Source organism: Altererythrobacter sp. Z27 (assembly GCF_052683155.1).
In genome coordinates, this window is sequence record NZ_JBQYMC010000001.1 from 1345937 (window position 1) to 1386471 (window position 40535).

Below are 40535 nucleotides of genomic sequence, written 5' to 3' on the forward strand. Positions count from 1 at the left end.
AGCGACAGCGCGGTGTCGGTCGACGCGGTGCTTGGCCAGCTTGCCGCAGAGTTCGAGCCGCTCGCGCAGCGCGCCGGCCAGGAAATCACGGTCGCCAGCGAAGGCGAGTGGGTCGTCAATATGCCTGAGGACATCCTAGAAACTCTGCTGGCCAGCCTCCTGTTCAACGCCGTCCAGCATGGCGGGCCGGGAGCAGTGGCGATTGCGCTTCGCCCGAACCATGTCCGAATAAGCAACCCCTTGCGGGAAAATGATGCCAGGCCCGGTTTCGGCATGGGCATCGACATAGCGGGAAGACTTGCGGCAAGGATCGGCTGGAACTTCGAGACGTCGATAGAAGGCGGGGCCTTCCATGCCAGCCTGACGGCGTAGTCGGCATAGGTCCCACGCAGAGAGTGCGAAAGCCGCTAGCTGGGAAATGTCTGAAAAGGTGGTGAGCCCTGCTGGGCTCGAACCAGCGACCTACTGATTAAAAGTCAGTTGCTCTACCGACTGAGCTAAGGGCCCCCACGGGGACGGACTGTGTCCGCGCGCTCACCTAAGGACAGGTCGCGGCTTGGTCAAGCGCGCATGGAGCTGGCTTATCGACAAACCCGAAACGGGGTCGTGCCACTGCGGTGCGATGGACAGTGCAGGGGCCAGCACGAAGTCACGGAGGCGGAATTCAGGGTGTGGGATCACCAGATCGTGCCCTTCCCAAACGCCCCCGTCCCAAAGCACGATGTCGCAATCGAGCACGCGGTCGCCCCAGCGCCGCCAGCGCCGCCGCCCGAATTCGCGTTCCATCCGCTGGAGTGCCGCCAGCATCGCCTGCGGGTCGAGCTCGCTTTCGACGATGGCCGCCGCATTGGCAAAGCGTCTCTGTGCCGGGCCGAGCGGATCGGTCGCGATGACAGGTGAGCGGGCAAGCACGGTACCAAGCGCCGCCAGCTCCTCCAGCGCAGCTGCCAGTACGCCCGCTGGCAACCCAAAGCGATGATGCCGCCGGTTGGAACCCAGCGCGATGAGATAGGTGCTGCTCAGATGTCCTCGCAGATCCGCCCGTAGAGCTGCGGGCGGCGATCGCGGAAGAAGCCCATCCCGGCGCGGTGTTTTGCCGCCTGGTCGAGGTCGAGCGTTGCCACCAGCACGCCTTCCTCAGCCGAGCCGAATTCGCACACCATGTCGCCCCATTCGTTGGTAATGAAGCTGTGACCGTAGAAGCTCTGTTCGCCTTCGGTCCCGATGCGGTTCGCGGCGATTACCGGCATGCAGTTGGATACGGCGTGCCCTTGCATCGCGCGCTGCCACATGCGGCTGGTGTCGAGCCCGGAGTCGTAGGGTTCGGAGCCGATCGCAGTGGGATAGAACAGCAGTTCCGCGCCCTTCAGCGCCATCACCCGCGCACATTCGGGATACCATTGGTCCCAGCAGATGCCGATGCCGATGCGCGCGCCCATCACGTCCCAAACTTTGAAACCGTCATTGCCCGGGCGGAAATAGAACTTCTCTTCATAGCCCGGCCCGTCTGGGATGTGACTCTTGCGATAGGTTCCCATCACGTCCCCGTCGGGGCCGATCATTGCCAGCGTGTTGTAGTAGTGATGGCCATCGCGTTCGAAGAAGCTGGTCGGGATCGCGACCTTGAGCTTCGCGGCCAGCTTGCGCATGGCGATTACGGAGGGATGTTCGAGCGTGGGCCGCGCGAGCGCGAACAGTGCCTCGTCCTCGACCTGGCAGAAATAGGGCCCCGAGAAGAGTTCGGGCGGCAGCACGATCTGCGCCCCGCGCGTGGCGGCCTGTTCGACCAGTTCGCCAACTGCGGCGATGTTGGTGGCCTCGTCGTCGCTGCCGAGCGGCAGCTGGAGGGCGGCGACAGTGATTTCTCTCATGTCGCCGCCCTTAGCGTTACGGCCGCTTCTTGAACAGCAGCGTCATGCGGTCGCTTTCGCCGCGATCGGCAAGGTCGGCGCGCTTGGTCCGCAGGCTCGGCGGCATCTCCCACACGCCTTGCGGGTAATCTGCCGTATCCTGAGGATTGGCGTTGACCTCGCTCTTGTCGACCAGTTCGAAGCCATGGACCTGCATCAGCGCGATCACGTCTGCCTCACGCAGGTAACCACGGTTGCCGCTGGTATAGCCAAAGGCTGCATCGGGTCGGGCACGGTGCTGGACCACGCCCAGCATTCCGCCATCCTTGAGCAGGCTGCGCAATGCGCGGATCTCGCTATCGGCAATATTGTCGCGCAGGATGCCGTGTAGCGCACGGATCATCAGCACCCGGTCGAAAGTGCCAAGCTGGTCTTCGGGAATGTTTTCCAGCGTCATGCCCTTGAAGCGCTCTGCAGGCAGGCCCGTCCAGCCTTCGACTTCAGCCGGAAATTTCGCCGCAGAATCGCGAACCGCCTGCTGGCGTGCGGGATCGCTGGAGGCACTGACGGGGTTGGCGTAAACGCCAACCAATTGCCCCTCGCCGCCCAAATAATGGCCGAGAAGGCGCGAATACCAGCCGCCGCCGGGAGCGTATTCGGCAACCTTCATGTGCGGCGCGACATGGAAGAAGGCCAGCGTCTCGGCCGGATGGCGAAATTGGTCCCGAGCGCGGTCTTCGGCGCGGGTCGGATGGTTGATCGCACCTGGCAGCGCCTCGCCGTGATGCTTCATGAACATTTCAACTGTGTGCTGGGCGTGCTCGCCATGCTGGCCATGGCCTGCGTGTTCGCCTGCCTGGTGATGATCAGCCTGTGCCGCCCCTGCCAGAGCAAGTGCCGGCAGTGCAGCAGCAAGAATCAGCTTCTTCATTGGTTCAGTCCCTTTCCCGGATATCCATGGTTTGTGCGGTAGTTGAAACGCAAACGATGACAATGGCAAAGGCGTTCCCTATCTCGCGACACAAAGGAGATTTCGATGAGCGGAATGCAGCAGGCGATCGTTGCGGGCGGGTGTTTCTGGTGCACCGAAGCGGTCTTCCGCGACGTGATGGGGGTGAACGATGTGGAAAGCGGCTATATCGGCGGCACAAAGCCCAACCCGACCTACAAGGAAGTGTGCAGCGGCGACACCGGCCATGCCGAAGCGATCCGCGTGACTTTCGATCCGGCGGTGCTTTCGCTGGCCGACTTGCTTGACGTGTTCATGGGCACGCATGACCCGACGCAGCTCAATCGCCAGGGCAATGACATCGGCACGCAATACCGCAGTGCGATCTTCCTCTCGGGCGATCTCGACCGCGCCGCAGCCGGGGCCGCGATCGCGCGCTGGAATGCGGAACATCCCGGACAAAGTGCCGTGACCACGATCGAAGGACCTGCCGAATGGTATGACGCCGAGGATTGCCATCAGGAATATTGGGAAGGCGAAGGCCAGCGCAATCCCTATTGCCTGGCAGTGATCCCGCCCAAGCTGCAGAAATTGCGCAAGAGCTTCGCCGCGAAGGTGAAATCGGACAGCTGAGCGATATGCCGGCACCAAGCAGCCAAGCCTATACATACGGCCACAAGGTCGAGGGCGACGGCACGGTTTCGTTCCTTTGCTCGACCGATACGGACGCATGGCCCTGGCTTGAATTGCCGCCGCAACACCCGATCCCGCTCCAGACCCAGAACTATTGGTCCAGCGTGGGCGCATCCGCTGCACTGGGTACGCTTGAAGAAGGCAAGTGGAGCGCACTCACCTGGACCGACTGGGAACTGGGAGACCGAACGGCAGGCATGGCCGCCCGTGGCACTTTCTCCCGGACGCTGGTGGATGACAAGCTGGCGTTCGAAACGCGCCTGTTCGATACCGCTGGCAGGCTGATCGTCACCATGCGTGGGCGCGGGGTGGTGTTCCGCAACAGGAATTTCGAAGCCTGGCGAGCCGAGGCAAAGCGTGAAGTCTCGCACGATGCGCCGGCGGGTTTCGCCTATGCGCCGCGCGAGCTTCTCGGCCTGTCAGAGCGCGAGTTGCCGCTGGTGTCTTGCCTGACCGGGAAATGCGCCACGGCGCTCGTGACCAAGGCGAACGGACTGATGCCCGGCCATCCCTATTTCAGCGGCTCGGGCGACCACGTGAATGCGCCCCACCTTGCCGAAATTGCCCGACAGGTCGTGAGCCTGATGTGCGACGGCGCTCCATTTCTGGTCACCGGCGGCGAGATGGACATGCGTCGCTACATCGAGCTCGATTGCGCATTCGACATCGCCATCACCGGGCAGGATGATGCATCGGCTACGATGCAAGTCAGCCAGATGGACAAGCCCTGCGCGCAATTGACCTTGCGTTGGGAGCTACTCAGCGCCTGATCCAGCGCGCGACGAAAAACCCGTCGAGCCCGCCGTGCTCGGCCAGCATGCCCGGAAGGGTGCGCAGCCAGCCTTCGGGCGTCGGTGCAATACCGGCGGGCAATTCGTTCGCCGCGATCGGAAGCGGTTCCAGCGTGACCCGCTCGGCCTGGTCCTCGCCTTCCTCGCGCTCGAGTGAGCACACCGCGTAAACGAGCACGCCACCCGGCTTAAGCCAGCCTGCCGCCCGCTCGAGCAGCCCCGCCTGTAGCTCCACCATTTCGGCGATCTGCCGCTGCCCGATGCGGTGGAGTACATCGGGATGGCGGCGACAGGTGCCGGTGGCGGTGCACGGCGCATCGAGCAGGATGGCATCGAACTGGTGTTTCGGCTCCCAGCTCAGCGCGTCGGCGCGGATCGGCGAGGCCTTCAGCCCGGTCCGCTTGAGATTGTCCTTGAGCAGGTCGAGCCGCCGCTTGCTGAGATCGAGCGCGGTAACCTTCCAGCCTGACGCCGCCAGCTGCATGGTCTTGCCGCCAGGCGCAGCGCAGAGGTCGAGCGCGTGCCTGCCCTGCCCTTCACCCAGCAGCCGTGCAGGAAGCGAAGCGGCAAGGTCCTGCACCCACCAAACGCCTTCGCGGAAGCCCTCGATCTTCTCAACCGCCGCGCCGCGTGAAAGGCGCACATGGCCGGGCAAATAGCCCTCTCCGCCCAGCTTGACCGCCCATTGCGCTGTGTGTTCCGGATCGTGCTGGAAATCGCGCAGGACAAGGTCGAGCGGCGGCGGATCGGCAAGGCCCGGCGCGATTTCGGATGCCATTCCGCCCCAACGCAATGCCACAGCCTCTGGCAACGTCGGCACGTCGGGCAGCGATGCTTCGCGCTTGGACAGCGTCGAGAACACGCCATGCGCCAGCCGCCGCGGGCCGCCGGAAAGTAGCGGCAGCGCGGTCGCAATTACCGCATGCGGAGGCGTGTCGAACCGCAGCCATTGCACCAGCATCAGCCGCAGCACCGCGCGAGCTTTCGCGTCATCGGGGAGTCGCTGCCTGGTAGCGCTGTCGATCAGTGCGTCGAGATCGGTCAGCCAGCGCAGCACTTCATTGGCGATGGCGCGCGCCAAGGCCTTGTCCGGCGCGCTACGCACCTGCTTCAGCGCCGGGCCTTCCGCTTGTTCGAGCGTCTCACCACGGCGCAATACCGCATCGAGCATTTGCAGGGCGGCGCGGCGCGCATGGATTCCGGGAGGCTGTGCCATGCGCGGCGGTTAGTCGGTATTGAATCCAAGCGCCAGTGGGCGCATGTTTGCACCATGGCCAAACAGAAATCCGAAGCGGCGAAGAAATTCGAAAAGCCGGCGCATTGGACGAACGATCCGCCGCCCGCGCCCAAACCGGGCAAGGTCGATGAGAAGCTCTCCCCCACACGCTATGGCGATTGGGAGAAAGACGGCATCGCCGTAGATTTTTGAAGCCCGAGATTTGTGGTTGCAACCATACGGCGGCGCTAGCCGCCGCAAGGCCGACCGGCCGCCCGCAGCGATGCGGCCTTCAGGCCGCGTGAGCGAGGATATCGCAGCCCGGATGGGATGCGGAAATCAAAGACTCTTGAACATTACCTTCAGCCCGTCCTTCGGCTTTGGGATCGGCCAAGCCTGCCACGCCGGATCGTATCCTTCGGCAATCTTGATCGAATAGCGCGGCAGCAACTGCGCCATCAGGATCTTCACCTGCATATAGGCGAAGTGCAGCCCCAGGCACATATGCGCCCCGCCACCGAACGGCACCCAGGCATATTTGTGGCGCGCCTTCACCTTGTCAGGCGTGAAGCGCATCGGATCGAATTTCTCCGGCTCGGGCCAATATTCCTCGGAATGATGGACGAGGTGGATATTGATCCCCACCGGCGTACCCGCCGGGATGCGATGTCCGCCATACTCGAAGTTCTTCAGCGCACGGCGCGGCATAGACGGAACCGGAGGAATCATCCGTAGCGCTTCCTTGAAGGCCATTTCGGTGAGCTCAAGCTTGCCGAGGTCGTCGTAGTCGAGCGGCCTTGGATTACCTTGCGCGTCGGTCCCGCCGGTTATCGCGACAATTTCCTGCCGCAGCCTGTCCTGCCATTCGGGGTTCTTCGCCAGCAGGTAAATGAGCGATGTGGCGCTGGAAGTGATCGTGTCATGCGCCGCCATCATCAGGAAGATCATGTGGTCGACCACCTGGTCGACCGGCATCAGCGAGCCGTCCTCAAGCGTTGCCGTGGCGAACTGGCTGAACATGTCCTGCCCGCCGCCCTCGGCACGGCGACGATGCGTTTCCCGAGTGAAGAAATCGACCAGGAAAGCCCGCCCGTCGACCCCGCGCTTCATCGGAGTGAATGGCAAGGGCTTGCGGATCGGAGTGATCGAGGCCTGCACCATGTCGACGAAGGCCTGGTTGATCCGCTCCGCTTCCGGCCCCCACGGGATGCCGATGAAGCTGTCCGCCGCGAGGTCGAGCGTGAGCTGCTTGATCGCCGGATAGAACAGCATCGGGCTGCCGCCCCACTTGGCCACTTCGCGCGCGATGCCGCTGTTGAGCGCGCCCGAATAGTGGCGCATCGGTTCCGGCTTGAAAGCAATCGACAGCGCGCGGCGGTCGACCCGGTGATGCTCGAAATCGATCAGCATCAGCCCGCGCGGGAACAATTGGTCGAGGATCGGCCCCCAGCCTTGCTGGCTCGAGAAGATTTTCTCCCGGTCGAACAGCACCAGTTCGTTGGCGTCGGCCCCGACCAGCATGACGTTCCACCCGCCCATGGCGCGGCTCTTGTAGACCGGGCCATATGTCTCGACCATGTGCCGGGCGAAGCCGTGCGGATCGGCCAGCATGCGGAACGTATTGCCCACGATCGGCCAGCCGCCATCGCCCGGAATATGGTCGAGCGCGCCATCGGGCAGGCGCTGCGACCAATGCGTCGGTCGGATTTCGGCAGGAGCTTCGGTACGTGGGGCAGTTTGAGCGACGCTGGCCATCGATATGCAGTCCTGGATTGCGGGCGATCTGGTTACTTACCTCAGTGTAAGTAATTCGCTGCGCTAAATCCAGCCTGCAAGTTCGCGCCGAACAATCGCTTCGAGCATCTGCATCCCGGCATCGGAAGTGTTGAGGCAGGACAGCACAGCATAATGCTCGCCGCCCGCTCCCAGGAATTCCTTGCGCCCTTCGATAGCCAGCTCTTCCAGCGTCTCGACGCAATCGGCCGAAAAGCCCGGTGCTGCGACCGCCAGCCGCCTTGTGCCCTTGCCTGCTTCCGCCACCAGAGTGTGGTCGGTCGCCGGTTCGAGCCATTGCGCCCGCCCAAAGCGCGACTGGAACGTGATCTCGATCCGCAGACTGGGAAATTCGTCACGCGCAGCGAGCCGCTCGCCCAGCAGCCGCGCGGTCTTGCGGCAGTGGCAATGATAGGGATCGCCCAGCTCGAGCGTCCGCTGCGGCATGCCGTGAAAGCTCAGCAGCAGCACTTCGGGCTCGAATTCGAGTTCCGAAAGCTGGCGCGCGATGTCAGCTTCAAGCGCGTCGATATAGGCCGGATCGTCGTGATAGGCGGGCAAGGTGCGCAGCGCCGGTTGCCAGCGCATTGCGCCGAGCGTCTCGGCCGCCTTGTCGACAACAGTGGCGGTCGTCGCGGCGCAATATTGCGGATAGAGCGGAGCGAGAAGGATACGGTCGCAGCCCTCGGCCTGCAGCGCCTCTATCTGGCTCGGGATCGAAGGTTGGCCATAGCGCATGGCATGGCGCACGATCACCGCATCGCCCAGCCGCTGCTGCAATCCGCTCGCCTGGTCACGGGTAATGACCAGTAGCGGCGATCCGTCGTCTGTCCAGACCTTGGAATAGGCCTGTGCGCTCTTCTTCGGCCGCGTGTTGAGGATAATCCCGCGCAGGATCACCTGCCAGACGATCGCGGGGATCTCGATCACGCGCGGATCGGAGAGGAATTCCTTGAGATATCGCTTCACCGAAGCGGGATCAGGCGCTTCGGGCGTGCCGAGATTGACCACGAGCACGCCAATCCGACCGCTCTTTACAGGCGCGTGATCGGACGGGGTCGATTGCATTTGCCAGGTCATAGACCGCCCGAAAGTAGGGGCAGTCGGCGCAACCGCAAGCCGGTGGCCGAATATAGCGCATTGGCGATGGCGGGCGCCGCCACCGCCACGCCCAATTCGCCGGGATCGGCGGGCGCAGCCTCGCTGGCAATGAAATCGACTTCAATATCGGGGCAATCGGCAAGATGCGGCAGGTTGAGCGCGGCGAGTTGCTGCGACGTCGGCAGCCCGCCAGCGTATCGCGTGCCCGCCCCCATCGCCATGGCGAGGCCGAACACGAGCCCCCCTTCGATTTGCTGGCGCGCGATATCGAGATTGACGATGCGGCCGATGTCGACCGCGGCCACGAGCCGCGTGACCAGCACGCCGCCCTCGCCCGCGCGCGCGGTCGCCACGCAGGCGATCCTTCCGCCGGTTTCGGCATCGCCGATGCGATGGCAGGCAATCCCCTGCCCGCTTTGTTCGACACCGCCGTTCCATTCGGCCAATTGCGCGGCGCGTTGCAGGCACGCAGCAAGGCGGGGGTCGCTTCCCAGCATGGCCATGCGGAAGGATAGAGGCTCGCGCTTGTTGCGGCTGGCGATCTCGTCGATGAAACTCTCGACCGCGAAGGCGGTGTAGCCATGCGCGTTGCCCCGCATGCGCGAGACCGGCAGCCCGATCTCGACCGGGATATGATCGACCGCGACATTGGGGATGGCATAGGGCGGGATAGCGCCTTCGCAAGCGAGCGAATCCGCTGCGCCTTCGGTATCACTGATCGCCGCCCAACTCGCCTTGTTCTCGAACAGGCGCTGGCCGAATTCGAGATTGGCAGGGGGCATCGCGATGCGGGTACGCAGCGCATCGATCCGGGCTTCCCCATCCTGGCTCAGCTTGGCGCGCAGGACGATCGCCACCGGCGAGCGCGGGCGGGCGGCGAGCAGTTCTTGCCAGCGCGACCACACCAGTTGCACCGGGCGGCCGATTTGCCGCGCGATCAGCGCAACTTCGATCGCATGGTCATGCTCGTAGCGGCGGTCGAAACTGCCGCCCGCGGGCATGGGATAGAGCACCACGTCCTCGACGCCGATGTCGAGCGCGCGGGCAGCGGCAATGCGTGCCTGTTCGGGTGCCTGCGAGGCGATCCACAGTTCCAGCTTGCCGTCGGTGAACCGGGCAGTGGCAGTTGAAGTTTCTAGCGTGGCATGAACCCCCGGCTCGACGTCGTAGCGCAGCGCGAGATCGGGTTGGTCCATCCCTTCATCGGCATCGCCGCGGCTTGCGATCCGCTCAGGCTTGCCGGTCGCAAGCGCCTCATCGAACCGTTGCTCGATCTCGCTGCTGTCGACGAGATAGTCGACGCTGAAGCGCGGATGCATTGTGTCGAGCGCCTGCTCGGCCGCCCACCAGCTGGTCGCAACAACCGCCAGCCAGCGCTTGCCTTTCACCGCACCCACGATCCCGCGGACATTGCGCGCGTTGAAGGGATTGAATTCGACCAGTTCGGCCTTGTCGACCGGGCCATGGCGGATCGCAGCATAGACCATGCCCGGCAAACGCACGTCGCCCGCAAACTGGAACGTGCCATCGACTTTCGAGGGCAAATCAAGCCGGTGATAGGGAATGGCAGCCGCGGTCTCGCCCGAAAGAGCCTCTTCGCTGTAGGGAGCCGAGCGGAGCGGCGGCGGATCAGGCGCATCATACTCCACCGCCTCCGCTGCAAGCTCGCCAAAGCTCAACCGCTGGTCACCATGGCTAATGAAGCCATCGGCCGCTTCGCATTGCTCCCAAGATACGCCCCAACGGTCCGCTGCCGCCTGCGCCAGCATTGCCCGTGCGGATGCCGCGGCCTCGCGGCAAGGCAGTTCGAATGCGTCGAGCGAAGTGCCGTCGCCGGTCGCACAGAAGCGATTGTTCTGGGCAAATCGCCTCGCAAGGAAGGCATCGGGTTCGCTGGCGAGGTCAGCTGCAAGCGGCATCCACATCGGCGCCCAACGCGCTGCCAGCGGGACGTTGGCGTATTGGCCGCTAATCGGCGCCAGTTCGACGCCGATCTGGCGCCAGTCTGCGCCCAGTTCCGCCGCAACGATCTGCGGCAGCAGGGTGGTCACCCCCTGTCCCATTTCGAGCTGCGGCACAGCCACGGTGATCACGCCGTCCGCAGCTATCTTGAGCCATGCGTCGAACACCTGCTCGCCTTCGCGCGGTTCGAGCGGATTGGGGAACTGGCGCGGATAGAATGTCCAGGCGACCAGCAACCCGCCACCAATCGCGGCTCCAGTCAGCAATCCGCGGCGAGTGACATGCATGGTCAGGCGTTCTCCCGCCCCAGCCAGTCGGCCAGTTTGCGCGCGATTGCTGCAAAGGCTTCACCCTCTGGCGTATCTTCCGCCGCAGGGGGATTGCCGCTATCGCCCGCCTCGCGGATCGGCAGCGCCAGCGGGATGCGGCCAAGGAATGGAATATCGACCTTTTCGGCCATCGCTTCGAACCCGCCCTTGCCGAATGGATCGGACACTTCGCCGCAATGCGGGCACTGATACCCGGCCATGTTCTCGACCAGGCCGATCACCGGCACCTTGCCGGTATCAAACAACTGGCCTGCACGGGCCGCATCGATTAGGGCAAGGTCTTGCGGGGTCGAGACCAGTATCGCGCCATCCGGCTTGTGCTTCTGCAGCATTGAAAGCTGGACGTCGCCAGTGCCCGGCGGAAGGTCGACCAGCAGCACTTCAACATCGCCCCATAGCGCGTCAATCAGTTGCGACAGCGCATTGCCCGCCATCGGCCCACGCCAGGCAAGCGCCTGCGCCGGCTTGACCAGGAAGCCCATCGACAGCACCGGCACGCCGTGCTCGCCGGTCACCGGAACAAGCTTGTCGTCAGCGGCTTCGGGCTTCATGCCTTCAAGCTTGAGCAGCTTGGGCTGCGACGGGCCGTAGATATCGGCATCGACCACGCCGACCTTGATCCCCATCCGGTGCAGCGCGACGGCGAGGTTGGTGGTGAGCGTGGACTTGCCGACCCCGCCCTTGCCCGATCCGATCGCGATGATACGTCGGCGCACGCGGTCTGCCATCATCGCCACGCGCACATCACCAACGCCTTCTAGCGAACCAAGTGCGGAGACGATCTCGTTTTCAACTGCCTCACGCTCGCCGGCAGAGAGGCCTGTGGCATCGACCACCACCACAGCACGATCCCCCACCATATTGGCGGAACCAACTCGCGCGGCGATCGCTTCGGGGAGATGTGCCAGCAAATCCTGCTTTTCCATGGCCGCAGCCCCTAGCATCAATTTCGCGCGCGCAACCCCTGTTTTTCGCGGGAAGCGCACCTATAAGAGTGACATGGATATGTTCGACAGTTTCAGAAAATCGATCGGCCTTCCAATGGCCGGCAAGAAAAACCCTTGGGGAGGCGGCAGCGGCGGGGAGAATCCCCCAGATGGCGATCAGCCACCGGCAAACGAAGGCGATGGAAGCACCGGCCCGCGCAACCCGTGGTTGCCCGGCGGCGAGGACGACAAGCGCCGTTCGGCCAGCATCGAGGATATTTTCAAGCATCGTGGCCCCGAGGGTCCGCGGCGTCGCGGCGGAGGCCCGCGCGGGCCGCGGCTTAGCCTGCCCGAGCGGCCTGGCGGAAAGAGCTGGCTGCCTCTGCTCGCGGGCGGCGTGGTCGCTGTGTGGCTGTTCACCACCGGTGTGCACTTCGTCCAGCCGCGCGAACAGGGCATTGTTACCTGGCTGGGCGGGAAATATTCGAGCACGCTTAACCCCGGCACCAATTTCTCATTGCCCTGGCCGATCCAGCAGGTCGAAGTTGAAAACGTCAGCGAAATCCGTTCGGAGAAGATTCCTGATGGCAATCAGGAAAAGTTGATCCTGACCGGCGACCAGAACCTGGTCGACCTTTCCTACCTGATCCGCTGGAACATCAAGGATTTGAAGCAATTCAAGTTCAACCTTCAGGAACCAGAGGAAACCGTGCGCGAAGCCGCTGAAGCGGCGATGCGCGCCTCGGTGGCCGAGCAGGAACTCGACACTGTGCTGTCGGGTGAAGGCCGCGCCGATATCGAACAAAGCGTGCGCAACCGGATGCAAGCTATCCTCGACGCCTATCGCGCAGGCATCGCGGTGCAAGGTATCGAAATCGACAAGACCGACCCGCCGCAGCAGGTGATCGAAGCCTTCAACGATGTGCTTGCCGCGCAGCAGGACGCCGAACGCGACATCAACCAGGCGCGCCGCTATGCCCAGCAATTGCTGGCGCGCGCCGAAGGTGACGCGGCGGCGTTCAACCAGATCTATGGCGAATATCGCCTCGCGCCCGAAGTTACCCGGCGCCGGCTCTATTACGAAACCATGGAAAGCGTGTTGTCGAAGACCGACAAGACCATCATCGAAGCGGACGGGGTGACCCCCTATCTTCCGCTCCCCGAAGTGCAGCGGCGCGCGCGCGAAGCGCAGCAGCGGGCAGGAGGGCAGTAAGCCATGGAAAGCATCTGGCAGAACTACAAGGCCGCAGTGGTCGCAATCATTGCGCTGGTCGCGGCAGCATTCTCCAGCCTGTTCGTCGTCTCCGAGAGCCAGCAGGCCGTGATCATCCGCACGGGTGAACCCTTTAAGGTGGTCAATATCTTCCGGCCGAATGTCGAATTCGGCGATACCAAGGCCGGTCTCTATTGGCGCATTCCCTTCGTCGACCGCGTGCAGATAGTGGAACGGCGCATCCTCGATCTCGATATGGAGCGGCAGGAAGTGCTCACCAGCGACCAGCAGCGCCTGCAGGTCGATGCCTATGCCCGCTTCCGTATCATCGACCCGGTGCAGATGATCGAGAATGCCGGGACGGAAGAGAACGTCCGCCTGCAGCTCGCCCCGATCTTCACTTCGGTGCTGCGCCAGGAACTCGGTCGCCGCACTTTCGCTTCGCTGCTCACCGCAGAGCGCGGCAATGCCATGACCAGGATCCGCGATGCGCTCGACGCTTCGGCACGGCAGTATGGCGCGCAGGTGATCGACGTACAGATCAAGCGCGCCGACTTGCCTGAAGGCACTCCGCTGCAAGCAGCCTTCACCCGCATGCAGTCAGACCGCTCGCAGGAAGCCGAGACAATCCGCGCACAGGGTCGCAAGAACGCCCAGATCGTTCGTGCCGAGGCCGAAGCGCAAGCCGCGGCGACCTATGCCGACGCCTATGGCAAGGATCCGGAATTCTACGATTTCTACCGCGCGATGGAGAGCTATCGCCGCACTTTCGAACAGGGCGATGCCGACAGCTCGATGATCCTGTCCGACGACAGCGAATATTTCCGCCAGTTCCGCGGCCGTCGCTAAGCGACGGTCGGGGGACAGCGCGTGTCGAAGGAACCGACGAACGGCTGACAAAACCCTGCAGGTGTTGTGCGCCGTTCAAACGCCGTTAAGTGCTCCTGACCCCATAAGGTGCACCTTGCTTGCAAGTGTCAGGCCCCGTTCTGCGGAAGCCTGAAACGAATTTGACTTGAACGAGAGGACGATAAGCCTGTGCGTTACGTATACGGACTGACCAGTGCCCTTCTGCTTGGCGGTGCCACCCTGTCGCTCGCCACCGGCTTTCCCGCGGGCGCGCAAGTGGCCCAGAATGACGACGCGGCCATCGAACGGATCGTGCCGCGCGTGGGTGCGCCCAGCAGCTTTGCCGATCTGACCGAGCAATTGCAGCCTGCGGTGGTCAATATCTCGACCCGCCAACGGATCGAGGTCAACACCAACCCCTTCGCCGGAACGCCCTTCGCCGACCTGTTCGGCCAGCGCGGCAACGGCCAGCAGAACCGGCCTCAGTTCCGCGAAGGCCAGTCGCTGGGTTCGGGCTTCATCATCTCCGCCGACGGCTATGTGGTGACCAACAACCATGTGATCGCGCCCGACAACCGCGCGACGCTGGAAGAAATCACCGTCACCATGCCTGACGGCACCGAGTATGAGGCTGAACTTGTCGGCGCCGATGCGGCCTCCGACCTCGCGGTGCTCAAGATCAAGAGCAGCCGTACCTTCCCCTTCGTGACCTTCGGCGATTCGAGCGAAGCGCGCGTGGGTGACTGGGTGATCGCGATCGGCAACCCCTTCGGGCTTGGCGGCACCGTGACCAGCGGGATCGTTTCATCGGTGCTGCGCAACACCGGCGGCGGCGCATACGACCGCTACATCCAGACCGATGCCAGCATCAATCGCGGCAATTCGGGCGGCCCGCTGTTCGACATGAAGGGCAATGTGATCGGCATCAACAATGCGATCATCTCGCCCAACGGTGGCAGCGTCGGGATCGGCTTTGCCATTCCTTCGGAAATCGCCGCGCCGATCGTCCAACAGCTCCGGTCCGGCACCGAGATCGAGCGCGGTTTCCTCGGCGTCAGCATCGTGCCGGTCAGCGAAGACCTGGCGGATTCGCTCGGCCTGCCACGCAATCGCGGTGAATTCGTGCAGACGGTGCAGGCCGATGGCGCTGCCGATCGCGCCGGGATCAAGGCTGGCGACGTGGTCACCACGATCAACGGGCAGCCGGTCACCAATGACCAGACGCTGTCGTTCCTGGTCGCCAATATCAAGCCGGGTACCCGCATCCCGATCGACCTGATCCGTGACGGCAAGGAAGTGCGCGTGATGGCCACGGTCGGCAAGCGCCCGAGCGAGGAAGAGCTGCGCCGCCAGCAAGCATTCGATCCGGATGCAGAGCAGCCCGAACCGCCGGCGGATTCGAGCACTGTGATCGAAGAGAAGCTGGGCATTCAGCTCCTCACGCTTACGCCGCAGATCGCCCGCCAGCTGGGCGCCGCGGAGAACACCGTCGGCCTGGTGATCGGCGGGGTCGATCCCAATGCCGATGCCGCCCGCAAGGGGCTGCAGCGCGGCGACATCGTGTTGACCGCCAACTATCGCCAGGTTGCGACTATCGCCGAATTCGAAGCGGTGGTGACCGATGTACAGAAGTCCGGCCGCGAAGCGGTGCTGCTGCAAATCCAGCGTCGCGGCGGCCCTCCGGGCTATGTGGCGGTGCGGTTTCGCTGATCGCTAGCCGTTAACGGGCTGAAACAAGGCAGGGCGCCGGGGCACAGCTTCGGCGCCCTTCTTCTTGCCTTGGTGGGCCTGCGATTATTGCGGGTTTGATCGCTCGCGCGCGGCATCCGATGGGCGGATGGTGCGCGGCATCGGCGGTGCATCGGCGGGCGCCCGCTGGCCGGTGGCGCGCTCGAGGAAATCGTCGCTCGCTGCTTGCCCCGCTTCTCCTTGGGGCACGGGAATCTGGGGACGCGGCCCTTGCTCGCCTTCCACGCCGAAAGGCTGGCCGCTTTCGCGCCGCCCCGGTTCGATCAGATTGCCCTGTTCGTCGATGAAGTAGTAATCCTCGGGATTGCCGTAGAGATATTCATCGTCGGGTTCGAGCATCCAGCCGGGCAGCTTCACTTCGGTCTCGAATTCCTCGACCGGCCGGTCCTTCACGGCGACCCGCATGTAGTCGGCAAAGGCGCGCGCGGGTGCCCGACCGCCCTGCAGCCCCGGCACAGCCTTGGCGTCGTCACGCCCCATCCAGACGCCAGTGGTGACCCCCGAGGAGAAGCCGACGAACCAGCCGTCCTTGTTCGAACTGGTGGTGCCGGTCTTGCCCGCAACCGGGCGGCCGATCTGCGCCGCCTGCCCGGTGCCGGTGTTGACTGCAGTCTGCAGCAGGTCGGTAATGCCCGCAGCGACGTAGCTCGGCACCAGCTGGCTGGAGCGGGCGCGTTCGTGGCGGTAGATCTCGCGACCGCTCGCAGTGGTCACCCGCATGATGCCGTAAGGCTCGACCGAAGTGCCCTTGGCCGAAACGGCGGCGAAAGCGCGGGTCATGTCGATCAGCCGCACTTCGCTGGAACCCAGCACCATCGACGGGAAGGTCGAGATCGGCGAAGTGATGCCGAAGCGGCGCGCCATCGAGGCGACCGAGCCGAAACCGACATCCTGCCCCAATTGCGCCGCAACTGTGTTGATCGAATAGGCAAAGGCGGTCCGCACATCGATTTCGCCCACGAACTTGCCGTTCGAATTGCGCGGGCTCCAGCCGTCGATCTCTGTCGGCGTGTCGACCACCCTGTCATCGGGAGTGTATCCGGCTTCGAGCGCGGCGAGATAGACGAACAATTTCCATGCCGAACCCGGCTGGCGCTGGGCGTTGGTGGCGCGGTTGTAATTAGTCTCGACGTAATCGGTGCCGCCTACCATCGCCAGGATCGCACCGTCGCGGTCGAGGCTGACCAATGCGCCTTGCGAGCCCGGCGGCGTGTTGGCCCTGACCGCTGAGGTCGCCGCGCGCTGCATGTCGACATCCAGCGTCGTCCACACTTCAATCGGCTCGAACGTCTCGGGCAGAAGCAGGTCAAGCTGCGGCAACACGTAATCGGTGAAATAGCGCGCCGAGTTCTGCGCAACCCGCGCCTTGAGGTTGACCGCATCGATGTCGACCGAGGATGCCTGCGCGCTGATATAGCCTTGCTCGCGCATCAGCCGCAGCACCACTTGCGCGCGGCCCACCGCCGCATCGACATCGGCGGTGGGCGAATAGCGCGAAGGAGCCTTGACCAGCCCAGCGATGATCGCAGCCTCGGCGGTCGAAAGATCGGTCGCGGGATGGCTGAAGAAATTGCGGCTGGCGCTGTCGATGCCATAGGCACCGCCGCCGAAATAGACCTTGTTCAGGTAGAGCTCGAGCACCTGTTCCTTCGAGAACTTCCATTCGAGCGCGAAGGCCAGCACCGCTTCGCGTAGCTTGCGGTCGAGCGAGCGGTTGTTGTTGAGGAACAGATTGCGCGCGAGCTGCTGGGTTATGGTGGACGTGCCACCGATGCGCTTGTCGCCGACGAAGGATTCGAGGATCGCGCCGGTCAGGCGGATCGGGTCCACGCCCAGATGCGAGAAATAGCGGCGATCCTCCACCGCCACCATCGCATCCTTCATCACTTGCGGTATCTCGTCATAGTCGAGCCATTCGCCATAGCTCGGCCCCAGCTCGACGATCTCGGTCCCGTCGCGCGCGCGCACCACGATGGTCTGGGCGGTCTGGGTAGCCTTGAGCTGGTTATAGCTCGGCAGCGACTGCACAGCAGACGCGACCGCGACGCCGAGCACGATCAGCCCGAGCAGCGCCACGGCACCACCCCAGATCGCGATACGCTTCACCAAGCGTGAAAAACGCGAGCCTCCGCCGCTTCCACCCTTCTTGTGCTTGCGCGGGCGCGATGGCGGGGTCGATTGGGCGCGCTCTGCCGCAGCGCGGCGGCTGCCGCGCTTGTTCTTGTTCACCAGGCTGTTTCCGCGCTTCGACATAGTGAACTAGGTGACGACCCTGTATGGCTGACCGGTGTGTTCGCTTGCATAGGCGAGTTGTAACCTCGGGTGAACGGCTCGCAGCGGGATTTCCGCCGCCGCGATCAGTCCTCAGGCTCGAAGTCGAGTGACGCCGAATTGATGCAGTAACGCAATCCGCCTTCCTGCGGCGGCCCGTCCGGGAAGACGTGGCCCAGGTGCCCGCCGCATTTGGCGCAGAGCACTTCGGTGCGGATCATGCCGTAGGAGACGTCGCGCCGCTCCTCGATCGTCTCTTCATCCGCCGGGCGGGTGAAGGCCGGCCAGCCGCAGCCCGAATTGTACTTGGCATCGCTTCCGAACAGTTTGGTGCCACAGCCCGCGCACATATATTCGCCGACATCGTAATGCTTGTCATACTTGCCGGTGAATGCGCGCTCGGTCCCCGCCTCGCGAAGCACGTGATATTGTTCGGGCGTCAGTTTCTCGCGCCATTCTTCTTCGGAAAGCTCGACCTTGTCCGCCATGACTCTCTCCTAACCATCCACCTTTGCGTAGTGCGACGGCGGCTGGATCACGCCCATCCGCTCGGTCAGCAGCGGGCGGAAGCTCGGCCGGCTCTTGAACACCGAATACCAGCCGCGCGTCTGCTCGTGCCCCGCCCAGTCGATGCCGCCGAGGTAATCGGCCACCGAAATCTGCGCTGCGGCCGCAAGGTCAGCCAGGCTCATGGTCGAACCCGCCAACCACGGGCGATTGTCGATCAGCCAGTCCATGTAGTCGAGATGGCCATGCGCCAGCTTCATCGCTTCGCGCAGCACGCGGGAATCGGGCGGCTGGTTGAGCACAATGCGTTTCTTCATCCGCTCGTTGAGCAGAGGTGCGGTGACGTCATTGTAGAAATTCTCGTCGAACAGCGCGACCAGCCGGCGGATTTCCGCGCGATTGGCGGCGGTGCCGTTGATCATCGGCGCCTTGTCGACCGTCTCTTCGAAATATTCGGCGATCGCGCGACTGTCGCACAGCACGGTATCGCGCTCCTGATGCACCATCACCGGCGTGCGCCCCGCAGGGTTGAGATTCCAGAAATAGTCGCTGGCCGACCAGGGGTCTTCGCGGACCATTTCGTAGGCGACGTTCTTCTCGCCCAGAAGCAGGCGGATCTTTCGGCTGAAAGGGCAAAGCGGGAATTGGTAGAGGCGCCACATAATTGCCGGTGTTCATGCCGCAAATCGCGCGGCAAATCCACCGGCGGTAATCGCAAAATCGCGGGTTTTCAGACCCCCGAAGCCTCCAGCATCGTCAGGCAGGCGGGCATGACTGCATCAACCTGCGATTCGTCGAGCAGGCGCTGCGCCTCGGCCTGCACCATTCCGGCCACCGCGTCGCGCTGCAGCCCCGTCTCGTCCATCACCTGCGCCAGCGCGCGAACGAAGAATTCACGCCCGCGCGGATCGATTGCGGGCCATTTCTGCGCATCCGCATTGCCGCTTTCCTGGCCAAAGGAAACGAGCGCGAAGGCCGCCGAACAGCGGACCAGCGCCTGGTTCTCCTGAGAAAGCGAGGCGGTAGGTGGAGTTGCGGGCGCGACAGGCGCGGTCGCCTGGGCGGCGAGGCCGATGGCGGCGGCGATCAGGATGAAGTTCATGGCGGAACCCTATACCAGTGAAAATGAACAGTGCGCTACCATCGTGCTTGTCGTGCTATCTGGGCTGGCTTAGGCATGCGCCGCAACCAAGGGAGAAACGGATAATGTTCAGCCATATAATGGTCGGATCGAACGACATCGAAGCTTCGAAGAAATTCTATGACGCCGTACTGGGCGTGCTCGGCGCAGGCGAACCGGCGCGCGATGTGAAGGACGACGGCACTGTGCGCCTGCTCTACATCCACGGCGGCGGGGTCTTCATGGTTTCGACGCCGATTGACGGCAATCCGGCCACTGCGGGCAACGGCTCCACCATCGGATTCGCCTGCAACAGCCTTGAGCAGGTAAAGGCGTTCCATGACGCAGGCGTCGCCGCTGGCGGCACCAGCATCGAAGACCCGCCGGGACCGCGCACCAGCGCCATGGGCACGCTCAACCTGTCCTATGTCAGAGATCCCTCGGGCAACAAGCTCTGCGCGCTTCACCGCGCAGGTTAAGGGAAAAGGCCAGAAGCTAGCGGCTGAGCTGGAACAGCGCGAATTCCGCGCGCCAGTTCACCGCCGGCGGGCCGATTTCGTGCCCGCCTGAAAAGAACCAGCTTCGTTCCACCCGCACACCCTTGGCCGCGACCAGCTCGCGGAAATCCACAATGGTGACGTGGTGGATGTTCTTCGTCTCGTACCAACTCACCGGCAGTGCCCGGGTCACGGGCATGCGCCCGCCCAGCATCAAGGCGCTGCGCGTACGCCAATGCGCGAAATTGGGGAAGCTGACGAAGGCCTGCCGCCCCACTCTGAGCAATTCATCGAGCATCCGATCGGGCCGCGCCGCCGTCTGCAACGTCTGGCTCAGAATCGCATAGTCGAATGCTTTGTCGGGATAATCGGCCAGGTCGCTATCGGCATCTCCCTGAACCACTGACAGGCCGCGCGCGACGCAGCGCTCTACCTGCGCGGCATCGATTTCCAGGCCGCGCGCATCCACTCCGTGGCGCGCAACCAGTTCCGCCATCAACCTGCCGTCGCCGCAGCCGATATCGAGCACGCGGCTGCCGGGCGTTATATTCTGCGCGATCACGGCAAGGTCGGGGCGAAGCGTCTCAGCCATCGATGAAGCCTTTCATCACCCGGTCGAGCGCAGGTACGTCGAGCAGGAAGCTGTCATGCCCGAATGGCGCGCTCAGTTCGACGAAGCTGACAGGCGCGCCTGCCGCGTTGAGCGCGTGGACGATGTGGCGGCTTTCGGCGGTAGGATAGAGCCAGTCGCTGTCGAAGCTGATCACGCAAAAGCGCGCGCTCGAGCCCGCGAAGGCGTTTGCCAGCCTGCCGCCATGCTCCTCGGCGAGGTCGAAATAGTCCATCGCACGAGTTATATAGAGATAGGAATTGGCGTCGAACCGCTGGGTGAAGCCCGATCCCTGATAGCGCAGGTAGCTTTCGACCTGGAAATCGGCATCGAAGCCGAAGCTCTTTGTGTCGCGGTCTTGAAGGTTTCGCCCAAACTTCTCGGTTAGGCCTTCCTCGCTGAGGTAGGTGATGTGCGCCGCCATGCGCGCCACCGCCAGCCCCGCGTCGGGCGCGGTCTCAGCGCCGTAATAGTCGCCGCCACGCCAGTTGAGATCGGCCATGATCGCCTGGCGCCCCACTTCATGGAAAGCGATGTTCTGCGCCGAATGCCGCGCCGTGGTTGCGATCGCGAGAACACGTGCCGCGCGCTCAGGCCAATTGGCCGCAAGGCTCAGCGCCTGCATCCCGCCCATCGACCCGCCGATCACCGTGTGCAGCCGCTCGATCCCCAACTCGTCGAGCAGGCCAACGAGCCCGCGCACCATGTCGCGGATCGTGATGACGGGGAAACGCATGGCATAGGGCTGGCCGTCTGCCGCTTCGCTGGCAGGTCCGGTCGATCCCATGCAGCTGCCAATCACATTGGCGCAGATGACGTGGAACCGGTTGGTGTCGACCACCTTGCCGGGGCCGACCATGCGTTCCCACCAGCCGGGCTTGCCGGTAATGGGGTGGTTCGACGCGACATACTGGTCGCCCGTCAGCGCATGGCAGATCAGGATCGCGTTGGACCTATCATCCGCCAGTTCGCCATAGGTCTCAAAGGCGATCTGCACATCGCTGAGGGCCTGTCCGCTGTCGAGCGGCAGGTCGCGGCTGAGCGTCAGGCTCTTCGAGGCAATCACAGGCGCCATGGGCCGCTTCGATTGGGCGAGCCCACGCCTTAAGTCAATTGCACTGTTTTTCGAGGTCGAAAGCGGTTATGCGCCGCCGCTCCATGACCGACCAAAACCGCCCTCGCCCTGAAGGAAAACCCTGGATCATGGGCATCCATGCCTATGTGCCCGGCAAGGCCACCGGTGCAGACGGGCGCACACTGGTCAAGCTTTCGGCGAATGAGAACTCGCTCGGGTCGAGCGAGGCGGCACTGGCGGCACGGAAATCGCTTACCCGCGCAGCCGGTTATCCCGACCCTGACTCACGCCAACTTCGCGCGGCGATCGGTGCCCTGCACGGGATCGACCCGGCGCGGATCGTGTGCGGGACTGGCTCGGACGAATTGCTCAACCTCGCCGCACAAGGTTTCGCTGGCCCGGGCGACGAAGTGCTGTTCAGCCGCTTCAGCTTCGCGGTCTACGACATCGCCGCGCGGCGCTGCGGCGCAACCCCGGTCGAGGCGCCGGACCGCGATTACGCCAACGATGTCGACGCGTTGCTGACCGCAGTGACCGAGCGGACGCGCGTAGTGTTCCTTGCCAACCCCAACAATCCCACCGGCACATATTTGCCGCGAAGCGAAGTCGAGCGGCTGCACGCCGGCCTGCCCTCGGACGTGCTGTTCGTGCTCGACCAGGCCTATGCCGAGTATCTCGCGCCGGGCAATGAGGACGGCGGGATCGAACTGGCTGCACACCATGATAACGTGCTGGTCACCCGCACCTTTTCCAAGATCTATGGCCTTGCCGGCGAGCGGATCGGCTGGGCTACGGGCGCACCGCAACTGGTCGATGTTCTCAACCGCATCCGCGGGCCTTTCAACGTCACGACGAGCGGGCAAGCCGCAGCACTTGCTGCGCTGGGCGACCAGGATTTTGTCGCACGTTCGCGCGATCACAATGCGGCCGAACTGGCGCGCTTTACCGCTGCAATCGAAGCGCTGGGCAACCACGGGCTGCGCGCTGTCCCGAGCAAAGCCAATTTCCTGCTGGTGCTGTTTGAAGGCGAATTGACCGCTGCGCAGGCGCTCGAAGCAATCGGCGAAGCGGGTTACGCCGTCCGCCACTTGCCGGGCCAGGGTCTGCCGCATGCGCTGCGGATCACGATTGGCAAGAGCGAAGATATGGACGCGATCGCAGAGGCACTGCGCAAGCTGGTGGAGCAAGGTGCATGAGCATCGAGAAAGTCGCGATCATCGGCCTCGGCCTGCTGGGTGGCTCGATCGGGCTGGCGACCAAGGCGCGCGCGCCGGGCATCACCACGAGCGGCTTCGACGCCGATCCTGCCGTGCGCGCAAAGGCGACAGAGCGCGGTCTGACAGACACAGTGTGCGACAGCGCCGCCGATGCGGTGCGCGACGCCGATCTGGTCATACTGTGCGTTCCGGTGGGCGCGATGCGCGAGGCTGCGGCGGGAATTGCCGATGTGCTGCCCCCACATGCGATCGTCAGCGACGTCGGCTCGTCCAAGCAGAGCGTGGCGGAAGACCTCGCGACCGCCCTCCCCGGCGCCAGGGTGATCCCGGCACACCCGGTCGCGGGCACAGAGCAGAGCGGGCCGGAAGCTGGCTTCGCCACACTGTTCGTCAACCGCTGGTGCATCCTCACGCCGCCTTCGGGTGCGGACGAAGCCGCGGTCGCAGCGCTAGCGGATTTCTGGCGCAAGCTGGGCGCGCGGATCGAAATCATGGACCCGCAACACCACGATCTGGTGCTGGCGGTGACCAGCCACATCCCACACCTGATTGCCTATACGATTGTCGGCACTGCGAGTGATCTCGAGGAAGTGACGCAGGGTGAAGTGATCAAATACTCAGCCGGCGGCTTCCGTGACTTCACCCGCATTGCCGCGTCCGACCCGACTATGTGGCGCGACGTATTCCTGCACAACAAGGCGGCCGTACTCGAAATGCTCGGGCGATTCACAGAAGACCTGACGGCACTGCAACGCGCGATCCGATCAGGCGATGGCGACACGCTGCATGAATTGTTCAGCCGCACCCGCGCCATCCGTCGCGGGATCATCCAGGAAGGCCAGGACGATCCTTCGCCCGACTTCGGGCGTGGACACTAAGCCGGTCAGTTCAGCGCGTTGATCGCTGCCACTACCCTGGCTTCGATTTCCTCGCGCGGAAGGCCCGGGGGGATCGGCTCGCCGATCTTGTAGGTGATGCGGCCCGATCGCTTCCACAACCGGTGATAGAGCGGCCCGCTATTCACCGCCACCGGCACCACCTGCAGCCCCAGCAGCTTGTAGAGCCCGGCAAAGCCCGATTGGAGTTCGGGGCTCGTGCCATGGGCCACGCGCGTGCCCTCCGGGAAAATCACCAGCGGCCGACCTTCGGCAATCCGCTCGCGCGCCTTGGTGATCATCTGGCGCAGGGCCCGCGCACCTTCGTCGCGCGCCACCGGTATCAGTCCATACTGGAGCGCCGAATGCCCCCAGCCGGGGATCTTGAACAGCTCCTGCTTGGCGAAGACCGCCGGCGAATTGAGGAAGGCGGGCATGTCGATCGCTTCGAACAGGCTCTCGTGCTTGATCGCGTAGAGCACCGGCCCATCGGGCGGTTCGCCTTCGACCGCGACTTCCACCCCGAGCACATGCACCACGCACCAGCGATGCCAGCGCGACCATGCCCGCACCACCTTGCGCAGGCGCGCGCTGCCTAATGGCACCGCAGCGACCGAGGCGCTGACGAGGAAGATGCTCCCGATGTAGAACACGGGATAATAGAGCAGGCTGCGCAGGACCGACATTTCGATCAGCTCACGACTGGATCAGGGCAGTCAGGCGGCTCACCACAAGCTTGTGATACTCGAGCAGCAGCACGCCGAAATTCGGCTCGGTCCTGACTGCGTCTGGCACGACCGTAACCGTGCTCGGAAGCGTGCGACTGAGTTCGCCCGCCACGCGGCGCATATGCCAATCGCTGGTGACGAGGCGGATCGAGGAGATGCCCCGCTTCTCCACCCATTTGGCGATTTCCTCTGCATTGCCGCGCGTATCGACTGCGGCAAAGCCCAGCTCGACGCAGCAATTCATCCGCCGCCGCGATACGCCGAACTCTGCGGCGAATTCGTCAGGACGCACTTCGAGGTCGACCCCGCTCACCAGCATCCGGTCCGCCCAGCCATTGTCGAGCACTTCGAGCCCGCGCTGGATCCGCCCGGCGGCCCCCGTCGGCACGATCACCGCATCGGTCTTTATGTCACCCGCAGGTGCGGGCAACGTGGCGAAGAACCACACGAAGCCGAAGGCCCAGGCGAGGAAAACAGCGGAGAGGAGTCTTAGGATCATAACATTCGTTTCAAAGCGGACATTACAGTGATGCGCGCAGTCAGCATCGCAAGCAAGACCCCGGCAAGCGGAATTGCCGTAAGCACAAGCCAATCGAACTGGCGCAGATTGCCCCCCGCGACCATGCCCGAATCGATAGCCGCAAACTGGCTGCCTATCAGGCCAATCGCAAGCACCCCTAATATCAGGCCGATCGCCCCGCCCAATAGCGCGTCGATCGTGATGCTGCGCTGGAAGACCTGGGCGATCTGGCGATCGGTTCCGCCCAATAGGTGGACGATCTCCACCGTCTTGCGATGGTTGTTGAACGAACTTCGCGCCGCCAGCCACACCGCGGCCGCGCTGGTAAGGGCCAGCAAGGCGATCAGCGCCAGCGCAAGATATTGCAGCGAAGCAAGCGCATCATAGACCGGGCGCAGCCAGTCCGACTGCGCATCGACCCGCGCTTGCGGGATTTCGTCAAGCAGCAGAGCGTTCAGCCGCGCGACCTCCGCCGTGTCGGCAACGCTTTCCAGCTGGACGTCGATCAGCGCGGGGATCGGCACCGCTTCCTCCGCATCAGTGCCGGAGCCGATCCATGGCGCCAGCATCTCTGACAGTTCCTCGCGCGGGATCACGCGCAAGCTGGCGACGGCAGGGTCGGCAACCAGGATTTCGGCGGCGCGCTTGGCGAGTGCCGCCCGCGTTTCCGCATTCGCCTCGACGATCTGCACCGTCAGCGCACCGGACAGATCGGTCCGCGCGCGGTCGGCCAGATTGCCCAGTGCAAGCCCGGCGGCAGCCGCCATCACGGTCAGCGCGATCATGATCGCGATCACCCATGGCATTGGCCCGCTGGCGGGATTGCGCGGAACCAGCCGCGCCGCGCGTCGCCCCTTGAACGGCACGAGGTCGCGCACAAGCGACCGGTCGATCAGCGGAGCGCGGCTCATGCCTCGCTTCCCCGCTGCTGAGGACGGGGCGCAGGCCGCGGCGGGAATCGCAGCGCGCCCGTGGGGTCGAGCAACTGGCCCTTCTGCAGCCGCATGATCAGCGAATCCGGCACCTGCCGCAGCAAATGGATGTCATGTGTCGCGACGATCACGGTGGTGCCGAGCCGATTGAGCCGCTCGAACAATTGCAGCAGCTTGAGCGCCATGTCGGGATCGACATTGCCGGTCGGCTCGTCGGCGATCAGCAAATCGGGCCGGCCGATTACCGCGCGTGCGATAGCGACCCGCTGCTGCTCCCCACCCGACATGGTGGCGGGTACGGCATCCATGCGTTGTGCCAGGCCGACCCATTCGAGCATGTCGGCCACGGGCTTTGCCAAGTCCGCCTCGCGCACCCCGGCTACTCTCAGCGGCAGCGCGACATTGTCGAATGCGGAAAGATGCTCGACCAGGCGGAAATCCTGGAACACCACCCCCAGCTTGCGGCGGAAGGCGGGGAGCTGCTCGCGCGGCAGAGTGATCGTGTCCTTGCCGAACATCCGGATCGCCCCGCGTGATGGGCGCTGGGCAAGGTAAAGCAGCTTGAGCAGGCTGGTCTTGCCTGCCCCGCTGGCGCCGGTGAGGAAGTAGAACAGGCCGGGGTGAAGCGTGAAGCACAGATCGCGCAGCACTTCGGGTTCGGTGCCGTAACGCAGCCCGACATTGTCGAAGGTCACGATTTCGCCTGTCCCCTCGGTCATCGCGTGGCTCTATCCGAAGGGGAAGGCAGTGCAAGGCCAATCATCGCCGGAGCGCAGAATTGCGAGGCTTCGGTGTGGAAAAAGAGCGGGTTTCTTTGCCTCATGGCTTCTCTGCACTTGTTGCACTGCGCCATGCCGCCTAATGCACTGAGTGACATGATAATTGCGTGTCCAGCCTGTCGCACACGCTACGTTGTGCCAGACACGGCCATCGGCATCGATGGGCGCACGGTGCGTTGCGCCAAATGCAAGCACAGCTGGTTCCAGGACGGGCCTCAGCCTGAGGCGCGCGAAGCTGCTCCTGCGCCTCAGCCACAAGAAACACCCGCTCCCGAGCCTGAAGCTAGCAAAGCTGCACCTGCGACTCCGCCGCGGGAAGAAGCGACTCCTGAGCCTGCGCCCTCACCAGATTTTGCTCCACCCGAGCCTGAAACGGCGGCAGATGTGAGCGATACGGAAGAAAGCGAGCGGGAGCCTGAAGCCCCACCAGCGCCTGCTCCGCAGCCATCGGTGAATTTCTGGCGCACGCCGCAACCAGAGGTCGTGGCTCCGCAACCTGAGCCCGAACCTCCGATGCCGGCGGAACCTACTCCTACGAAGGAAGCGCAGCCGCCCGCCGCAGTCGAACGTGAAAGCGCGCCAGCCGAAGCCACCGACTATGTGGAGGACGATGGCGGCTATTCGCGCTTCGACTATGAACCGCCCTTTCGCGCGCGGCGCAATCCGCTCAAGATTTGGACCGCCGCAGCATTGCTGTTCGCGGTTTCCGCTTTCGGTGCGATCGCGGCGATCAATATCTGGGGCATGCCGAGCTGGCTGCCGTTCGAGCGCCCCGTGTTCGGAATGGAGAAGCCCGGGCTGAAGCTCGACTTCCCACCCGAGCAGCAAGACCTGCGGACGCTTCCCAACGGCACCGAATATCTCGAAGTCAGCGGGTCGGTTGCGAATACCGGCCGTACGACCGCTTCGGTTCCCTCGATCATGATCGCGCTCCGAAACGAGCAGGACCAGATCGTCTACACCTGGGAAATCGTTCCACCGCAGCGCGAGCTTGCACCGGGTGAAACCATGCGGATAAGCGAAGCAATGGTCGATGTGCCGCGCGCGGCACGGGTGATCGAGATCGGCTGGTCGCCCTAGTCCGCAAATATCGCGAAACGCGATGGTAAAGTGCTTGCGGAGCCGCACCTCTGTTGCTAGTGGCGCCCTCCTGTTCGCGACGGGCTTCATGCCTTTCGAACGACTGGGTGCGGTCGTGGCGGAACTGGTAGACGCGCAACGTTGAGGTCGTTGTGGCCGAAAGGCCGTGGAAGTTCGAGTCTTCTCGACCGCACCAAACAGTTAATCTGACAATCCGATTTTCGCCTTCGGGCATCAACTCCGCCAAGAATGGCGCAGAGCTGCGGGGTTTCCCACGTTCGATCTTACGCGCCTGGGCAAGAGACCATTGAGTGAGGCGGCTTCGCCGCTCCGATCACCACTTTTCCCTGTCTATGATTTCCTCGCCTCAGATCATCGATCGATGTTGCGTGGTGACCCGCAAGACGATTCGGAGCCTGAGCCAGTTCTACCTGGACAGCTTGGCAAGCCTTGTCTGACGATGCACTTGCTGGTCAAGCCCGTGTGCCCGGTTCGAAATTTGTTGCATCCAAATGGGCCGGATGCCGCATCTAACCTGTCGAAACCAATCCCGCCCCCCTTTGGGCGACAACAGGAAATTCGACAATGAAGCTACCTTTTCGGCCAAACCGATTCGTATCGTCAGTGCTGGTGCCAATCCTGACTGTAACCGCCGCCGTCGCCAGTACTGCCGCGAGCGCGAGCCCCGTCAGCACAACCATGCCGGACACAGAGGCGGGCGAGATCGGCGAGATGGTGATCGCGCGCATCAACGCCGATGATCAGACAAGCATCCAGCAGTGGGCCTCGACAATCCTCGCCCCGACGATTGACGCGAGCATGCAGGATGCCTTCCTCAAGCAGCTCGCTGTTGCGGTTCGCGACAGCGGCGGCGTCGACTTCGTCGATGCGCGAACGCAAGGCCCTCCGGGAATGCTGGTCGTGACCATCAAGGGGCGGCGGACCGGGCAATTGGTCGCTCTCGTGCTGCTCCCCGATCCGGAGCAGCCCGGAAAGCTGGCAATGGTCGACATGGTGTCGATCGATGATCCCACGCTTTATGATGGCTGGCCCGAAACGGGCGCGTCGCAGGCTGACATTGCCCGTCTCGCCGGGGCTGCACTGGACCAGCTCGCGAATACGACCGACTTTTCGGGATGCCTGAGCATTTCGGACGGCGCGACCACCTTCTTCGATGAATGCCGCGGCCTCGCTGACCGCACGTTTGGCGTAGCGACAGATCGCGAAACGAAATTCCACATCGGATCGATGAACAAGATGTTCACTGCGGTTGCGATCGCCCAGCTAGCGGAATCGGGCAAGTTGAGGTGGGACGCGTCGCTCGCCGAAGTGATGCCAGAATATCCCGATCAGGCGGCTGCGGCAAAGATCACCGTGTGGCAGCTGCTGCGCCACACATCCGGGCTGGGTGACTTCTTCGTTCCGGAGTTTTTCCAGAATCGCGAGAAATTCGTCAATCCGGGCGACTATCTCGATCTGATTGCCCGCCAACCAATTGTTTTCGAGCCAGGTGCCGACTGGAGCTATAGCAACGCGGGCTACATCCTGCTGGGGCGGATCGTCGAAAACGTCTCGGGCGAAAGTTACTTCGACTACGTCGAGCGCCATATCTTCGAGCCTGCCGGCATGACCTCCAGCGGATTCGGCAGCCTGGAAGACGTCACCGAAAAGCTGGCGACCGGCTATTTCAAGGATGGTGCCTTTGCCACCACATGGAAGGCCAACTGGATGACCCTTCCCTTCAAGGGCAGCCCCGCCGGGGGCGGCTATTCCACCAATGAAGACCTGCTGAAGTTTGCAAATGCGTTCCAAGGCGGAAAGCTGGTTGGCCCTGCGACCTTGCAGAAGATGTTCGAAGACGGCGTGCGGGTGGGGCCCGGCAAGTACGCGGCCGGTTTCGGTGATCGCCCGTCGAACGGCCGCCAGATTCGCGGCCATGCGGGTGGCGCACCGGGCATGAGCGCAAATCTCGCGATGGTCTGGGAAACCGGGGCGGCGGTCGCAGTGACCAGCAATCAAGGCGATACGCCGACCGCGATGCTGCTGAGCGAGCGCATCGCAGATATGCTCGCATCGCAAGGGCAAAAACCGTGATGCTCGCTTGCGACCATCTGATATTCATCGAACTTTCCGGGGAGTCACGCTGATGGACTTTTCAATGCTGTTCATTCCTTTCGTGGTGATGCTCGCGCCCGTAGGGATCCTCCTGATCTTCCTGCGCTATCGCGCGCAGATTACGAAGGAGCGCTATCGCACGCTGCTGCAGCTCGCGGAAAAGGGGGTGGAACTGCCGCATGACCTGCTGGTCGAACCGCATGCTTCCGACGCCGATCGGCGCCGGGCGCTGGTGCTGGTAAGCAGCGGCCTGGGACTGATGGCGATGTTCCTTGCGCTGCCGTTCGAGTTCCACAGCGGACAGAGCCTCGCCAGCCTGTGGGGCATCGGCCTCTTGCCGTTGATGACGGGCCTTGGCTACTTCGCGAGTTGGTGGCTCAACAGGCGCGATGACATGCGTGGCTGACCAGCCTGCCTCGGTGCAAGTCGATCATTCGTTGGTGGCGCGTGCGCTGCTGACGGATGATCGGCGCGCGTTTGAGCAACTCATGCGGCGCCATCAGGGCATGGTGCGCGCTCAGTTGCGCCGCCTGCTTCACGGCGACGAGGCCAAGGCCGACGATCTCGCCCAGGAGACGTTCCTGCTGGCATGGCGCAAGCTGCATCAGTTTCGCGGCGAGGCGCGCTTTTCGACCTGGCTCTACCGCATCGCATATTCCTGCTTTCTTCAGGATCGGCGAAAAGGCTCGTCGGCTGCTGAGGACATCGATGGCGACACGCTCGAACAGCGAACATCGTCGCGCGATGCGGTCGAGCTGCGGCTTGATGTCGAGCGCGCGATGCGCCGCTTGTCCGCTCCCGAGCAAGCTGTGCTGCTGCATGTCGTGCAGCTCGGATTGAGCCATGATGAGGCCGCCTATGTGCTGGCCATGCCGCTCGGCACCGTGAAATCCCATGCCAAACGCGGCAAGGCCAAGCTCTGCGAACTGCTGGCAGACTGGCAATCGACTTCTCCGGAGGAAATTGGGTCATGAACGACGATATGGAAGACATTTTGGACGCCCTACTGCGCGATCAGTTCGAAGGGCCGGTGCCGGTCGGCGATTTCTGCGATCGCGTGATGGATCGGCTGCCCGCCCGGCGGCGTCGCATTCAATGGCCCATGGCTGCCGGGATGCTCATCGGCGTCGCAATGTGCTGGGTCAGCCTGTCGTCTGCTCCGATCATGTCTGTCGGTTGGCGGGACTGGCTCTCCGGAGAAGCGTCCGCATCTGCCGTGGCGTTGCTCGTCTCGACGATGGGCATGGCAGTTCTGGCATTGGCCTGGACGATCGCCGAGGCTGAAGATCGCTACGCCCCAGCGCCCCGGCGCATCGCTTGATGGCAATGTCGCCGAGCTTCGCGCTAATGTAGAATTGCTGCATCTGCGAAGGGAAGTTTGACGCAGGCCTCATAAGGCCTAAACTCGGTTCGATGGACCTGCAGACCGGCCTTCCCGCTCCGCCGCCGCTGGCAACCTTTCTGAAGGCTGCACCGGTCGCTCTCTATCTGGATTTCGACGGCACTCTGGTCGAGATTGCGGCCCGGCCCGATGCAATCGCGGTGCCCGGGGCGCTTGGCAAGGGACTCGAACATCTTGCTGCCCGGCTGGGCGGCGCGCTCGCCGTCGTGACTGGACGCAGCATCGTCGATCTCCGGCAATATCTGGGGCCTGTTGCATTGCACCTCGCGGGCTCCCATGGCGGCCATGTGCTTGCGCCGAATGGCGACGCCCTGCTCGAAACCAGGCCCTTGTCCGATCATGTAGGCGAAGCGCTTGGCAGCTTCGCCAGCAAGCGCGGCCTGTTGTATGAGCCCAAGGCGCATGGCGCGGCGCTGCATTACAGGGAAAAGCCCGAAATGGAGGCCGAGACTCAGGCTTTTGCGCGCGGTCTGGCCAATGAGCATGGGCTCGGGACCAAGTCAGGCAAATGCGTGATCGAAATCGTGTGGCCCGGAACCGACAAGGGCGGCGCGGTCGAACTGCTGGCCAGTGAAGCTCCTTTCAAGGGCCGCATGCCGGTATTCATCGGCGACGATGTGACCGATGAAGACGGATTCATTGCCTGCAGCCGGATGGGTGGCTTCGGCATCCTGGTGGGAGAGCGCAGCGACACCCAAGCGCGCTATCGCTTGAAGAACGTAGGGGACGTTTACGAATGGCTGAACCTGTGACCGCAGACCTGGAACTCTGGCCGATCGGCAACTGCCAGGTCAGCGCCCTGATCGACCGCGACGCCGCGATCGTCTGGGGCTGCGTGCCGCGGGTCGATGGCGACCCGGTCTTCTGCTCGCTGCTCAATGGGGACAGAAGCGAAGCAGGCGTCTGGCGCTTCGAACTCGAGGACCAGGTCAGCGCGCGCCAGGAATATATCCGCAACACGCCGATCCTGGTCACGCGACTGGAAGCGGAAGACGGCAGCGCGGTCGAAGTGCTCGACTTCTGCCCGCGCTTCGAAGGCAAGGGCCGGATGTACCGGCCAGTGGCCATCGGCCGCATCGTTCGGCCAGTATCGGGAAATCCGCGCATCCGCGTCGTGCTGCGCCCGATGAAGAATTACGGCGCGCAGATTGCCGCAACGACCAATGGTACCAACCACGTCCGCTACCTCGTAGGCCCGCAGGCGCTGCGGCTCAGCACCGATGCGCCGGTGGGCTACATCCTCGAACAGCGCAGTTTCCGGATCGAGGACGACACGCATTTCTTCCTTGGCCCGGACGAGCCCTTCGCGGGCAATCTGCGCGAGGAAATCCGCCGCATGGAGCAGGCGACCCGCAAATACTGGCAGCAATGGGTCAGGGGGCTCGCCACTCCGTTCGAGTGGCAGGATGAAGTGATCCGCTGCGCAATCACGCTGAAGCTGTGTCAGCATGAGGAGACTGGTGCGATCGTGGCCGCGCTCACAACCTCGATCCCCGAAGCGCCGCATTCGCAGCGCAACTGGGACTACCGTTACTGCTGGATCCGCGATTCCTACTACACGGTGCAGGCCCTGAACCGATTGGGCGCGCTCGATGTGCTGGAGAAATACCTGGGATACCTGCGTAACATCGTCGATGCAGCGAAGGGCGGGAGCATCCAGCCGCTCTATTCGGTGATGGGCGAAAGCGAGCTGGACGAGACGACCGCCGCCTATCTCGCCGGCTATCGGGGGATGGGCCCGGTAAGGCGCGGCAACGCCGCCTACAAGCAGATCCAGCACGATTGCTATGGCCAGATCGTTCTGCCGACAGTGCAGGGATTCATCGACCGGCGCTTGCTGCGAATGGCGGATGAGCGCGATTTTGAAAGCCTGGAAGAAGTCGGCGAGATGGCGTGGCGGATGCACGACCAGCCCGATGCCGGGCTGTGGGAATTCCGCACACGGCAAGAAGTGCACACCTATTCCGCAGTGATGAGCTGGGCGGCCTGCGACCGGCTGGCGATGACCGCCGAATGGCTCGGCAAGCAGGAACGCGCGGATCTGTGGCGCGAGCGGGCCGATGTGATCCGCGCCAGGATCGAGGAAGAAGCCTGGGTCGAGAATGGCGAGGAAGGCGGCCACTACGGCGCAAGCTTCGAAAGCGACTATCTCGATGCCAGCCTGCTGCAGATGGTGGAGTTGCGCTTCCTCTCGCCCGACAACGAGCGTTTCCAGTCGACCTTCGCCGCAGTCGAACGGCATTTGCGGCGCGGGGACTTCATGCTGCGCTACGCCGCAGAGGACGATTTCGGCAAACCCGAAACGGCTTTCAACGTCTGCACATTCTGGCTGATCGAAGCGCTGCATCTCGCCGGTCGGGACGAGGAAGCGCGGCGGCTGTTCGAGACAATGCTCAGCCACACCACACGTTCGGGCCTGCTCAGCGAAGACCTCGATTATGAGAGCAGCGAACTTTGGGGTAACTTCCCCCAGACCTATTCGCTGGTCGGCGTAATCAACTGCGCCGGGCTGCTGTCCAAACCATGGAGCCAGGTACGATAGGACGTCTCGTTGTCATCTCCAATCGCGTCGCCGTACCGAAGGCGCGCGGCGCCGCGGGCGCACAGGGCGGGCTCGCCGGCGCACTCAACTCGGCACTGAAGGAGTATGGCGGCATCTGGTTCGGCTGGTCGGGCCAGCAGAGCGATGACCGCACCGGCAACGTCAAATTGCAGCGCAATGACGGCGTGACGATCGCAACGATCGATCTCTCAAGCCGCGATGTTGACGAATATTACAACGGCTATGCTAATTCGACCTTGTGGCCGCTGTTCCATTACCGGCTCGACCTGACCGAATACGAGCGGGAGACGGGCAAGGGATATGAGCGGGTAAACGAACGTTTTGCCGAATGCGTGAGCCCGCTGATCGAGGAAGACGATCTCGTCTGGGTCCATGACTACCATCTCCTGCCGCTGGGAGACCGCCTGCGCGCCCGCGGGCTCAAGAACCGGATCGGCTTCTTCCTGCATATTCCGTGGCCGCCGACGCGGCTGTTCGTGTCGCTGCCGTTCCACGAGCGGCTGGTGCGAACCATGCTGGAATACGATCTGATCGGGTTCCAGACCGACGAATGGCGCGAGAGTTTTCTCCATTATTGCCGCAAGGAGCTGGGGGCGAAAGTCGACGAGAGTTCAGGCTCGATCACGCTCGACGGGCGCACCGTGATCGCGCGGGCATACCCCATCGGGATCGACTGGGAGCACTTCCAGGCGCAGGGCCAAACGGAAGAGGCGCGCAAGGCCGAGCAGCGGCTGGTATCGTCGACGCGCTTGCGCACGGCCATGATCGGGGTGGACCGGCTGGATTATTCCAAGGGACTGCCGGAAAGGATCGATGGCATCGGTCGTTTCTTCGACCAGCATCCCAAGCGCGTGAGCGATCTCGTCTTCATCCAGATTGCGCCGCCAAGCCGTGAAGATGTCGAAACCTATCAGCAGATGAGAACGCTGCTCGAGCAGAAGACCGGCCAGATCAACGGTGCGCGAAGCGAAGTCGACCTGGTGCCGATCCGCTACGTCAACCGCGGCTATTCGCATGCCGAACTCTATGGCTTCTTCCGCGCATCCAAAATCGGCCTGGTGACGCCGCTGCGGGACGGGATGAATCTGGTCGCCAAGGAATATGTCGCCGCGCAGGACCCTGAGGATCCCGGTGCGCTGATCCTTTCGCGCTTCGCCGGGGCAGCCCGGCAATTGGGAACCGATGTCGAAGGAGCCGTGCTCGTCAATCCGCACAGCCCGGACGACCTGAGCCACGCGATCCGCATCGCGCTCGACATGCCGCGCGCCGAGCGCAAGGCTCGCTACCAGGCGATGATCGGAACGATCCGCGACGACAACGTCCAGGCATGGACCAAGCACTTCTGCGCGGATCTGGCAGCGGTGAGGCAGCAATAGCCAGCCATTCATGTTTGAGAATTCGACGCAAGCCAATCAATCCCGAAACGCCGTCTCACTCAGCCTCGTGATCGGGGTAAAGATGTATGAGAGCACCGAGCGTTTCTCGCCCAGCAGATTGACATTGGCGACCATGCCCGGCCCGATCTTCAGGGGCTGCCCATCCCTTCCGATTAGTCGGCTTTTTGTCTGTATTTCAACGGTATAAAAAGACTCGCCGGTTTGCTCGTCCTTTACTGCATCGGGCGAGATAGACGTGACCACACCATCCAGAGTGCCGTAAATCGCGCGATTGTATGCGGTGATTTCAATCCGGGCAGGCTGGCTCAAACCCACGTTGGCGATATCCGCCGGTCGGATCATTGCTTCAACGTAAAGCGCATCGTTCGACGGCACGATTTCGGCAATGGGGGACCCTGCCGAGACCGAGCCCCCTACGGTTGTTACCAGAACCCTGTTCACCTTGCCGGTTACGGGCGAACGAATTGTTGTGCGATCGACCCGGTCCGACAATGCAGGCAGCTGGACTTGCTTGGAGCTCAGTTCGGCCTGGGCCTGCGACAGCTCGCTGGCCGATCGCGTCAACCAGTCGCCTCGGGCCTGCGCGGATTGCGCCTGCGCCTCGGCCACTCCGGCCCCTGCACGCGCAAGTGCCGCCTGCGCGGAGTCCACCTCCTTTTGGGCGACCTTGGCCTCGTTTTCGGCCCTTATCAGATCGACCTTCGGAATGATCTGAGTGGTCACCAATGGCCGGATCATCTCCAGCTCCTTGGTGGTGGCCTCGAGCGTCGAACGCCGCGCTTCGAGCAGGGATTCCGCCTCGATCACTGCGCGCTGAGCCTGAGTCACCCGGGCACTCGCGGCGTTAACTGCGCTTTGCAGTTCTGCCATACGCGCACGATGCAGCGCCTGTTCGATTTCGATCTGGCCCGTTGGTGCCGAGCCGTAGTCAGGATTGGATCCGCGAACTTCCGCATCGAGCCGCGCAATCTTGGCCTGTAGCGCGCTGACCTCTGCCGTCGTACTTCCGAACGCCGCCCCGGTCAGCGTGGGCGACAGCCGCACCAGGACATCGCCCTTGCGCACGGATTGCCCCGGCTTGACCAGAATGTCTTCTATGATCCCGCCTTCCAGATTGGACACAATTTGGAGTTTGGAACTCGGCACTACGCGCCCCATGCCGCGGACACTGCGATCGATCTGTGTCAGGCCCGCCCAGACGAACGCAATCACAAAGAAAGCGACAATCACCCACAACACCAGATTGGCGGATTTCCTGGCGACGATTTCCTGCTCGTCTACATCGATTGAGCCATCGCTTAGGAGGTCAAGCAGCTCTGCCATCGTTGCTCCTCATGGCAGATCGGATGTCGGCAACCCGGTCCCGAATACTATCGGGTGTCCCATCCATCACAATCCGCCCTTCCGACAGCATGACGATACGATCCACCAGGCGCAACAGGGACGGGCGGTGCGTAACGATGATCAGTGTCCGGTCAGCGAATTCCTCGCGCAGATTTTCCATGATGCCGCGTTCGGTGTCGGCATCGACCGCAGAGGTAGGTTCATCCAGGATGATCACGGGCGGCCTTCCCACCAGCGCCCTTGCCAAACCGATCGATTGCTTCTGGCCTCCCGACAGGCCATCCCCCCTGTCGGCGAGTTGCAGATCGTATCCATTCGGAAACTTGCTGATGAAATTGTGTGCCCGGCTCAGCTTGGCGGCACGGATCATTTCCGCATCGTCTACGTCGTCCCTCCCAAGCAGGATATTGTCCCTGAGCGTGCCGGTCAGAAGCGTGCTTTCCTGAAACAGCGCACCGACCCGGGCCCTGAGCGCAGAAGGCGTCAGCTGCCTGATGTCCACCCCGTCGATCAGCACCAATCCGCTTGTTGGAGGGTACAGGCCGATCATCAAGCGGGCGATAGTCGATTTCCCTGAACCGATCGGCCCCACCAGCGCCACATGTTCCCCGGCTTCGATCCGCAGATTGATATTCGACAGCGCCAACTCGGGCGCTTCCGGGTATCGAAAATCGACATTGCGAAACTCGATCGTACCCGAAACGCGCGCGACGCCCAGCCCGCTGCCGTTCGGGCCTTCGACCGGATTGGACATGAATTTGTCGATTTGGGAATAGGCCGTCCGGGTGGCATTTATGCGGGTCAGGAGATGCGCAATCGTGCCCAGGGGCGCTACAACCCGCCCTGCCAAAATCGAGCAGGCAATCAGGCCGCCGATCGTGAGCGACTGTTCCGCGATCGCGAAAACGCCAAATATCACAACGCCTGTATAGGCCATGGTCTGGGCGGTCCCAGCGATTGTGATGGCAATGTTCGACGTCACCCGCTGACGCAACGAAACCACGGCATGCCGCCCGACGGCATCCTCCCAACGCTGCGCCACGATCTTGCCGGCATTGGCGGACTTTACGGTTTCCAGGCTGCCAATCGTTTCCACGAGCACGGATTGCTTGCTCAGGGCTTCGCCTAGCGTCTCGGCCGAGAGCCGCCGCATCATAGGTTGGGAAGCAAGTGCGGCCCCAACGACCAGCGGGATCATTGCCAGCGGGACCAGCACCAGCCATCCCCCGATCAGGGCGATGACAACGAGAGTGATCAGAATGAATGGCAGATCGACAATCGACGTGATCGTCGCAGAGGCGAAGAAATCTCGCAATGTGTCGATCTCGCGGACCATGCCCGCAAGCCCGCCGGTCGAGTGCTTGCGCGTATCGAGGCGCATCTTCAGGACCTGCTCGAACATGGATCGCCCAATGTCCCGATCAATGCGAGCGCCTGCGACATCGACGAAATAGGCGCGAAGCATTTTTAGGACGAAATCGAACAGCAGGATGATCGCAAGCCCGATGGTCAAAGCGATCAGGGAGTCGGTCGCATTGTTGGGTACGACACGGTCATAGACCGTCATGGTGAACAATGCGGTGATCAGCGCGAACACGTTGATCATCGCAGCGGCCAGTGCCACTTTCAGATAGATCGAACGATTGGCGCGCAAAGGCACCGCCAGCCACTCGGCCATCCGGCCTTTGGGCACTTCCACCTGGTCAGTTGCCATCCGCCTGGCCCCTTTCCGAACTCGTCGGGTAACCGGCTTTGTTTCCAGTTACCGCCCCCCGGTTACCCGCAAGTTGCAGCCTATCATGCGCATGCATGCGGGAAACCCTCCGGGCACAACCGTACGATATTGGGACGCTCGCGTTCGCGCCGGAATATTGTCTTCATCGGCAAGTCAAACCGTCAGATTGGTTTGCGCCAACATCGACAGATCCTCGGGAGGCAATAGACTGCTCGTTTGATAGAGCGAGTCAGGGGCGATCTTGGCCAGCGTATCCAAATAGCCCTGGACCAGGCTGCTTGAATAGTCGTCACCGTCCATTGCGACCTGAGTCGTGAATCCGTTGACCGTCGCTTCGCCGCTCTCGTTGAACATAGCCAGCTCGTTATGCGCTTCCGAACCGCCGGCCTTCCACGCATCCTGCCAGGCCTTTTTGCCACCGCTTGCCATTCCGTTGAGATCCGGATCGAACTGCAGAATAAAGCTGACCGCAGTAGCGTAGTCATCCGCGATGTCGGGATTGAGCGCGTCCATTCCGGTGCAGGGATCTTCACTTTCGCTGTCCGGGGTGGTCAGCGAATGGTTGTTGATCGAATTCAGGAAAGTTGCACCCAGATCGCGCTCAAGGCTGGTCAGGTAGTTGCTGTTGCCTCCATTCCCACCCTTGCCGCCGCCTGAGACCCAGGCGCGGAGCTCTTCTGGCGTCAGATAGATATCTTCACCTTCGTCAAAGACACCATCGCAATCAGCGTCCCACAGCACGAAGTGGTCGTTCACATCGTCGCCGTCGGTGTCGATGCCGTACTTGGTCAGCAAGTCGGTGGTCGACCAGCCTTCCGCATCGAAGTCCTTGTCGCCGTCTGGTGAGCCGTCACCATTGGCATCACCATTGTTCTCGTCATTGCCATCGTAAAGCGAGAAACCCAATTTCGACTGCCAGAAGCCGGGCGTACGGTTGGCACCCTGCATCATATAGTTGCCGAAGTTGCCGTCCTCTGCTTCGCCAAGGCTACCCGAAATGATCAGCCCGCTTTCGACGCTGAACGAGAAGTAGCCGAGTTCCCCGCCATAGGTCTGCGTAAAGCCGTCCTGCATGACTTCGTAGACATGGAGGATACCGTCGGCGTCATCGACGATCATGTCATAGGTGATCGTGAACGAGTAGTAGCCGTCCACATTCGTGACCTGGACGTCGATCTCGTTACCATTGTCAGGAACGTCGTCCTGGTCGAGGACGATTGTCCAACCCGACAGGACGGCCGTATCGGCTTCGTCCCACTCGCTATTGTTGTTCGCATCGGCCCATTTGTAGCCGGAAATGAACATGTCCTGGAAGTTGGCGAAGTCGAACGTCTGGCTGTCGTCACCCGACATGGCAACGATTGCGCTGATCGGACCCACGGTTTGAGTCCAACCATTCTGGTCTACTTCGCGGACGATCTTTCCATTGTATGACGGGTCAAGCCCGGTGATTTCCCAATCACCGTTCTCGTCGGTGATGTCGAATTTCTCGCCTTCGTCCCATTGCTCATTGTTGTTCTCGTCGATGTAGATCTTCCAGCCTTCCAGGCCAGCCTCCCCATCATCGATCGCGGCATTGCCGTTTTCGTCCTCGTACTTCGTCCCCGAGATGTCGAACAACTCGAAGTTGGCAAAGTCCTGATCGCCCACATCAAAGCCCGAAGTGCCGGTTCCGGTGACCTCGATTTTGGTGGCGCTGACATTGGTCCAGCCATCCTTGGTTTCCTCAAGCACCCAATAGGTGCCCAACGGCAGGCCCTCGAAGCTGTAGTCCCCGTTCTCATCCGTCCATGTCGTATCGATCAGTACGCCGCCATCGTCGGGATCGCCGTCATAGAGATAGATCGTCCAGCCCCCGGCATGCGGATCCTCCGGATCCTCCGAATCGAAGCTGTACGGCGTTTGGTCGGTACCGCCTTCAATTCCGTCAGCATCAATGAACTTCGTACCCGAGATCGAGCCGTACTGGGTGTTGTAGAAGTCCTGCCCGCTCGAGTCCGTCGCACCCGAGGTCAGCGTGTCGACCGCAACCGCAGTGGGGGTGACGTTGAACCAACCCTCCTTGCCTTCCTCGACCACCACATAGTCGCCCGGAACAAGCCCGGTGAACTCGTAATAGCCGTCGGCCCACTCGCCGGTACCGGTGTAGACGAAGCCTTCCGCAGCGCCGGTCGGGACGCCGTTGACCAGGTCGTAGTTCTCCGCCTTGTAGAGCGTGACCTTCCAGTTATCGACCGGAGTGCCGACGCCGCCCTCAACCCCGTCCGCATCCTCGTACTTGTAACCCGAGATCGAGCCGTACTGGGTGTTGTAGAAGTCCTGCCCGCTCGAGTCCGTCGCACCCGAGGTCAGCGTGTCGACCGCAAC

Annotated in this window: 39 protein-coding genes, 2 tRNA genes and 1 pseudogene (1 of these 42 cut by a window edge); 20 read left to right on the top strand and 22 right to left on the bottom strand. The window is 62.9% G+C overall.

Features of this window, described 5'->3' with window-relative positions:
* Positions 1–372, top strand: partial view of a sensor histidine kinase gene (locus ACUJ47_RS06580; protein WP_445537615.1) — the final stretch only. It extends 792 nt beyond the left edge of the window; only the last 372 of its 1164 coding nucleotides appear in the window; its start codon lies beyond the left edge, outside the window; it ends in the stop codon at positions 370–372.
* Positions 373–431: 59 nt separating this feature from the next.
* Here the strand turns inward: ACUJ47_RS06580 and ACUJ47_RS06585 are convergent.
* The 4 genes from ACUJ47_RS06585 to ACUJ47_RS06600 all read right to left on the bottom strand — a co-directional run bounded on the left by ACUJ47_RS06585 (position 432) and on the right by ACUJ47_RS06600 (position 2781).
* Positions 432–507: transfer RNA gene (locus tag ACUJ47_RS06585), tRNA-Lys, on the bottom strand.
* 27 nt (positions 508–534) lie between these two features.
* Positions 535–1035 carry a 2-amino-4-hydroxy-6-hydroxymethyldihydropteridine diphosphokinase gene (folK, locus tag ACUJ47_RS06590; RefSeq protein ID WP_445538872.1) on the bottom strand — a complete coding sequence of 167 codons (501 nt, stop codon included), beginning with the start codon at positions 1033–1035 and terminating at the stop codon, positions 535–537.
* Entirely contained in the window at positions 1020–1871 is an 852-nt protein-coding gene (aguB, locus tag ACUJ47_RS06595; protein WP_445537616.1) for an N-carbamoylputrescine amidase, read from the bottom strand. Before aguB ends, folK begins: the two co-directional genes overlap by 16 nt.
* A gap of 16 nt (positions 1872–1887) precedes the next feature.
* The gene (locus ACUJ47_RS06600) at positions 1888–2781 is read right to left on the bottom strand and encodes a class I SAM-dependent methyltransferase (RefSeq protein ID WP_445537617.1); all 894 of its coding nucleotides are present in this window, start codon (positions 2779–2781) and stop codon (positions 1888–1890) included.
* Between the two features lie 114 nt (positions 2782–2895).
* Here ACUJ47_RS06600 and msrA point away from each other — a divergent pair, with 114 nt between their 5' ends.
* Both msrA and ACUJ47_RS06610 read left to right on the top strand, forming a co-directional pair.
* Positions 2896–3432: a peptide-methionine (S)-S-oxide reductase MsrA gene (gene msrA, locus ACUJ47_RS06605; RefSeq protein ID WP_445538873.1), complete on the top strand. Its 537-nt coding sequence runs from the start codon at positions 2896–2898 to the stop codon at positions 3430–3432.
* A 5-nt stretch (positions 3433–3437) separates the two neighbouring features.
* A complete protein-coding gene (locus ACUJ47_RS06610) occupies positions 3438–4262 on the top strand; it encodes a hypothetical protein (protein ID WP_445537618.1) in 825 nt (274 codons plus the stop codon).
* On the opposite strand, the gene ACUJ47_RS06615 is transcribed toward ACUJ47_RS06610, so the two are convergent.
* Entirely contained in the window at positions 4252–5499 is a 1248-nt protein-coding gene (locus tag ACUJ47_RS06615; protein WP_445537619.1) for an RsmB/NOP family class I SAM-dependent RNA methyltransferase, read from the bottom strand. The two genes, ACUJ47_RS06610 and ACUJ47_RS06615, sit on opposite strands and share 11 nt — an antisense overlap.
* Before the next feature lie 54 nt (positions 5500–5553).
* Here ACUJ47_RS06615 and ACUJ47_RS06620 point away from each other — a divergent pair, with 54 nt between their 5' ends.
* Positions 5554–5712 (top strand): DUF1674 domain-containing protein, encoded by a 159-nt coding sequence (locus tag ACUJ47_RS06620; RefSeq protein WP_445537620.1) that lies wholly within the window; start codon positions 5554–5556, stop codon positions 5710–5712.
* A 126-nt stretch (positions 5713–5838) separates the two neighbouring features.
* On the opposite strand, the gene ACUJ47_RS06625 is transcribed toward ACUJ47_RS06620, so the two are convergent.
* The 4 genes from ACUJ47_RS06625 to ACUJ47_RS06640 all read right to left on the bottom strand — a co-directional run bounded on the left by ACUJ47_RS06625 (position 5839) and on the right by ACUJ47_RS06640 (position 11590).
* Positions 5839–7254, bottom strand: a complete 1416-nt coding sequence (locus ACUJ47_RS06625; protein ID WP_445537621.1) for a cytochrome P450 — start codon at positions 7252–7254, stop codon at positions 5839–5841.
* Between the two features lie 63 nt (positions 7255–7317).
* The gene (hemH, locus tag ACUJ47_RS06630) at positions 7318–8352 is read right to left on the bottom strand and encodes a ferrochelatase (protein ID WP_445537622.1); all 1035 of its coding nucleotides are present in this window, start codon (positions 8350–8352) and stop codon (positions 7318–7320) included.
* Positions 8349–10622 carry a molybdopterin cofactor-binding domain-containing protein gene (locus ACUJ47_RS06635; protein WP_445537623.1) on the bottom strand — a complete coding sequence of 758 codons (2274 nt, stop codon included), beginning with the start codon at positions 10620–10622 and terminating at the stop codon, positions 8349–8351. The genes hemH and ACUJ47_RS06635 overlap by 4 nt, the downstream gene beginning before the upstream one ends.
* Before the next feature lie 2 nt (positions 10623–10624).
* Positions 10625–11590 carry an Mrp/NBP35 family ATP-binding protein gene (locus ACUJ47_RS06640; protein WP_445537624.1) on the bottom strand — a complete coding sequence of 322 codons (966 nt, stop codon included), beginning with the start codon at positions 11588–11590 and terminating at the stop codon, positions 10625–10627.
* 115 nt (positions 11591–11705) lie between these two features.
* Here ACUJ47_RS06640 and hflK point away from each other — a divergent pair, with 115 nt between their 5' ends.
* From hflK to ACUJ47_RS06655, 3 genes are all read left to right on the top strand, one after another.
* Positions 11706–12803, top strand: coding sequence for an FtsH protease activity modulator HflK (hflK, locus tag ACUJ47_RS06645; protein ID WP_445537625.1), 1098 nt, complete (start codon positions 11706–11708; stop codon positions 12801–12803).
* Positions 12804–12806: 3 nt separating this feature from the next.
* Positions 12807–13652, top strand: coding sequence for a protease modulator HflC (hflC, locus tag ACUJ47_RS06650; RefSeq protein WP_445537626.1), 846 nt, complete (start codon positions 12807–12809; stop codon positions 13650–13652).
* A gap of 189 nt (positions 13653–13841) precedes the next feature.
* Positions 13842–15362 carry a Do family serine endopeptidase gene (locus ACUJ47_RS06655; protein WP_445537627.1) on the top strand — a complete coding sequence of 507 codons (1521 nt, stop codon included), beginning with the start codon at positions 13842–13844 and terminating at the stop codon, positions 15360–15362.
* A gap of 84 nt (positions 15363–15446) precedes the next feature.
* Here the strand turns inward: ACUJ47_RS06655 and ACUJ47_RS06660 are convergent, their stop codons facing one another.
* From ACUJ47_RS06660 to ACUJ47_RS06675, 4 genes are all read right to left on the bottom strand, one after another.
* Positions 15447–17654, bottom strand: coding sequence for a transglycosylase domain-containing protein (locus tag ACUJ47_RS06660; protein ID WP_445537628.1), 2208 nt, complete (start codon positions 17652–17654; stop codon positions 15447–15449).
* Positions 17655–17758: 104 nt separating this feature from the next.
* Positions 17759–18160: a peptide-methionine (R)-S-oxide reductase MsrB gene (gene msrB, locus ACUJ47_RS06665; RefSeq protein ID WP_445537629.1), complete on the bottom strand. Its 402-nt coding sequence runs from the start codon at positions 18158–18160 to the stop codon at positions 17759–17761.
* A gap of 9 nt (positions 18161–18169) precedes the next feature.
* A complete protein-coding gene (locus tag ACUJ47_RS06670) occupies positions 18170–18841 on the bottom strand; it encodes a glutathione S-transferase family protein (protein WP_445537630.1) in 672 nt (223 codons plus the stop codon).
* Between the two features lie 68 nt (positions 18842–18909).
* Positions 18910–19281: a hypothetical protein gene (locus ACUJ47_RS06675; protein ID WP_445537631.1), complete on the bottom strand. Its 372-nt coding sequence runs from the start codon at positions 19279–19281 to the stop codon at positions 18910–18912.
* A 104-nt stretch (positions 19282–19385) separates the two neighbouring features.
* Between ACUJ47_RS06675 and ACUJ47_RS06680 the strand changes: the two genes are divergently transcribed.
* Positions 19386–19778 carry a VOC family protein gene (locus ACUJ47_RS06680; RefSeq protein WP_445537632.1) on the top strand — a complete coding sequence of 131 codons (393 nt, stop codon included), beginning with the start codon at positions 19386–19388 and terminating at the stop codon, positions 19776–19778.
* 16 nt (positions 19779–19794) lie between these two features.
* On the opposite strand, the gene metW is transcribed toward ACUJ47_RS06680, so the two are convergent.
* Both metW and metX read right to left on the bottom strand, forming a co-directional pair.
* Entirely contained in the window at positions 19795–20388 is a 594-nt protein-coding gene (gene metW / locus ACUJ47_RS06685; RefSeq protein ID WP_445537633.1) for a methionine biosynthesis protein MetW, read from the bottom strand.
* Positions 20381–21481: a homoserine O-acetyltransferase MetX gene (gene metX / locus ACUJ47_RS06690; RefSeq protein WP_445537634.1), complete on the bottom strand. Its 1101-nt coding sequence runs from the start codon at positions 21479–21481 to the stop codon at positions 20381–20383. The genes metW and metX overlap by 8 nt, the downstream gene beginning before the upstream one ends.
* Before the next feature lie 83 nt (positions 21482–21564).
* Here metX and hisC point away from each other — a divergent pair, with 83 nt between their 5' ends.
* Entirely contained in the window at positions 21565–22677 is a 1113-nt protein-coding gene (gene hisC, locus ACUJ47_RS06695) for a histidinol-phosphate transaminase (protein ID WP_445537635.1), read from the top strand.
* Positions 22674–23576, top strand: coding sequence for a prephenate/arogenate dehydrogenase family protein (locus ACUJ47_RS06700; protein ID WP_445537636.1), 903 nt, complete (start codon positions 22674–22676; stop codon positions 23574–23576). Before hisC ends, ACUJ47_RS06700 begins: the two co-directional genes overlap by 4 nt.
* 5 nt (positions 23577–23581) lie before the next feature.
* Here the strand turns inward: ACUJ47_RS06700 and ACUJ47_RS06705 are convergent, their stop codons facing one another.
* The 4 genes from ACUJ47_RS06705 to ftsE are packed head-to-tail and all read right to left on the bottom strand — an operon-like array spanning position 23582 to position 26472.
* Entirely contained in the window at positions 23582–24259 is a 678-nt protein-coding gene (locus tag ACUJ47_RS06705) for a lysophospholipid acyltransferase family protein (RefSeq protein WP_445537637.1), read from the bottom strand.
* 10 nt (positions 24260–24269) lie between these two features.
* Entirely contained in the window at positions 24270–24800 is a 531-nt protein-coding gene (locus ACUJ47_RS06710; protein ID WP_445537638.1) for a YdcF family protein, read from the bottom strand.
* The gene (locus ACUJ47_RS06715; protein ID WP_445537639.1) at positions 24797–25732 is read right to left on the bottom strand and encodes a cell division protein FtsX; all 936 of its coding nucleotides are present in this window, start codon (positions 25730–25732) and stop codon (positions 24797–24799) included. The genes ACUJ47_RS06710 and ACUJ47_RS06715 overlap by 4 nt, the downstream gene beginning before the upstream one ends.
* A complete protein-coding gene (ftsE, locus tag ACUJ47_RS06720; protein ID WP_445537640.1) occupies positions 25729–26472 on the bottom strand; it encodes a cell division ATP-binding protein FtsE in 744 nt (247 codons plus the stop codon). Before ftsE ends, ACUJ47_RS06715 begins: the two co-directional genes overlap by 4 nt.
* Before the next feature lie 156 nt (positions 26473–26628).
* Between ftsE and ACUJ47_RS06725 the strand changes: the two are divergent.
* From ACUJ47_RS06725 to ACUJ47_RS06770, 10 genes and pseudogenes are all read left to right on the top strand, one after another.
* A pseudogene (locus ACUJ47_RS06725) lies at positions 26629–26724 on the top strand (MJ0042-type zinc finger domain-containing protein); the annotation flags it as partial.
* Positions 26725–26916: 192 nt separating this feature from the next.
* Complete coding sequence (locus ACUJ47_RS06730; protein WP_445538906.1) at positions 26917–27612, top strand: thioredoxin; 696 nt, start codon at positions 26917–26919, stop codon at positions 27610–27612.
* Positions 27613–27721: 109 nt separating this feature from the next.
* A tRNA-Leu gene (locus ACUJ47_RS06735) sits at positions 27722–27808 on the top strand.
* Positions 27809–28197: 389 nt separating this feature from the next.
* Positions 28198–29706 carry a serine hydrolase domain-containing protein gene (locus ACUJ47_RS06740; protein ID WP_445537641.1) on the top strand — a complete coding sequence of 503 codons (1509 nt, stop codon included), beginning with the start codon at positions 28198–28200 and terminating at the stop codon, positions 29704–29706.
* Between the two features lie 52 nt (positions 29707–29758).
* A complete protein-coding gene (locus ACUJ47_RS06745; protein ID WP_445537642.1) occupies positions 29759–30133 on the top strand; it encodes a DUF6249 domain-containing protein in 375 nt (124 codons plus the stop codon).
* Positions 30126–30701 (top strand): RNA polymerase sigma factor, encoded by a 576-nt coding sequence (locus ACUJ47_RS06750; protein ID WP_445537643.1) that lies wholly within the window; start codon positions 30126–30128, stop codon positions 30699–30701. The genes ACUJ47_RS06745 and ACUJ47_RS06750 overlap by 8 nt, the downstream gene beginning before the upstream one ends.
* The gene (locus ACUJ47_RS06755; RefSeq protein ID WP_445537644.1) at positions 30698–31048 is read left to right on the top strand and encodes a hypothetical protein; all 351 of its coding nucleotides are present in this window, start codon (positions 30698–30700) and stop codon (positions 31046–31048) included. The genes ACUJ47_RS06750 and ACUJ47_RS06755 overlap by 4 nt, the downstream gene beginning before the upstream one ends.
* A gap of 92 nt (positions 31049–31140) precedes the next feature.
* Entirely contained in the window at positions 31141–31881 is a 741-nt protein-coding gene (gene otsB / locus ACUJ47_RS06760; RefSeq protein WP_445537645.1) for a trehalose-phosphatase, read from the top strand.
* On the top strand, positions 31866–33671 hold the full coding sequence (locus ACUJ47_RS06765; RefSeq protein ID WP_445537646.1) for a glycoside hydrolase family 15 protein: 1806 nt from the start codon (positions 31866–31868) through the stop codon (positions 33669–33671). Before otsB ends, ACUJ47_RS06765 begins: the two co-directional genes overlap by 16 nt.
* Positions 33668–35068: an alpha,alpha-trehalose-phosphate synthase (UDP-forming) gene (locus ACUJ47_RS06770; protein ID WP_445538874.1), complete on the top strand. Its 1401-nt coding sequence runs from the start codon at positions 33668–33670 to the stop codon at positions 35066–35068. Before ACUJ47_RS06765 ends, ACUJ47_RS06770 begins: the two co-directional genes overlap by 4 nt.
* 36 nt (positions 35069–35104) lie before the next feature.
* Here ACUJ47_RS06770 and ACUJ47_RS06775 read toward each other — a convergent pair whose 3' ends face one another.
* The 3 genes from ACUJ47_RS06775 to ACUJ47_RS06785 all read right to left on the bottom strand — a co-directional run.
* On the bottom strand, positions 35105–36412 hold the full coding sequence (locus ACUJ47_RS06775; RefSeq protein WP_445537647.1) for an HlyD family type I secretion periplasmic adaptor subunit: 1308 nt from the start codon (positions 36410–36412) through the stop codon (positions 35105–35107).
* The gene (locus tag ACUJ47_RS06780; RefSeq protein WP_445537648.1) at positions 36396–38147 is read right to left on the bottom strand and encodes a type I secretion system permease/ATPase; all 1752 of its coding nucleotides are present in this window, start codon (positions 38145–38147) and stop codon (positions 36396–36398) included. Before ACUJ47_RS06780 ends, ACUJ47_RS06775 begins: the two co-directional genes overlap by 17 nt.
* Positions 38148–38321: 174 nt before the next feature.
* A partial coding sequence (locus ACUJ47_RS06785; protein WP_445537649.1) for an MSCRAMM family protein occupies positions 38322–40535 on the bottom strand: 2214 nt, incomplete at its 5' end.

Excerpts from the sequence above, each read along its gene's own strand:
- hflK (WP_445537625.1), top strand. The coding sequence starts at position 11,706 with ATGGCCGGCAAGAAAAACCCTTGGGGAGGCGGCAGCGGCGGGGAGAAT.
- ACUJ47_RS06615 (WP_445537619.1), bottom strand. The coding sequence starts at position 5,499 with ATGGCACAGCCTCCCGGAATCCATGCGCGCCGCGCCGCCCTGCAAATG.
- ACUJ47_RS06600 (WP_445537617.1), bottom strand. The coding sequence starts at position 2,781 with ATGAAGAAGCTGATTCTTGCTGCTGCACTGCCGGCACTTGCTCTGGCA.
- aguB (WP_445537616.1), bottom strand. The coding sequence starts at position 1,871 with ATGAGAGAAATCACTGTCGCCGCCCTCCAGCTGCCGCTCGGCAGCGAC.
- otsB (WP_445537645.1), top strand. The coding sequence starts at position 31,141 with ATGGACCTGCAGACCGGCCTTCCCGCTCCGCCGCCGCTGGCAACCTTT.
- ACUJ47_RS06755 (WP_445537644.1), top strand. The coding sequence starts at position 30,698 with ATGAACGACGATATGGAAGACATTTTGGACGCCCTACTGCGCGATCAG.
- ACUJ47_RS06780 (WP_445537648.1), bottom strand. The coding sequence starts at position 38,147 with ATGGCAACTGACCAGGTGGAAGTGCCCAAAGGCCGGATGGCCGAGTGG.
- ACUJ47_RS06700 (WP_445537636.1), top strand. The coding sequence starts at position 22,674 with ATGAGCATCGAGAAAGTCGCGATCATCGGCCTCGGCCTGCTGGGTGGC.
- ACUJ47_RS06740 (WP_445537641.1), top strand. The coding sequence starts at position 28,198 with ATGAAGCTACCTTTTCGGCCAAACCGATTCGTATCGTCAGTGCTGGTG.
- ACUJ47_RS06745 (WP_445537642.1), top strand. The coding sequence starts at position 29,759 with ATGGACTTTTCAATGCTGTTCATTCCTTTCGTGGTGATGCTCGCGCCC.
- ACUJ47_RS06775 (WP_445537647.1), bottom strand. The coding sequence starts at position 36,412 with ATGGCAGAGCTGCTTGACCTCCTAAGCGATGGCTCAATCGATGTAGAC.
- ACUJ47_RS06675 (WP_445537631.1), bottom strand. The coding sequence starts at position 19,281 with ATGAACTTCATCCTGATCGCCGCCGCCATCGGCCTCGCCGCCCAGGCG.
- metX (WP_445537634.1), bottom strand. The coding sequence starts at position 21,481 with ATGGCGCCTGTGATTGCCTCGAAGAGCCTGACGCTCAGCCGCGACCTG.
- msrB (WP_445537629.1), bottom strand. The coding sequence starts at position 18,160 with ATGGCGGACAAGGTCGAGCTTTCCGAAGAAGAATGGCGCGAGAAACTG.
- ftsE (WP_445537640.1), bottom strand. The coding sequence starts at position 26,472 with ATGACCGAGGGGACAGGCGAAATCGTGACCTTCGACAATGTCGGGCTG.
- ACUJ47_RS06765 (WP_445537646.1), top strand. The coding sequence starts at position 31,866 with ATGGCTGAACCTGTGACCGCAGACCTGGAACTCTGGCCGATCGGCAAC.
- ACUJ47_RS06620 (WP_445537620.1), top strand. The coding sequence starts at position 5,554 with ATGGCCAAACAGAAATCCGAAGCGGCGAAGAAATTCGAAAAGCCGGCG.
- hemH (WP_445537622.1), bottom strand. The coding sequence starts at position 8,352 with ATGACCTGGCAAATGCAATCGACCCCGTCCGATCACGCGCCTGTAAAG.
- ACUJ47_RS06710 (WP_445537638.1), bottom strand. The coding sequence starts at position 24,800 with ATGATCCTAAGACTCCTCTCCGCTGTTTTCCTCGCCTGGGCCTTCGGC.
- ACUJ47_RS06640 (WP_445537624.1), bottom strand. The coding sequence starts at position 11,590 with ATGGAAAAGCAGGATTTGCTGGCACATCTCCCCGAAGCGATCGCCGCG.
- hflC (WP_445537626.1), top strand. The coding sequence starts at position 12,807 with ATGGAAAGCATCTGGCAGAACTACAAGGCCGCAGTGGTCGCAATCATT.
- ACUJ47_RS06680 (WP_445537632.1), top strand. The coding sequence starts at position 19,386 with ATGTTCAGCCATATAATGGTCGGATCGAACGACATCGAAGCTTCGAAG.
- ACUJ47_RS06715 (WP_445537639.1), bottom strand. The coding sequence starts at position 25,732 with ATGAGCCGCGCTCCGCTGATCGACCGGTCGCTTGTGCGCGACCTCGTG.
- hisC (WP_445537635.1), top strand. The coding sequence starts at position 21,565 with ATGACCGACCAAAACCGCCCTCGCCCTGAAGGAAAACCCTGGATCATG.
- ACUJ47_RS06610 (WP_445537618.1), top strand. The coding sequence starts at position 3,438 with ATGCCGGCACCAAGCAGCCAAGCCTATACATACGGCCACAAGGTCGAG.
- ACUJ47_RS06625 (WP_445537621.1), bottom strand. The coding sequence starts at position 7,254 with ATGGCCAGCGTCGCTCAAACTGCCCCACGTACCGAAGCTCCTGCCGAA.
- ACUJ47_RS06705 (WP_445537637.1), bottom strand. The coding sequence starts at position 24,259 with ATGTCGGTCCTGCGCAGCCTGCTCTATTATCCCGTGTTCTACATCGGG.
- ACUJ47_RS06635 (WP_445537623.1), bottom strand. The coding sequence starts at position 10,622 with ATGCATGTCACTCGCCGCGGATTGCTGACTGGAGCCGCGATTGGTGGC.
- metW (WP_445537633.1), bottom strand. The coding sequence starts at position 20,388 with ATGGCTGAGACGCTTCGCCCCGACCTTGCCGTGATCGCGCAGAATATA.
- msrA (WP_445538873.1), top strand. The coding sequence starts at position 2,896 with ATGCAGCAGGCGATCGTTGCGGGCGGGTGTTTCTGGTGCACCGAAGCG.
- ACUJ47_RS06670 (WP_445537630.1), bottom strand. The coding sequence starts at position 18,841 with ATGTGGCGCCTCTACCAATTCCCGCTTTGCCCTTTCAGCCGAAAGATC.
- ACUJ47_RS06660 (WP_445537628.1), bottom strand. The coding sequence starts at position 17,654 with ATGTCGAAGCGCGGAAACAGCCTGGTGAACAAGAACAAGCGCGGCAGC.